Genomic DNA, 56,386 nt, shown 5'->3' with positions numbered 1-56,386 from the left:
GCTTCCCGGAAGAGCTCCGCCGGCGCAACCTGGCCCTGTACGAGCGGTGCGAGAAGAGCGGCTACCGCCACATCCAGGAAGCCGTGGACGCCGTCGACCGGCCCGGCATGAACATCGCGATCCTCCCCGGGCTGTACGAGGAGGAGCCCTCCCTCCCCAAGCCGACGGGGGAGTGCGCCGCACTGAAGGCCCCCGAGTCCTCGCTCGGCTACCAGATCCTGTCGTACGAGCAGCAGGCGCAGTGCCGGCACAACCAGAACCTCGTCGCCATCCTCGGCAAGACGAACCTGCAGATCGAGGGCACCGGCGCGTCACGGCTGGACGTGGTCGTCGACGCGAAGTACCAGAAGCTGAACGCCATCCGCGCCGACAAGTCCAACGGCATCTACTTCCGCAACTTCACCGCCCAGCGCACCACCTTCAACTCGCTCTACGTGCTCGCCGGTGACGGCTTCGTCATCGACGACGTACTGACCCGGTGGAACGACGAGTACGGCTTCCTGACCTTCGCCAGCGACCACGGGCTCTACAAGAACTGCGAGTCGTACGGCAACGGCGACTCCGGCATCTACCCCGGCAGCGCCTCCGACATCAACGACGGCCGCGGCTACGACGTCCCCCGCTACTCCATCGAGATCACCGGCTGCCGCAGCCACCACAACATGGTCGGCTACTCGGGCACCGCGGGGGACTCGGTCTGGGTGCACGACAACGAGTTCGACCAGAACATGGGCGGCGCCTCGATGGACAGCGCCTTCCCCGGCCATCCCGGACTCCCGCAGAACCACGCCAAGTTCGAGCGGAACCTGATCCACGACAACAACCAGGACTACTACCACCACGTCGCCGACGGCACCTGCGCCAAACCGCCGATCGAGCGCGGCTACGAAAGCGGCGTCGTCTGCCCGCAGATCTCCATGCCGCCCGGCACCGGCATCATCACCGCGGGCGGCAACTGGAACCTGTACGAGGACAACTGGGTGTACGGGCACCGGCGCGCGGGCTTCTTCCTCAGCGCCGTCCCCGCCTTCATCCGGGGCGAGGAGAACTGGTCGAAGCAGACCGACACCTCCCACCACAACCGGTACGCCGGGAACATCATGGGCAAGGACAAGTCCGGCGCCGCCCGCCCCAACGGCATGGACGTGTGGTGGGACGGGCAGGGTCGCGGCAACTGCTGGCAGGACGGCCCCGACGGCTCCACCCCGGGCACGGTCCCGCAGTGCGGTGACCGCCGGGGCGCCGTCTCCGGCGCCTCGGCCCGGCTGGTCGGGGAACCGGTCAAGCTGGTCCAGCTCCTCGTCTGCGCCGACTACAACGTCCAGGCGCGCAAACTCCCGGCCGGCTGCGACTGGTACGGCGCGCGCGGCCTGGAGCGCGTGGAGACCCAGCTCGCGCTCGCCGTGGCCGCGGTTCTGCTGCTGGTCGGCGGGGTCCTGTGGTGGCGCCGCCTGCGGGGCTCCCGGCTGGGCACGGCCGCCACCCTCCTGGGCGTCGCCGGCCTCGCCCTGGACGTGGCCGGCTCCACCATGGCGTTGACCGCCACCTTCGTCCCGGCCCTCGCCCTCCTCCTGCTCGGCCTGTGGTGGACGGGCGTCGGCCTCGCCCTGCGCCCCACCCGCCCCTGGCTGGCCCGCCTGACCCTGCTGCTGGCCGCGCTCACCCTGCTGGACGCCTTCGACAAGGCCGTCCTGATGATCCCCTGGACCCCCCTCAGCCCCGCCTGGGCCCGCGCCCTGACAGCCGTCATCTGGACCCTGTGGACCGTCACGGCCGCCGCCCGCCCCACCACCCCACCCACCCCCGCAGACCCCGCAATTCCCCGACACCCCGCAGCCGCCACAGGTCCCGGACGCCCGGCGGACGCCGCAGGCCCCGCAGGCCCGGCAGGCCCGGCAGCTCCCGCGGGCCCCGCAGCCGCCGCAGGCCCCGGACACCCTGCGGATGCCGCAGGTCCCGCAAGTCCCGGTGGCCCCGCAGATCCCGCCGGCCCCGCAGGTGCCGGCAGTGCCGCAGGAGCCGTGGGCGCCGCAGGTCCGGGACGCCCCACAGATCCCGGAAGCCCCGCAGGAGCCGCGGGCGCAGCGGGTCCTGACCCCGCTGTTCCTGCAAGCACCACTGGCCCCGCAACTCCCGCAAGCCCCGCTGACGCCGCTGGCCCTGCAAGCCCCGCAGGCCAGACCGGCCCCGTAAGCCCCGCAGACGCCACGGGCCCTGCCGGCGCCGGCGCCGGCGCTGCCCCGGCCCGCCCCGCGGCGGCGTCACCCGAACCTCCGGCCGGACCGGACCCGGCCCCGTGACCGCCGCCGCACCCTTCCCGGGTACCCCGACTACAGGAGGCTAGCCGTGACCGGCCGCCCCGACGACGAGATCCGGTGCGACGCCTGCCGTACGCCGCCCCGCGCGGCCCGCAGGACCCGCCGAGCCGCCCGCGGCGCGGCCCTGCTCGCCCTCGCCCTGCTCCTAGCGTGCGGCGCGGCGACGGGCTGCGGCGGGCGGGCCACAACCCACCACAAGCCCGGCACCAGCCACGAGCAGGCCTCCGGCAGCGTGGGCACCCTGCTCACCACGGACGACGGCGCCAGCCACCGGCTCCGCGAGATCCTGGCCCAGGGCGCGCCGGAGGTCCAGCTGGCAGTCCGCCCGGACTCAGAGGACGGCTGGAACCTCCAACTCACGGTGAAGAACTACCGCTTCACCCCCGACAGCACCGGCGGCGCCGCCCTCCCGGGCGCCGGCCACGCCCACCTGGAACTCGACGGACGCAAGGTCGCCCGGCTGTACGGCCCGTGGTTCCACCTGCCCGCCGCGCAGGTCCCCGAGGGCGCGCACACCCTGACCGTCCGCCTCTACGCGGACGACCACACCGCCTGGGCGGTGTCCGGCAAGCCGGTGGAGACCACGGCCCAGCTCACCGCCACCGCCCCGGGCGCCTCCGCGGGCCACGGCCACGAGGAGACCGAGGCCGCGCCCAAGTCACCGGGTCCGCAGGAGGCCGACCGGACCGTCACCGTCGCCGTCCGGGACGGCAAGGTCAGCCCCGCCCCCGCCCGCACCGAGCTGCGGCGCGGGGAGCGCGTCGCTCTGCGCGTCACGAGCGACCGCGCGGACACCCTCCACGTCCACGGCTACGACAAGGAGCTCGCCCTGCCGGCAGGCCAGGAGGCCACCCTGATCCTGACGGTAGACCGCACGGGCCTCTTCGAGGTCGAGACCCACGAGTCCAACCTCGTCCTGACCCAACTCCTCGTCCGATGACCCCACCGGGCGGCGGCAGGTCGCAGACCCCGGCGGACCGGCGGTGAGTCCCGTCGGCTTCGGCCCCGGCGCGTCCGCCCCCGCGGGGTCCGGCCCCGTCGGGTTCGCCAGCGGCATGTCCGGCAGCGGCATGTCCGGGCTCGGCGTGCCCGGCCCCGGCGTGCCCGGCCCCGGCGCGTCCGGCTTCGGAGTGCCGGGCGCCGACGCGTCGGGCATCGGCGGTGGCGGCGTCGGTCAGGGCGTGGTCCATCACCCGACCGATCCGTTCGCCGTGCTCGCGCACGGGATCGGCTCCCAGCACGATCTGCCGATCTCTCCCTTCTACGCCTTCGCCGGTGCCTTCACCGCGCTGTTCGTCTCCTTCCTCGCGCTCGGCCTCCTCTGGTCAACCTCCCGCTTCCGCGGCGATCGCTCGGGGCTCGCCCTGCCCGCCGGCCTCCAGCGGGTGGCCGACGCGCCGGCCACCCGCTGCACCCTGCGCGGACTGGGACTCGCCGCCGCACTCGCCGTCCTGCTCCACCTCCTCCTCGGTCCCGACGACCCCGCGCACAACCCCGCGCCCGGCGCCATCTACGTCCTCCTCTGGGTCGGACTCGTCCCCGCCTCCCTCCTCCTCGGCCCCGTCTGGCGCCTGCTCAACCCGCTCCGCACCCTGCACCGCCTGCTCTCCTGGGCCCTGCGCCGCCACGGCCCCGACCGCCCCCTCCCCGCCCGGCTGGGCCAATGGCCCGCCGCCGCCGGGCTGTTCGGCTTCACCTGGCTCGAACTCGTCGCTCCCGATCCCGCATCCACCACCTCCCTCCTGATCGCCCTCACCACCTACGCCACCACCCAGCTGCTGCTCGCCGCCCGCTTCGGCGAGCGCTGGTTCGACGACGGAGACGCCTTCGAGGCGTACTCCACCCTCCTCGCCCGACTCTCCCCCCTCGGCCGCCGCAGCGACGGCCGCCTCGTCCTCCGCAACCCCTTCCACGGGCTCGACGCGACGCCCGAGCGGCCCGGACTCGTCGCCACCGTCTGCGTCCTGCTCGGCTCCACCGCCTACGACGGCTTCTCCGACAACCCCTCCTGGATCAACGCCCTACAGACCTCCCCCCTCGGCCGCACCCCCACGGCCACGCTCGGACTGCTCGCCTCCATCGCCCTCGTCGCCACCCTGTACGGCTTGTGCGCGGCCGCCACCCGCCTCGTCAGCGGCCCGCACCCCGGACCGCTCACCGCCTTCGCGCACTCACTCGTACCGATCGCACTCGGCTATCTCATCGCCCACTACTTCTCCCTCCTGGTAACCGAAGGACCACGCACAGTAAGCATGGCACTCGGCACTGACAACGCCCCCGAACCCGCCCCACCACTGGGTCCTGGCGCCCTCGCCGCCCTCCAGGTCATCGCCGTCGTCACCGGTCACGTGCTCGGCGTCGTGGCCGCCCACGACCGTTCCGTGCGCCTCTTCCCGCCCGCGAAGGCGGTGGCCGGCCAGCTGCCGCTGCTGGCGCTGATGATCACGTATACGGTCGGAGGCCTCAGCCTCCTGCTGAACTGACTGAGGCCCCTGCCGACCCGGAAGCGAGGAGCGGCATGATGGACCCCGTGCCTCCCGCCCACTCACTGCGCCGTACGCCCGTCCAGCAGCGCAGCGCCGACCGGCTCGCCCGGATCCTCGACGCGTGCGCCGAGCTGCTGGACGAGACGGGGTACGAGAACCTCAGCACCCGCGCCGTCGCCCTGCGCGCCGGTGTGCCGATCGGTTCCGTCTACCGCTTCTTCGGCAACAAGCGGGCCATGGCCATCGCCCTCGCGCACCGCAACCTCGACCGCTACGCCGACGGCATCGCGGACCGCCTCACCGGCCTCCCCGCCACCGACTGGCGGCCCGTCGTGGACGCCGTACTGGACGAGTACCTGGCGATGAAGCGCAGCGTCCCCGGATTCGCGCTCGTCGACTTCGGCGTTCCCGCGCCGCCGGCCGAGGGACCGGAGGCCGACCCCAACCACCAGGTCGCCGCCCGCCTGACCGAACTGCTCTCCACGCACCTGGGCCTGACCCCCGACGCCCCGCTGCAGCGGGCGGTCCTCGTCGCCGTCGAGGCCACCGACGCCCTCATCCAACTGGCCTTCCGGACCGACCCCGCAGGTGACCCCGACATCGTCGCCGAGACCCGCGCGATGATGCAGGCGTACCTCGCCCGCGTGCTGGACTGATCCCGCCCTCCACCTCCCCGGCCCCGGTCGCCTGCGCCATGCCTTGGGCTCCCCTGCCCCCGGCCCACGCCGCACGGCCCGGCGTACCCGGTACTCGGTCCCGTACCCCCCTCCCCTCCCTCCCTACCGGTCGGTATGCTCAGTGCTCCCCGCGTGCCCGTGCCGCAGCCTGTCGCCCATGGAGGGCCCATGCCCCGCACCGCCCTGCGCATCTGCCCCCTCTGCGAAGCCACCTGCGGCCTCACCCTGACCATCGAAGGAGCCGCCGTCAACGGCGCCCGCGGTGACCGTGACGACGTGTTCAGCAAGGGCTTCATCTGTCCCAAGGGCGCTGCCTTCGGGCAGCTCGACGCCGACCCGGACCGGCTCCGCACCCCGCTCGTCCGGCGTGACGGCCGACTGCGGGAGGCGACCTGGGAGGAGGCCTACGACGCCATCGCCGACGCCGTCCCCGCACTCGTGCGGCAGTACGGCGCCCAGTCGGTCGGCGTGGTCCTCGGCAACCCGAACGTCCACACCATGGCCGGCGCCCTCTACCCGCCGCTGCTCCTCAAGGCCCTGGGGACCCGCAACCTGTTCACCGCCAGCACGCTCGACCAGATGCCCAAGCACGTCTCCAGCGGGCTGCTCTTCGGCGACCCCTTCGCCATCCCGGTCCCCGACCTCGACAGGACCGACTTCCTGCTGCTCCTGGGCGCCAATCCCGTCGAGTCCAACGGCTCCCTGTGCACCGCCCCCGACTTCCCCGGCAAGCTCAAGGCGCTGCGCGCCCGCGGCGGCACCCTGGTCGTCGTCGACCCGCGCCGCACCCGGACCGCCGCGCTCGCCGACCGCCACCTCGCGCCGCGCCCCGGCAGCGACGCCCTGCTGCTCGCCGCCCTCGCGCACACCCTGCTCACCGAGAAGCTCGCCGCCCCCGGCGCGCTCGAAGAACGGATCGAGGGACTCGGGGAACTCGAGGCCGCCCTCGGGAGTTTCACTCCTGAGGCCGTGGCCCGCGCCTGCGACCTCCCGGCCGACGAGATCCGCACCCTCGCCCGCGAGCTCGCGGCCGCGCCGACCGCCGCCGTCTACGGGCGGATCGGCAGCTGCACCGTCGAGTACGGCACGCCCGCCAGCTGGCTGGTCGACGTGCTGAACATCCTCACCGGCAACCTCGACAGGCCGGGCGGAGCCCTCTTCCCGCTCCCGGCCGCCGGCCCGCGGCCCCGCCCCGCCGGGCCCGGCAAGGGGTTCGCCATCGGCCGCTGGCACAGCCGGGTCAGCGGGCACCCCGAGGTCAAGGGCGAACTGCCCACCGCCGCCCTGGCCGAGGAGATCGAGACTCCGGGGGAGGGGCGGATCCGCGCCCTCATCGCCATCGCCGCGAATCCGGTCCTGTCCGCACCCGACGGCGACCGGCTCGACAAGGCACTGGCCGGCCTCGACTTCATGGTCTCGGTCGACCCGTACCTGAACGAGACCTCACGCCACGCCCACGTCGTCCTGCCCCCGCCGCCGCCCTCGCAGAGCGCCCACCACGATTTCGCCTTCAACGGCTTCGCCGTCCGCAATCAGGTCCGCTACACGCGCGCCGCCGTCCCGCTCGAAGCCGGCCGCCTCGACGAGTGCGAGATCCACGCGCGCCTCGTCCTGGCCGTCTCCGGCATGCACGGATCGGCCGGACCGGAGGCCGTGGACGAACTGGCCGTCCAGGGCGCCCTGGCCAGGGAGACCGCCGACCCCGGCTCGCCCCTCCACGGGCAGGATCCGGCGCGCCTCGCCGGCCTCCTCACCGGCGAGAGCGGTCCCGAGCGCCGGCTCGACCTCATGCTCCGACTCGGGCCGTACGGGGACCGGTTCGGCACGGCGGCCGAGGGACAGCTCAGCCTGGAGCGGCTGCTCGCGCACCCGCACGGCATCGACCTGGGCCCGCTGCGGCCCCGGCTCCCGGGCGTGCTGAGGACCCGCAGCGGCAGGATCGAGCTGCTCCCGGAGCCGATCGCGGCCGAGCTCCCCAGGCTGCGCGCGGCGCTCACCGACCGCCCCGCCGCCCTGGTGCTCGTGGGCCGCCGCCACCTGCGGTCCAACAACAGCTGGTTGCACAACGTCCCGGCCCTCACCGGAGGTTCCAACCGCTGCACCCTCCAGATCCACCCGCAGGACGCCGGCCGGCTCGGCCTCACCGACGGCGGCCGGGCCCGGATCACCGCCGAGGGCGGCAGCCTGGAGGTACCGGTGGAGGTCACCGACGCCGTCCGCACCGGTGTCGTGAGCCTTCCGCACGGCTGGGGCCACGACCGTGCGGGCGCCCGCCTCGCGGTGGCCGCCGCGGTGCCCGGCGCCAACGTCAACCAGCTGCTCAATGGCACCCGACTCGACAGGCTGTCCGGCACGGCCGTGCTCAACGGCTTCCCCGTCGAGCTCACACCCCTGCCCTGAGCTGGGGTTTTGCTCGTATTGCTCACGCGCATACGTCTTGTTGGCCCCCCGAGGCGGCACCTACCTTCCCCCCATGCTGACCTTCCTCGGCTTCGCCATGATCGCGACCTTCCTGGTCCTGATCATGATGAAGAAAATGTCGCCCATCGCGGCCCTCGTCCTCATCCCCGCCCTCTTCTGCGTGTTCGCCGGCAAGGGCGCCCACCTCGGCGACTACGTCATCGAGGGTGTCGGCAAGCTCGCGCCGACCGCCGCCATGCTGATGTTCGCCATCGTCTACTTCGGCGTGATGATCGATGTCGGCCTCTTCGACCCCGTGGTGCGCGGCATCCTGCGCTTCTGCAAGGCGGACCCGATGCGGGTGGTGGTCGGTACGGCCGTCCTCGCCGCGATCGTCTCGCTCGACGGCGACGGATCGACCACCTTCATGATCACTGTCTCCGCCATGTATCCGCTGTACAAGCGGCTCGGCCTGAGCCTGGTGGTCATGACGGGCGTCGCGGCCACGGCCAACGGCGTCATGAACACCCTGCCCTGGGGCGGCCCCACGGCCCGCGCCGCCACCGCCCTCAAGCTCGACGCCGCCGACATCTTCGTCCCGATGATCCCGGCCCTGGCGGCGGGCCTGCTCTTCGTGTTCGTGCTGGCGTACGTCCTCGGTGTGAAGGAACGCCGCCGGGTCGGCCTCCTGGTCCTCCCCGGCGGGGCGGCGGAGTCGGAGCCGAAGGCGCCGCAGGAGCCGGGGCAGGGGGAGGGGCAGGAGTCCGCAGCCCTCGTCGCGGCCGGCTCGGGCCTCCGCACGACCGGCGTCCCCGCCCCCGCCCCAACCGCCGGCTCAGGCCGGGAGGTCGGTGCCGGTGCCGGTCCCGTTTCCGGTGCCGAGTCGGGTGTCGACTCCGCGGAGGCCCCCGGGTCCGCCGCCACGCCCGCGCCCGCCCCCGGCGACGGCGACGGCTTCCAGGGGCTCGACCCGCAGCGCCCCACCCTGCGCCCGCGCCTCTACTGGTTCAACGCCGGTCTCACCGTCGCGCTCCTCACCGCGATGATCACGGAGCTGCTGCCCATCCCGGTGCTGTTCCTGCTCGGCGCCGCCCTCGCGCTCACCGTCAACTTCCCGCACATGCCCGACCAGAAGGCCCGGATCGCCGCCCACGCCGACAACGTCCTCAACGTCGCCGGCATGGTCTTCGCCGCCGCCGTCTTCACCGGGGTCCTCACCGGCACCGGCATGGTCAAGCACATGGCCGACTGGCTCGTCGGCGCCATCCCCGAGGGCATGGGCCCGCACATGGCGCTGGTTACCGGTCTGCTCAGCCTGCCGCTCACCTACTTCATGTCCAACGACGGCTTCTACTTCGGCGTCCTGCCCGTCCTCGCCGAGGCCGGCGCCGCCCACGGGGTCTCCCCGCTGGAGATCGCCCGCGCCTCCCTCGTCGGCCAGGCGCTGCACATGTCCAGCCCGCTGGTTCCGGCCGTCTACGTCCTCGTCGGCATGGCCAAGGTCGAGTTCGGCGACCACACCCGGTTCACCGTGAAATGGGCGGCTCTGACCTCTCTCGTCGTCCTCGCGGCGGGGATGCTTTTCGGCATCATCTGATCCCGGGCCACCCCTGGCCGATAAAAACTACCGCCGCTAGTTTGTAGGGTGTCGGGGAGGTCGGATCCACGTGCCGATGCGTACGTACTCGGGAGGAATGCCATGAAGGCCCAGGACGGGATGTACATCGGCGGCGCGTGGCGGCCCGCCGTCGGAGCCGACCGCATCGAGGTCGTCAATCCGGCCGACGGCCAGGTCATCGCCGAGGTCCCGGCCGGCACGGCCGAGGACGTGGACGCGGCCGTACGCGCGGCCCGTGCGGCCCTGCCCGGGTGGGCGGCCACGCCCCCGGCCGAGCGCGCCGCCCTGATCGGAGCGCTCCGCGACGCACTGCAGGCCCGCAAGGGTGAGCTGACCGAGGCCGTCACCGCCGAACTCGGCGCTCCGCTGCCCTTCGCGAAGGCGGTCCACGTCGGAGGGTCGATCGCCGTCACCGCCTCCTTCGCCGAGATGGCCGCCTCGTACGCCTTCGAGGAGCGCATCGGGAACTCCACCGTCCTGCTGGAGCCGGTCGGTGTGGTCGGGGCCATCACGCCCTGGAACTATCCGCTGTACCAGGTCGTTGCAAAGGTGGCGCCCGCTCTCGCCGCCGGCTGCACCCTCGTCCTCAAGCCGGCCGAGGACACCCCGCTGACCGCACAGCTCTTCGCCCAGGCCGTGCACGACGCGGGGATCCCGGCCGGAGTCTTCAACCTGGTGACCGGTACCGGTCCGGTCGCCGGGCAGGCGCTGGCCGCGCACGAGGGAGTCGACTTCGTCTCCTTCACCGGCTCGACCGCCGTCGGCAGGAAGATCGGCGCCACGGCCGGCGCCGCCGTCAAGCGCGTCGCCCTCGAACTCGGCGGCAAATCGGCCAATGTCATCCTGCCCGGGGCCGACCTGGCCAAGGCCGTCGCGGCAGGCGTCGACCACGTCATGAACAACACCGGCCAGAGGTGCAACGCGCTCACCCGGATGCTCGTCCACCGGGACCAGTACGAGGAGGCCGTCTCGCTCGCGGCGGCCGCCGTCGCCGGCTACCCCACCGGCGATCCCCGCGAGGCCGGCACCCGCGTCGGTCCGGTCGTCAACGCGAAGCAGCACGAACGCGTCCGCGGCTTCATCGCCAAGGGCGTGGAGGAAGGCGCGCGCCTCGTCGCGGGCGGGCCTGACGCGCCCCACGAGCAGGGCTACTTCGTCGCCCCCACCGTGTTCGCCGACGTCACGCCCGACATGACCATCGCCCAGGAGGAGATCTTCGGCCCCGTGCTGTCGATCCTCGCCTACGAGGACGAGGAGGAGGCCCTGCGCATCGCCAACGGCACCGTCTACGGGCTCGGCGGCGCCGTCTGGGCCGCGGACGAGGAGACGGCCGCGGCCTTCGCCCGCCGCATGGACACCGGACAGGTCGACATCAACGGCGGCCGCTACAACATCCTCGCGCCCTTCGGCGGCTACAAGCAGTCGGGCGTCGGCCGCGAGCTGGGCCCCCACGGCCTGGCGGAGTACCTCCAGACCAAGTCCCTGCAGTTCTGATCCCGCTGTCCCGCTGATCCCGCTGATCCGACTGATTCCGCGACACCGCGACGTTTTCGCCCCTGCACCCTCCCGTCCCCCACCCGAGCACCGGAAAGACGAGACGACGACCATGGTCCGCGCCGCCATCCTGCCCGCCGTCGGAGCCCCGTTGGAGATACGGGAGATCGTGCTGCCCGATCCCGGCCCCGGGCAGGTCCGCGTACGGCTCGCCGCAGCCGGGGTCTGCCACTCCGACCTCTCCCTCACCAACGGCACCATGCGGGTCCCCGTGCCCGCCGTCCTCGGCCACGAGGGCGCGGGCACGGTCCTCGCCGTAGGCGAGGGCGTCACCCACGTCGTGCCCGGCGACGGCGTGGTGCTCAACTGGGCCCCGTCCTGCGGGGAGTGCCACCACTGCACCCTCGGTGAGGTCTGGCTGTGCGCCAAGGCGCTCAGCGGGGTCGGGGCGGTCTACGCGCACGACGCGCAGGGCACCGAGCTGCACCCCGGGCTGAACGTGGCCGCCTTCGCCGAGGAGACCGTCGTCGCGGCCAACTGCGTGCTGCCCGCGCCCGCCGGGATCCCGCTGGCCGAGGCCGCCCTGCTCGGCTGCGCCGTCCTCACCGGTTACGGGGCCGTCCACCACAGCGCCCAGGTCCGGCCCGGCGAGTCGGTGGCCGTCTTCGGTGTCGGCGGGGTCGGCCTGGCAGCCCTCCAGGCCGCCCGGATCGCGCAGGCGGGCCCGGTCGTCGCCGTCGACGTGTCCCCGGCCAAGGAGGAACTGGCCCGCGCGGCCGGGGCCACCGAGTTCGTGCTCGCCTGCGACACCACCGCCCAGCAGATCCGTGCGCTCACCGGCGGGCAGGGCGCGGACGTCGCCGTCGAGTGCGTCGGCCGGGCCGAGACCATCCGCGGAGCCTGGGAGTCCACCCGCCGCGGCGGCCGCACCACGGTCGTCGGCATCGGCGGCAAGGACCAGCAGGTCACCTTCCACGCCCTGGAGATCTTCCACTTCGCCCGCACCCTCACGGGCTGCGTCTACGGCAACAGCGACCCCGCCCGCGACCTGCCGGTGATCGCCGAACACGTCCGCGCCGGCCGCCTCGACCTCGGCGCCCTCGTCACCGACCGCATCACCCTCGACGGCATCCCGGCCGCCTTCGACGCCATGCTGGCGGGCAAGGGCGGCCGCTCCCTGGTCGTCTTCTAGCCGCATGGCCACCAGCCCGCCGCCGCCCCGCACCGCCGCCGGCCCGCCGCCCGCCCACTGCACGCCCGACGGCCCCACCGCCGCCGCCGGCCCCCCGCCCGCCGCCGGTACAGCCGCGCCCAGCCGTTACGCGGTCTCCCGCAACGTCTCGTACTGGAGGGCCAGGCCGTCGAGGAGTGCCGCCAGGCCCGTCTCGAAGGCGCCCTCGTCCACCTCGCGCTGCCGCTCGGCCAGCAGGTGGGCCTGGCCCAGGTGGGGGTAGTCGGCCGGGTCGTACGCGGTGCGGTCGTCCACGAACCCCCGGGCGAAGGAGCCGACGGCCGAGCCCAGGATGAAGTACCGCATCAGCGCGCCGATCCGGGTCGCCTGCGCCGGCGGCCAGCCGGCCGCCGTCATCGCGCCGAACACCGCGTCCGCCAGCCGCAGCCCGGCAGGGCGGCGGCCCGGACCGCGGGCCAGCACCGGCACGATGTTCGGATGGTCCGCCAGGGCGTCGCGGTACGAGTGCGCCCACGCGTGCAGGGAGGACCGCCAGTCCCGGCCGCCGTCGAACATCGACAAGTCGACCCGTGCGCTCACCGAGTCCGCCACCGCGTCCAGGATCTCGTCCTTGGTGCGGAAGTGGTTGTAGAGCGAGGGTCCGCTGACGCCGAGCGCGGCCGCCAGCCGCCGCGTCGACACCGCCTCCAGCCCCTCGGCGTCCACCAGCGCGCCGGCCGCCTCGACGATGCGGTCGCGGCTGAGGAGGGGCTTGCGCGGTCTGGCCATGCGCCACATAGTAGGGCCTGGCCGCCATAAACTACCGGTGCTAGTTAAACGCCCCGGACGAGACGCCCGGAGGTGCCCGGTGAACCTGGAGCTGAGCGAGGAGCAGAGCGCCGTACGCCGGCTCGCCCGCGAGTTCACCGAGCGCGAGGTCGTCCCGTACGCCGCCGCGTGGGACCGCGCCGAGAGCGTCGACCGGGCCATCGTCAGGAAGCTCGGAGACCTCGGCTTCCTCGGCCTGACCGTCCCCGAGGAGTACGGCGGCTCCGGCGGCGACCACCTCGCCTACGTCCTCGTCACCGAGGAGCTCGGACGCGGCGATTCCGCTGTGCGCGGGATCGTCTCCGTCTCCCTCGGCCTGGTCGCCAAGACGATCGCCGCGTGGGGGACCGAGGAGCAGAAGCACGCCTGGCTGCCCCGCCTCTGCTCCGGCGAGGCCCTCGGCTGCTTCGGCCTGACCGAGCCCGGCACCGGCTCCGACGCGGGCGCCCTGACCACCCGCGCCGTGCGCGAGGGGGACGCGTACGTCATCAGCGGCGGCAAGATGTTCATCACCAACGGCACCTGGGCCGATGTGGTGCTGCTCTTCGCCCGCACCGGCGACGAGCCCGGCCACCGCGGGATATCCGCCTTCCTCGTCCCCGCCGACACGCCGGGTCTCACCCGTCGCGAGATCCACGGCAAGCTCGGCCTGCGCGGCCAGGCCACCGCCGAGCTCGCCCTCGACGGCGTCCGCGTCCCCGCCTCCGCCATGCTCGGCCCCGAGGGCAAGGGCTTCTCGGTCGCCATGTCCGCGCTCGCCAAGGGCCGCATGTCGGTCGCCGCCGGCTGCGTCGGCATCGCCCAGGCGGCCCTGGACGCGGCCGTCTCGTACGCCGCCCAGCGCGAGCAGTTCGGCAAGCCGATCGCCCACCACCAGCTGGTGCAGGAGCTCATCGCCGACATCTCCGTCGACGTGGACGCGGCCCGGCTGCTGACCTGGCGGGTCGCCGACCTCATCGACCGCGGGCAGCCCTTCGCCACCGAGTCCTCCACCGCCAAGCTCTTCGCCTCTGAAGCCGCCGTGCGCGCCGCGAGCAACGCCCTCCAGGTGCACGGGGGCTACGGCTACATCGACGAGTACCCGGCCGGCAAACTGCTGCGCGACGCCCGCGTGATGACCCTGTACGAGGGCACCAGCCAGATACAGAAACTGCTCATCGGTCGCGCCCGCACCGGAGTGTCCGCCTTCTGAGCCCCGGCCGGCCGAGTCGGTCGAGTCGGCCAAGTCGGCCAGTCGGCCATGTCGGCCAAGTCGGCCGAGCCGGCTGAGTACCCTCATGAGTACGCGTGCGGATGTGCCCGCCCCCGCCGCGCCCGATGCTCGACCCATGAACGAGACACCGGTCAAGCAGCAGAGCACGGGGGCGTACTACGGCCAGGCCGTCGCCTCCTTCGGCATCGCCATCGGCGCCGTGTCCGTGGGGATCTACAACCTGGACGCGAACGGCTGGGTCCGCGCCTTCCTCGGCATCGCGGTCCTTTACCTCACCACCTCCGCCTTCACCCTCGCCAAGGTGATCCGCGACCGCCAGGAGGTCACGCAGATCGTCAGCAGGGTGGATCAGGCCAGGATGGAGAAGATCATGGCCGAGTACGACCCCTTCGCGCCGAAGTAGTCGGCTCGTCCGCACTAAGCGCTTGCTCACCCTCCGGTAAGGTGTTCACTTCCACACGGTGAAGAGGTGAGCGAGAGCGATGGACAGCGCGGAGGAGACGGTCGACGGATACCGGCCGTGGTCCGAGGTCACCCCCGACGCCGCGCGGCGGCTGCTCGTCGCCGCCGTCGAGGCCTTCGCCGAGCGCGGGTACCACGCCACCACCACACGTGACATCGCGGGCCGGGCCGGCATGAGCCCGGCCGCGCTCTACATCCACTACAAGACCAAAGAAGAGCTGCTCCACCGGATCAGCCGGATCGGCCACGACAAGGCGCTGGAGATCCTGACCACCGCGGCCGAGGGTCCCGGCTGCGCCGCCGAGCGGCTCGACGCCGCCGTACGGTCCTTCGTGCGCTGGCACGCCGCGCACCACACCACCGCGCGCGTGGTCCAGTACGAGCTCGACGCTCTCGCTCCGGAGCACCGCTCCGAAATCGTGGCACTGCGTCGGCAGAGCGATGCCGCCGTCCGCCGGATCCTCGCCGACGGGGTCGCGGCAGGGGAGTTCGACGTCCCGGACGTGCCGGGCACCACCCTCGCGGTGCTCTCGCTGTGCATCGACGTGGCCCGCTGGTTCAACGTGGGCGGGCAGCGCACGCCCGACGAGGTCGGCGGGCTGTACGCCGACCTCGTGCTCCGCATGGTGGCCGCGCGGCCGGGCCCTCGGGCGGAGCCCTCCGAGGCGGTCCGTCAGAAGTAGTAGCGGGACACCGACTCGGCCACGCACACCGGCTTGTCGCCGCCCTCGCGTTCGACCGTCACCGTGGCCGTGACCTGCACGCCCCCGCCCGCATCCGTGACCTCCGTGATCGCGGCCGTGGCGCGCAGCCGCGAGCCGACCGGCACCGGCGCGGGGAAACGGACCTTGTTCGTCCCGTAGTTGAGCCCCATCTTCATCCCCTCGACCCGCATGATCTGCGGTACCAGGGCGGGCAGCAGGGACAGTGTCAGATAGCCGTGCGCGATGGTGGAACCGAAGGGTCCGCCGGCTGCCCGCTCCGGGTCCACGTGGATCCACTGGTGATCGCCCGTGGCGTCCGCGAAGAGGTCGATCCGCTTCTGGTCCACCTCCAGCCACTCGCTGGGGCCGAGTGGCGCGCCGATCCCGGCGCGCAGTTCCTCGGCGGACGTGAAGACCCTCGGCTCGGACATGCCCTGCTCCTGCCTTTCGCGGACAACTCACGGACGAATAAGCGCTTGCTCAGCATGCTGGGACCGCATGTGTATGTCAACGGACCTCCGACTACCCTCGGCCGGGTGCCGCAGATTCCCGAGAAAGTCCACGAGCTCACCGTCGGCCAGCTGTCCGCCCGTAGCGGCGCGGCCGTCTCCGCACTCCACTTCTACGAGGCCAAAGGCCTGATCAGCAGCCGCCGCACCTCCGGCAACCAGCGCCGCTACACCCGTGACGCGCTGCGCCGCGTCGCCTTCGTACGCGCCGCCCAGCGCGTCGGCATCCCGCTGGCCAGCATCCGCGACGCCCTGGCCCAGCTCCCCGAGGAACGCACCCCCACCCGCGAGGACTGGGCCCGGCTCTCCGAGGCCTGGCGCACCGAGCTCGACGAACGGATCATGCGGCTCGGCCGGCTGCGCGACCACCTCACGGACTGCATCGGATGCGGCTGCCTCTCGATGAAGACCTGCGCCCTGTCCAACCCCGACGACGTCTTCGGCGAACGCCTCACCGGTTCGCGGCTGTAGCCCCCGGGGCGGCCGCGCCCCGCCGTATCAGTTCCCGGGCCGCCGCCACCAGTTCGGCGGTCGACCGCGCCGGCCGCCCGTCCGGCAGGTGCAGTACGTCGCCCACGCCGGTGCGCGCGCCCGTTCCGCAGCGGGCGGCCAGCCGCAGCACCGGCCAGGCGGCCGCCTCCCGCCCGTACACCAGGACCGCGACCGGGGGCAGCCCGCGCAGCCCCGCCACCAGCGCCGGATCGGCCGCCGCGAGCTCGACCGCGAGCCGGATCCGCCCCGGATCGCGCACCGGCCAGGCCAGGAACCGTGCCATCGGCTCCGGTCCGGCCGGTCCGCCCACCGGCACCACCGCGTCCACCGAAACCCCGCGCGCCAGCAGCGCCCGCCCCAGCTCCTCGGCCCCCGGCTCCCCGAAGTGCACCACCGCCCGGTCCGGCAGCACCGTCCACGAGCGCACCCGCTCCGGCGGCCCCGCCGGATCGGGCTCGGCCCCGACGCCGGCCGGCACCGACAGCGGTACGTGGACCCCCGCGCCCCGCATCGCCGCCAGCACCGGCCCCACCACCCGCGGTGAAAGGCTCTCCCGCCCGCACGGAGTCCGCGGGTGCACCAGCACCTCCCCGGCGCCCGCGGCCACCGCCGCCAGCGCCGACTGCGCCAGATCCGCCGGCGACATCGGCACGGCCGGGCCGTCGGCAGCGCTCCGGGCGCCGTTCACCGACGCCAGCAGCAAGGTCCTCACGCCGCCCCCGCCGAGGGCGTATCCGCCAGCGCCGGTCTCGGCACCACGATCCCGCAGCCCGCGCACACCGGCCCGTCCCAGGCCCAGGCGCCCTCCCACGGCCGCATCGGCGTCACCGACGGCCACCGCAGTTCGGTGTCCCCGCAGACCGGGCACGCCGTCCCGGGCTCCGACTCCAGCGCCCGGACCAGCCGCCGCAGCACCTCGCCCAGCGCCCCCTCCGGCCGCACGCCCGGATCCGCGCACCGCACCACCGCGTCCCCGCTCCCGCCCCACGCCCACTCCGGTCGGCGCAGCCCGTCGTGCTTCTCGCGCCGGCGCCGCTCCGCGAACTGGCGCTCGTACTCCAGCCAGACCGCCCGCGCGTCCTCCAACTCCTCCAGTGCGGCGACCAGCCGCAGCGGATCCGCCCCCCGGTCCTCGGGGGCGATCCCGTGCCGGTCGCACAGGTGCCACCACGTGGCCCGGTGCCCGTAGGGCGCGAACCGCTCCAGGCAACGGCGCAGTGAATGGCGCCGCAAGGCCCGGTCATTGCGCGCGTCGCGCACTTGGTAGGCCAGACTCCGGAATCCCGCCATCGCACCATCACCTCCGCCGATGTGCCCAACATGCCCTGCCCGGGCCGGGCGCATGCGGGGGCGGTCGAGGCGTGTGGGTGGCACATGGCCGGAACTCAGCGCCCCATGCGCCCCGCGGCTACCACCACCCGGGCCAGTTCCTCGTGGCAGATGTCGCTGTGCGCCCCCGACGGGGCGCCGCCGCGGCGGACCACGGAGCCCGCGTCCACACTGACGCAACCGGCTGTCGGCACCCCCTCGCGCAGGGCGGTGGCGAGGCTCAGCCGGGGCGCGCCCGGCACCGCCTGCACCCCGTCGTGCCCGATGGCGCCCCACCGTTCGTCGAAGCCGAGCACTCCGGCCGAATCCCCTGCCATCCGGGAGGCCAGCGGGTAGAAGAGCCCGAGGGCGGAGTCGTGCGGTGAGTGGCAGGCCACCACCGGCCCGTCGACCCTGCGCTGGAGGCCGCGCAGGGCGCCGCCGTTGCTCCTGTCGTGCGGCAGCCGGTCGGCGAAGGCGTAGTGGGAGAAGGCCCCCTGGAGCAGGGTCACGGACTTCACGCACCGGGTGCCGTCCGGCACCGCGCGCAGCGCGAAGGACACCACCCGCGCCCCGAAGCTGTGTCCGATCAGGTGGAACCGCAGGGCCGGGCGTTCGGCCGCAAGCCGGGCCAGCACCGGGCCGAGACCGCGCTCGCCGACCACACCCGCCCGCTTCTTCATCTTGTAGTACGTCGCCTGCCGCAGCAGCTCCTTGGCGCCGCCCCACAGACCGCGCAGGGCGCCGTCGACCGCGAAGGCCGGCCCGTCGGCCCCGAAGGCCGGCCCGTCGACCGCGAAGCCCGGCCCGTCGGCCCCGAGGCCCGGCCCGTCGGCCTCGGGAACCGGCCCCTCGGCGCCGCCGGCCGCCGCGCCCGCCGCGACCAGGGCCCTGGAGAGGGCCCGGCACACCTCCAGCACGTCGTCCGTGAAGAGGGCGGGAACCGCCGGAGCCGCCGCCGTGGGCACCGCGTCCACCCCCGCCAGCTCCCGTACGAGCGCGCCGAACTCGATGAACGCCGCCGGCGACTCCGGCCGCTCCGCCAGCAGTTCCGCCACCCGGTCCAGCTCCGCCCGGCGTCCCGGCCAGAACTCCGCGAGCGCCCGCCGGGTGAGGGGGTCCAGGGCTGTGCCGAAGCCCGGTTCCACGAGGGCGCCGGGTGCGTCGAAGTCGGGGATCGGCTCGTCGGAGAACCGCATCGAGGGCCATACGACGCCCACGTACCCCAGCCGCACCCCCGGCCCCACCAACCCCGGGAAAGGGGCGAAGAACCGGTCGTAGAGCCGCGTCGCGGTGGACCGGTCGCTGTTCCAGCCGTGCGCGAAGACCAGCACGTCCGTGGCCTCCATGCGGGCCACCGTGCCCTGCGTGGCCCGATCCACGTCCCCTTCGGAGTCGAAGGTCAGCTCCGCGTACGGCCCGACGCCGATCCCGGCCGTGACCCCGAGCCGGTTCCCCTCCGTGAGTCCCGCCGCCGTGAGTCCCGCCGCCGTCTGCCCGAGCCCGGCCCCGCTCCCGAGCCCCGTCCCGCCGCCGATGTCCGCCATGACGTCCCCCTCCACGCCGTGCCTCCGGTGCTGTCAGCATCCTGCTGACGCGCCCGCCCGGCCAGCCCCCCGGCACGGTCGGCCCACTCGTGGAGGAGTGCTCCCGGCGTCACTCGTAGAGGAGGTATGCCCCGCGCGTCGCCGTGAACCGCGCCAGCCCCGCCGCCCAGTCGCCCACGACCTCCTCCACCCCGGCCCCCGCGTCCACCATCGTCCGCACCCGGTCCGAGCCGGTCAGCCGGTCGATCCAGTGGTCCGTCCGCCAGCCGAAGCCGCTCCACGCCCGACGCGCGGTGACCAGCAGCCCGATGCCCGCCCGTACCGGGTCGAAGGCCTCCCGGTCGTGGACGATCAGCCGGACCCCGCCGCACACCTTCCCCACGTGCTTGGAGAAGGTCGGCGTGAAGTACGCCTCCCGGAACCACACCCCGGGCAGACCCAGCGCGTTCGCCGCCTCCGCCCACCGCCGGTCGATCCCCTCCGCGCCCACCACCTCGAAGGGCGTGGTCGTCCCGCGCCCCTCGGAGAGGTTCGTCCCCTCGAACAGGCAGGTGCCGGCGTACGCGAGGGCCGTGTCCGGGGTCGGCATGTTCGGGCTCGGCGGCACCCAGGGCAGCCCCGTCTCCCCGAAGAACGACTGCCGCCGCCACCCGGACATCGCCACCGTCCGCAGCCGCACCGGACGGTCGGCCAGGAACTCGCCGTTGAAGAGCAGGGCCAGTTCGGCCGCCGTCATCCCGTGCGCGAGCGCGATCGGCTCCCGGCCCACGAAACTCGCGTACGGCCGCTCCAGTACGGGCCCCGCCGCCCGGCGGCCGCCCACCGGATTCGGCCGGTCCAGCACCACCACCGCCTTGCCGGCGAGCGCGGCCGCGCGCATGCAGTCGTAGAGGGTCCAGATGTAGGTGTAGAAGCGCGCCCCGACGTCCTGGATGTCGAAGACGACGGTGTCGACCCCGGCCGCGGTGAACACGTCCGCGAGCCGTTGCCCGCTCTTGTCGTACGTGTCGTAGACCGGCAGCCCGGTCGCCGGATCCCGGGAGGCCCCCTCGGAGTCGCCGGCCTGCGCCGTGCCGCGGAAACCGTGCTCGGGCCCGAACACCGCGACCAGGTCCACCCGGTCGTCCGCGTGCAGTACGTCGACCAGGTGGCGGGCGTCGGCGGTGATCCCGGTGGGGTTGGTGACCACCCCGACCTTCTGCCCGGCCAGGAGGGCGTAGCCGTCCGCGGCGAGCCGCTCGAAGCCGGTACGCACCCGGTCCGCCGCCCGCGGCGCGGAGTCCCGGCCCGCGGTTGCCGCACCCGCGGCCCCCGACCTTCCCACAAATCCCACGGCCCCGGCCGTTCCCACGGCTCCCACGGCGCCCGCCGTTCCCACCGATCCCAAGGCCCCCGCCAGTCCCAGCACCCCGCGTCGCGACAGCGTCATCCGGCCACGCTACGAGTCCGACCCCTTCCACCCGCACATACCGACTGGTTAGTCTGCCGCCATCCGGCATTGGACTTCCGGCCTCCGGCCGCACGAAAGGTGATCCCCGTGAACGCGTACCAGGACCAGCGAGTCGTCGTCACCGGTGCGGGCGGCGGCATCGGCGCCGCCCTCGCCCACCGCTTCGCGGCCGAGGGCGCCACGGTGGTGGTCAACGACCTCGACCCGGCCAAGGCAGCCGCGGTGGCGGGCGCGATCGGGGCCCGGGCGATCCCCGTGCCGGGCGATGCCTCGACGATCGTGGCCGAGGCCCGCGAGGCGCTCGGCGGGACGGTCGACGTCTACTGCGCCAACGCCGGACTCGCCTCGGGCGGCGACGCCTTCGCCGACGAGGCCGTCTGGGAAGCGGCCTGGGACACCAACGTCATGGCCCACGTCCGCGCCGCCAGACTGCTGCTGCCGGACTGGCTGGAGCGGGGCACCGGCCGCTTCGTGTCCACTGTCTCCGCCGCGGGACTGCTGACCATGATCGGAGCGGCCCCGTACAGTGTCACCAAGCACGGTGCGCTCGCCTTCGCCGAATGGCTCTCGCTGACCTACCGCCACCGCGGTGTCCAGGTCCACGCGATCTGCCCGCAGGGGGTGCGCACCGACATGCTGACCGCCGCGGGCTCGGCGGGCGAACTCGTCCTGGCGCCGACCGCGATCGAGCCGGAAGCGGTCGCGGACGTCCTGTTCGACGGCATGGAGAAGGGCCGGTTCTTGATCCTCCCGCACCCCGAGGTCGCCGACTTCTACGCGGCCCGCGCCACCGAGCCGGACCGCTGGCTGACCGGCATGAACCACCTCCAGCAGAAATGGGAGACCCGGTGACCTCCTCCTACGCGGCCCGGCCCTGGCTCGGGCTGCTCGCACCGGCCCAGCGGGAGCCGGTCGCGCCGCCGCCGACCGTGCTGCACGCCTTCCGGGAGGCCGCCGCCCGGGCCCCCGAGCGCACCGCGCTCGCCTACTTCGACGGCCGGATCGGCTACGCCGAGGCCGACGCGCTCTCCGACTCCGTCGCCGGTCACCTCGCGGCGCGCGGCGTGCGCCGCGGGGACCGGGTGGCGGTCATGCTGCAGAACACCCCGCACTTCGTGCTGGCCGTCCTCGGCGCCTGGAAGGCCGGGGCCGTCGTCGTCCCGCTCAACCCGATGTACAAGACCGGCGAGGTCCGGCACGTCCTGCGCGACTCGGGGGCCGCCGCGCTGGTCTGCGACGGCTGCGCGTGGACGGCGTACCTGGACGAGGCCGTGCGGGAGAGCGCCGTACGGACCGTCCTGACCGCCTCGGACCCGGACTTCCAGACGCGCAACGACCCCCGCGTCTTCGATCCCCACGTCCTCGACCCCCGCGTCCTCGACCCCGGCGTCCTCGACCCCGGCGTCCTCGCTCCCCGCGGCTTCGACCCGCACGTCGTCGGCCCGCGGCCCGCACCGGACGGGACCGCCCCGGCCCCCGCCCCCGTACCCGCCCCGCCGCCCGCAGTGCACACCGCCGACCTCCTCACCGTGGCCCGCACCGGGCGCCCCGCACCGGACGACCCGCGGCTCACCGCCGCCGACACCGCCCTCATCAGCTACACCTCCGGCACCAGCGGCACCCCCAAGGGCGCCATGAACCCCCACGGCGCGCTCACGTACAACGCCGTACGGCAGGTCACCTCCCACCCCCTCCCCGAGGGGGCCGTCTACTTCGCCCTCGCGCCCCTGTTCCACATCACCGGCATGGTCTGCGAGCTCGCCGCCTGCTTCGTGAACGCCGGCACCCTGGTGCTCGCCCACCGCTTCGAGGCGGGCACCGTCCTCGACGCCTTCCTCGAACACCGCCCCGCCTACACCGTCGGCCCGGCCACCGCCTTCATGGCCCTCGCCGCCCACCCCGCCGTCACCCCCGACCACTTCGCCTCGTTCCAGGTGATCTCCTCCGGCGGTGCCCCGCTCCCGCCCGCCCTCGTCGAACGGCTGCGCACCGCCTTCGGCTTCTACCTCCGCAACGGCTACGGCCTGACCGAGTGCACCGCCCCCTGCGCCAGCGTGCCCGTCCACCTCGAAGCCCCCGTCGACCCGGCCTCCGGCACCCTCTCCGTAGGCCTGCCCGGCGCCGACACCGTCGTCCGCATCCTCGACGAGCGGGGCGCCGAGGTCCCCTTCGGCGAGACCGGCGAGATAGCCGTGCGCGGCCCCCAGGTCGTGCCCGGCTACTGGGGGCTGCCCGCGGAATCCGCGCAGGCCTTCCCCGGCGGTGAACTGCGCACCGGGGACGTCGGTTTCATGGACCCCGACGGCTGGCTCTACGTCGTCGACCGCAAGAAGGACATGATCAACGCCTCCGGCTTCAAGGTCTGGCCGCGGGAGGTCGAGGACGTGCTCTACACCCACCCCGCCGTCCGCGAGGCCGCCGTGGTCGGCGTACCCGACCCGTACCGCGGGGAGAGCGTCAAGGCCTACGTGAGCCTGCGCCCCGGGGCCTCGGCCGAGCCGGAGGAACTGTCCGCCTACTGCGCCGCCCGCGTCGCCGCGTACAAATACCCGCGTCAGGTGGAGGTCCTGCCTGTCCTTCCGAAGACGACCAGTGGCAAGATCCTGCGACGGGAACTGCGCGATCGCGGCTGAAAACAGTCGGACGGTCGTACAGCTGGTCGCAGTGACCAGGCAGGAATCAGGAAGGGAAGGTCAGCGCCATGGCGGCCAGGACCACCGAACCCGCAGGCACGCACGAAGCCCCGGTACCGCAGCGGCTGCTGGCCGTCGCCACCCGGCTCTTCGCCGAGCGCGGCTACGACCGCACCTCCGTCCAGGAGATCGTCGAGGCGGCCGGGGTCACCAAGGGCGCGCTCTACCACTACTTCGGGTCCAAGGACGACCTGCTGCACGAGGTGTACGCGCGGATGCTGCGCCTGCAGCAGCAGCGGCTCGACGCGGTGGCCGGCTCCGACGCGCCCGTCGAGGAGCGGCTGCGGGCGGCCGCGGCCGACGTGGTCGTCACGACCATCGAGAACCTCGACGACGCGATGATCTTCTTCCGGTCGATGCACCAGCTCAGCCCCGAGAAGTTCAAGCAGGTCCGGGCGGAGCGCCGGCGCTACCACGAGCGCTTCCGCGCGTTGGTCGAGGAGGGTCAGCGCACGGGGGTGTTCTCCGACGCCACCCCCGCCGACCTGGTCGTCGACTACCACTTCGGCTCCGTCCACCACCTGTCCACCTGGTACCGGGCGGACGGCCCGCTCACCCCGCAGCAGGTCGCCGATCACCTCGCCGACCTGCTGCTGCGCGCGCTGCGCCCCTGACGGGTCACCGCTCCAGGACCGGGTAGTCCGTGTAGCCCTCCGCCCCCTGTACGTACATCAGGAACTCGGGGCGGAGCTCGTTGAGCGGCGCGCCGGTGCGCAGCCGCTCAACGAAGTCGGGGTTGGCGAGGAAGCCCCGGCCCAGGGCGATCAGATCGGCGCCCGCGGCCAGCAGCCGCTCGCCGCGCAGCCGGCCGCCGTCGGCCGCGACCTCCTCGTGGGAGAGCGCGGGGTTGGCGATCAGCGTGCCGGGCCAGGTCCGGCGGATCTCCGTGAAGGCGGGCCGGCCCGGGTCGGCGTGGACCTGGTGCAGATAGGCCGGTCCGACGTCCGCCAGCGCCTTGACCAGCGCCGGGTAGATCTCCTCGGTATCGCCCTCCTCGACGCCGTTGACGTGCGCTCCGGGCGAGATCCGTACGCCGACCCGCTCGGCGCCGATCGCCTCGGCGACGGCCCGGACCACCTCGACGGTGAACCGGATCCGCCCCTCCACGGACCCGCCCCACTCGTCGGCGCGCAGGTTCGTGTTCCGCGCGAGGAACTGGTGGAGCAGGTGGCCGTTGGCGGAGTGCACCTCCACCCCGGCGAAGCCCGCCTCGACGGCCCCCCGGGCCGCGTCCGCGAAGTCGGCGATGGTGGACCGGATGTCCTCGGCCGTCATCTCCCGGGGTGCGACGGCCTCCCGCAGCCCGCCGGGCGTGTGCAGCGGTTCGGGGAACCGCACCGCGGACGGGGCGAGCGGGACGTGCCCGCTGGTGTCCGGGTGGCCGACCCGGCCGCCGTGCTGGAGCTGGAGGAACATCCGCCCGCCGGCCGCCCGCACGGCGTCGGTGACCCGGCGCCAGCCGGCGATCTGCGCCGGGCTGTGGATGCCGGGGATGTGTGGATAGGTCTGGCCGACGGCGTTCGGGGTGGTGCCCTCGGCGATGATCAGACCGGCCGAGGCGCGCTGGGCGTAGTACGTGGCCATGAGCTCTCCGGGGACCCCGTCGGCCCCGGCGCGGTTGCGCGTCAGCGGGGCCATCACCAGGCGGCTGGACAGTTCCAGGCCGCCGAGGCGGGCCGGTTCGAAGAGGCGGGATGCGGCGGGAGCCTGCTGTGTCTGCGTCATGCCGGTACCGTAGAACCTGACACTGATGTCAGATTCAACACCTGAGGTGGGCCATGCGGATCGGGGAACTGTCGGCGCGCACCGGCGTGGGCGAGCGTTCGCTGCGCTACTACGAGACCCAGGGCCTGCTCGTGTCCGACCGGACGCCGGGCGGCCACCGCAACTTCTCCGAACGGGCCGTGGACCGGGTCATCCGCATCCAGGAGCTCTACGCGGCCGGCCTGAACAGCGCGAAGATCGGGCGGATCCTGCCCTGCATGCGGGACGAGGACGGCGGCCCGTCCGTGCGCGCCACCCCGCAGCTGGTGGCCGAACTGTCCGCCGAGCGGGAGCGGATCGACCGGATGATCGGCGACCTGCTCCGCTCCCGCGAGGTGCTGGACGAGGTCATCGAAGCGGCGGGGGGGGGGGGGGGGGGGGGGGGGGGGGGGGGGGGGGGGGGGGGGGGGGGGGGGGGGGGGGGGGGGGGGAGGGAGAGGGGGGGGGTGCCCCCTTCCCCCCTGCCCCGGGGTGCGGGGGGGGGGGGGGGGGGGGGCCCCCCCGCCGGGATCCCTACATGTACCGCTTCAGCTCCCGCCGCGCCAGCGACCGCTGGTGGACCTCGTCCGGCCCGTCGGCCAGCCGCAGCGTCCGCGCCGCGGCCCACAGTTCGGCCAGCGGGAAGTCCTGGCTCACCCCGCCCGCACCGTGCAGCTGCACCGCGTCGTCCAGGATCCGTACGACCGCCCGCGGGGTCGCGATCTTGATCGCCTGGATCTCGGTGTGCGCGCCCCGGTTCCCGACCGTGTCCATCAGCCAGGCCGTCTTCAGCACCAGCAGCCGCAACTGCTCCACCGTGACCCGGGCGTCCGCGATCCAGTTCTGTACGACGCCCTGGGCGGCCAACGGCTTGCCGAAGGCGGTACGGTCCACCGCGCGCCGGCACATCAGCTCGATCGCCCGCTCCGCCATGCCGATCAGTCGCATGCAGTGGTGGATCCGGCCCGGGCCGAGCCGGGCCTGGGCGATGGCGAAGCCGCCGCCCTCCTCGCCGATCAGGTTCGCCGCAGGGACCCGCGCCCCGTCGAAGACCACCTCGGCGTGGCCGCCGTGGTCGTGGTCCTCGTATCCGTAGACCGTCATGGCGCGCCGCACCTCGACCCCGGGGGTGTCGCGCGGGACCAGGATCATCGACTGCTGACGGCGCGGGTCGGCGCCTTCCGGGTCGGTCTTGCCCATCACGATGAAGATCTTGCAGTCCAGGTTCATCGCCCCGGAGATGAACCACTTGCGCCCGGTGACCACGTACGCGTCGCCGTCGCGCTCGATCCGCGTCTCGACGTTCGTCGCGTCCGAGGAGGCCACATCGGGCTCCGTCATCGCGAAGGCGGACCGGATCTCCCCGGCCAGCAGCGGCTCCAGCCACTGCTTCTTCTGGGCCTCGTCGCCGAACTGCGCGAGCAGCTCCATGTTCCCGGTGTCCGGGGCCGCGCAGTTCGTCGCCGTCGGGGCCAGGTGCGGGCTGCGGCCGGTGATCTCGGCGAGCGGGGCGTACTGGAGGTTGGTCAGCCCGGCGCCGTGGTCAGCGCCGGGCAGGCCGTGCTGGTCCACGAAGAAGAGGTTCCACAGCCCCTGGCGGCGCGCCTCGGCCTTCAGTTCACCGAAGACGGCCGGGGTGTCCCAGGGCGAGGCCAGCCGTGCGCGCTGCTCGGCGGCGACGGGCTCCGCCGGGTAGACGTACTCCTCCATGAACGCGAGCAGCCGCTCGCGGAGTTCCTCGGTCCGGGCGTCGAATGCGAAATCCATGGGTGGGTGCCTCAGCCTTCCTGGCCGTTTTCGAATGGACGCAGGCCCTGCAGGGTGGTCAGTCCGTGCTCGATGAAGACCGGCACCAGCCCGCCGATCTGGTCGAAGCCGGCGCCGACGGTCTGCCCGAGCGTGTAGCGGTAGTGGATGCCCTCGAGGATCACCGCGAGCTTGAACCAGGCGAAGGCCGTGTACCAGGCGATGCCCCCGGTGTCCCGGCCGGAGCGGGCGGCGTACCGCTCGACCAGCTCGGCGGGCGACGGATGGCCCGGCGCGCCGCTCGTCGTACTGACCGGAGAGGCGGTCAGGCCCAGGTCCGAGCTGTACATCACGAGCAGCCCGAGGTCGGTCAGCGGATCGCCGAGCGTGGACATCTCCCAGTCCAGCACCGCCCGGATGGTGTCGTCCGGGCCCCCGATCAGGACGTTGTCGAGCCGGAAGTCCCCGTGCACGACCGTCGGGGCGGGGGAGACGGGCAGGGTACGGCCGAGCGTGCCGTGCAGCTCGTCGATCCCGGCGAGCTCGCGCCCCCGGGAGGCCGCGAGCTGCTTGCCCCAGCGGCGCAGCTGCCGGTCGAGGAACCCCTCGGGCCGGCCGAAGTCGCCCAGGCCCACCGCCGCCGGATCCACCGCGTGCAGGTCGACCAGGGTGTCCACGAGGCCCAGCACCGCCCGCCGGGTGCGCTCCGGGCCGAGCGCGGCGAGCTCGCCGGCCGTCCGGTACGGCACCCCGTCCACGTACTCCATGACGTAGAACGGGGCCCCGAGCACGGCCTCGTCCTCGCACAGCAGCAGCGGCTCGGGCACCGGCACGGCCGTCCCGTGCAGCGCCTCGATGACCCGGTGCTCGCGCCGCATGTCGTGCGCGGTGGCCAGGACGTGGCCCAGCGGCGGCCGGCGCACCACCCAGCGGGCGGTCCCGTCGGTGACCTCGTACGTGAGGTTCGACCGGCCGCCTTCGATCAGCCGGCCGCGCAGGGGCCCGGCGACGAGGCCCGGCCGCACGCGGTCGAGATGACCGCGCAGCCGCTCCAGATCCAGGCCGCGCGGGTCGGCCGGGGCTGAGGTCATGGGTGCGCACCTCCGTGCGGAGTGGGAACAGCGGAGTGGATACAGCGAATGCCATCATGCCGACCAGTCGGTATGCCGTCCAGAGTGCGAGGCGAAAAGAAGAACTTCCGCCCGGCGATGTCACCTCACGCGTGACACAGGATCGGCGTACCGCCGTTCATCACCGTCATGTCCCTCAGGACCGCCAGTATGTCCAGCGGCGAGCCCTCCGGCTCCCCGGCCAGCTCCGCGTACGCCCGGTGCACGTTGGCCACCAGCCGCTCGCTCTCCCGCCACGCGCCGAACTCCCCGAGATCTGCCTGCCGGGCCACCTCCAGGGGCGACAGCCCCTTCGCCCGGCCCTCCCGGGCGAGTTCGGCCACGTACCGCAGGTAGCGCTCGGTGGCCTCGTAGGCGGAGGCGTCGGTCAGCGGGCCGTGGCCCGGTACGACCGTCTCCGCGTCCAGCGAGCGCAGCAGCTCCAGCGCCCGCAGGGAGCCGGCGAGGGAGCCCATCGCCAGGAACGGGGTCCCCCCGGCGAAGACCAGGTCCCCGGTGAAAACCACCCGCTGCCGGGGCAGCCACACGACCGAGTCCCCGGTGGTGTGCGCGACGCCCGGGTGGATGACCTGTACCTCCGTCCCGCCCACGTGGACGGTCGCCCGGTCGCTGTAGGTGAGATCGGGCGCGGTGATGTCGATCGCGCCGAAGTCGGTGGCGGGCCAGATCAGCTCCAGCTGGTGCCCGGCGGCGAGCTGCTCGGCGCGGGCGCTGTCGTGGCCGAGGATCAGCGCCTCGGGGGTGAAGACGCCGTTGCCGTAGGTGTGGTCGCCGTGGTGGTGGGTGTTCACCACGGTGCGGGGGAGCGGCACACCGGCCGCCAGGACCGCGTCGCGCAGCGCCAGCGCCCGCCGCTCGGTGGCGGCGGTGTCTATGAGCAGGGTCCGGCCGCCGTCGCTCACGAAGCCGGCGTTGTTCAGGCACCAGCCGCCGTCCGGTTGGACGTAGGCGTACACGCCCGGCGCGGGCTGGACGAGGTACGGCTCTTCGACGGGCATCTGGGCTCTCCCCGGGTCGCTTTGACGGTCGGTCGGCATCCTGCCAGCCGTCGCCGCGCCGGGGGAGAGCGGGTCCGCGGCGCCGCTCAGGGGCGCCGCTCAGAGGCGCCGGTGAGGGGGCGCCGGGGAGGGGGCCGGTCAGTGGTCGTCGTAGTGCCCGTCGTGCGCGGCGTGCCGGTGCCCGTCGTGCACGTAGTCGACGTGGTCGCCGTGCTGGACCGCCTCGTGCCCGCAGTCCGAGCCGTGTGCGTGGTCGTGGCCCTCGTGGGCGGTGTGCCCGGAGGGCTCGCACTCGTCCCAGTGCCCCGAGTGCTCCCGGTGCAGATGGCCGTCGTGCGCGTAGTCGACGTGGTCGCCGTGCCGAACCGCCTGGTGCCCGCAGTCCGCGCCGTGCGTGTGCTGGTGCGTGGGGTGTTCGTGGTGCAGGGTCGTCATGCGGCCGAGATTAGTGCGGTTCACCCGGTACCGCCCGTTGTGTCCGGGCGACGCGCAAAACCGCGATCATCCGACCGGTCCGGAGCGGTCCGGAGCGGCCTGGAGCCGCGGCCGGGGATCAGAGGACGACCGCCAGCGCGAACAGCGCCATCGCCACCGTGCACCCCGCCGCCGCCAGCGCCGCCCGCGGCGAGAGCCCCCGCGGCCGGTCCGTCGCCAGCGCCCGGATCCGCCGGTGCGCCACCCCCAGGAACGCCAGCCAGAGCAGGGCGGTCACAGCCGCCCCCGCAGCCGTCACCGGCGTACCGGATCCGTGCAGGGCCTGCCGTATCCCCAGCACCGCGACCACCGAGCAGGCCAGCGTCGTACGCCGCCACGCCAGCCGGGTCCGCTCCGGCTGGAGCCCGGCGTCGCGCGTCTCCCCGTACGCGGTCACCGGCTCCGCGTCCAGCCCAGCAGCACGACCATCACCATCGCCACGGCGACCAGCCCCACCCCCAGGCTCAGCACCACGGGGAACCGTGACAGCGGCAGGTCCTCGCCCCGCCGCATCGCCCGCTCGCACCGCACCCAGTGGTTCACCGCCCGCAGCGCACAGGCCGCGCCCACCGCGAGCAGCGCGACGGACATCCCGACCCGCACCCCCCAGCGCAGGTCCGGCAGGAACTGGTCGACGGCGAAACCGCCGCCCACCAGGGCCAGCGCGGTCCGGATCCAGGCCAGGAAGGTCCGCTCGTTGGCCAGCGAGAAGCGGTAGTCGGGGGTCTCGCCCTCGTCCCTCAGCCGCGCGGGTGCGAACCAGAGGCGCACGTCCTTGACGAAGTCGATCACCCGGCCAATCTACTGGCCCGCCTCCCGGAACCCGCGCAGCCGCCGGTAGGCCTCCAGCCCGTCCGGCACCCAGGCCCAGTCCCCGTCCTCGACCCGCCGGTCCAACTCCTCCTGCGTGAGGTGGGTGTGCCAGTCGACCTCCGACTCCTGGGGGGCCACCGGCAGCTCGCACCGCACCTCGTGCACGTACGACCACCAGGCCCCGCCCGGGCCCTCGTACAGGAACTTGAACAGCGGTGTGGGCTGCGGCAGCCCCCGTACGCCCAGCTCCTCCTCGGCCTCCCGCAGCGCGGCCTGCGCATAGGTCTCGCCGGCGCCCAGCACCCCGCCCACGAACATGTCGTAGTGCGAGGGGAAGACGAGCTTCGAGGCGGTGCGCCGGTGGACGAAGATCCGCCCCCGCGCGTCCCTCGCCTGCACGAACACGCAGCGGTGGATCAGCCCCCGCGCGTACACCTCGCCCCGCGGGGCCTGCCCGGTGACCCGGTCCTGCCGGTCCACCACGTCCAGTACTTCGTCAGCGGCACTCACATGGTTCATCCAACCACCCCTGTTGACTGGTTACCGCTCCGTAGCAAAGGATCTGCCCCACCAGCGACGGAGGACGGGTAGCCGCATGACGTACGACGCAGACGTGATCGTGATCGGAGCCGGGCTCGCGGGCCTCGTGGCCACCGCCGAGCTCGTCGACGCGGGCCGCAAGGTCATCCTGCTCGACCAGGAGCCGGAGCAGTCCATCGGCGGCCAGGCGCACTGGTCCTTCGGCGGCCTGTTCTTCGTGGACTCGCCCGAGCAGCGCCGGATGCGGATCAAGGACAGTCACGCGCTCGCCCTGCAGGACTGGCTGGGCACCGCCGGCTTCGACCGCGAGGAGGACGCCTGGCCGCGCCGCTGGGCCGAGGCCTACGTCGACTTCGCTGCCGGCGAGAAGCGCTCCTGGCTGCACGCCCAGGGCGTCCGCTTCTTCCCCGTCGTCGGCTGGGCCGAGCGCGGCGGCTACGACGCCAACGGCCACGGGAACTCCGTCCCGCGCTTCCACATCACCTGGGGCACCGGCCCCGGCCTGGTGGCACCCTTCGAGCGGCGCGTCCGGGCCGGCGTCGCGCGCGGCCTCGTCCGGTTCGCGTTCCGCCACCGCGTCACGGGGCTGTCCGCCACCGCCGGCGCGGTGGACACCGTCACGGGCGAGGTCCTGGCCCCGTCCGGCGCCGAACGGGGCACCGCGAGCAGCCGTGAGGTCACCGGGACCTTCTCCCTGCGGGCCCAGGCGGTGATCGTCACCAGCGGCGGCATCGGCGGCAACCACGACCTGGTGCGCGCGCAGTGGCCCGCCCGGCTCGGCACCCCGCCGCAGCGCATGCTCTCCGGCGTCCCGGCGCACGTGGACGGCCTGATGCTGGGCATCGCGGAGGCGGCCGGCGCCAGCCACATCAACAAGGACCGGATGTGGCACTACACCGAGGGCATCGGGAACTGGAACCCGATCTGGGCCAGGCACGGGATCCGCATCCTGCCCGGCCCGTCCCCGCTGTGGCTGGACGCCACGGGCAAGCGGCTGCCCGTGCCGCTGTTCCCCGGCTTCGACACCCTCGGCACCCTCGACCACATCATGAAGACCGGGCACGACCACACCTGGTTCGTGCTCAACCAGCGGATCATCGGCAAGGAGTTCGCGCTCTCCGGCTCCGAGCAGAACCCCGACCTCACGGGCAAGTCGGTCCGCGACGTGATCACCCGCGCCCGCCAGGCCGTACCCGGACCGGTCAGGGCCTTCATGGACAACGGCGCCGACTTCGTCGTCGAGCGCGACCTGTCCGCCCTGGTCCGCGGGATGAACGCGGTGACCAAGGAGGACCTTCTGGACGAGGCGGCCGTCCGCGGCGAGATCGTGGCCCGCGACCGCGAGATCGCCAACCCCTTCACCAAGGACCTCCAGGTCACGGCCATCCACGGGGCCCGCAGGTACCTCGGCGACAAGCTGATCCGCACGGCCGCCCCGCACCGGATCCTGGACCCCGCCGCCGGGCCGCTGATCGCGGTACGCCTCTCGATCCTGACCCGCAAGTCCCTGGGCGGCCTGGAGACCGACCTCTCCTCGCGCGTCCTGACCGGGGCGGGCGAGCCGCTGCCGGGCGTCTACGCGGCGGGCGAGGCGGCCGGGTTCGGCGGCGGTGGGGTCCACGGCTACCGGGCCCTGGAGGGGACGTTCCTCGGCGGGTGCATCTTCTCGGGGCGCGCGGCGGGCCGCGCCGCGGCCCTGGCGACAGGCTGACGGCCCCGCGGCCCGCCGCGACGGCCCCGCCCGGACGGCCCCGCCGGGACGGGCCCGCGGCACGCCGGACGGCCCCGCGGCACGCCGGACGGCCCCGCGGCCCGCCGGGACGGCCCGGCTGCCCGCCCGGTGGCTCCCGCCGCCGGGCCCGACCAGGCCGAAACGTTCCGTCAGACCAGCCGCTCGGTGACCCGGAACCGCTCCGCGACCACGAGGGTGTCGTCGTCGACCGTGAACCCGAGGTCACCGACGGCCGCGCGCACCGGCTCGCTGTGCCAGAAGTCCTCGTGTGCCGTACGCCATTCGGCCACGGACGAGAAGCCCTCGCCCTCGTCGAGCGCGTGCGCCAGCCCGACGTCCCCGAGCCGCAGCACCTCCACGGCCGTCACCTGAACCACCGCCACCCCCCGCTCCGCGGAGTCGACGAGCAGGGAGCGGGCGCCCGGCTCAGGCAGCGGCTCGCCCTCGGCCTCGTACTCCGCGAGCAGGCCGGTGGTGCTGGTCTTGGCCCCGCTCAGCACGGCCGCGACCAACTGGTCGCGCAGCGGGCCGGGGAACCCCAGCAGATAGGGAGGAAGATCGTCAGGACCGGTCATGGCACCACCCTACGACGCCGCCACCGCAACCTCCCGAACCCGCACAACCAGCCCAACTCACATCGCCATCGGTGCAGTTGAAACCCGCCACGCAGTGGACTGGACCTTGACTCGGACGCGTGCGTACCGCTTTGCTGTGCGTGATCACCGGTGCGCTCACCGGCACGATCTCCCGACCACCAGGCCGAACCGCTCGCGTGCGCCCTGCGCGCGTTTCCGGCCGCCGCCGCCCCTCGTCCGCCCGCGTCCTGGAGGGAAACCCGCGGATGTCCCCGCCTCCGCCGCCCCTCGGCCGCGCCCGCAAGCGGGAAGCCCAGCTCTTCGACCCGGCCCTCTGCGACGCCGAACTCGTCGACGTCCGGTCCCAGTTCACCCAGGGCCGCTGGGCCAAGGCCCGCGCCCTCCTCGTCGGGACCGGCGACGACTGGGACCGCCGGGCCCACCGTGTCGTCGTCCTCGCCCAGACCCCGGCCGCCACCGCCTGGGCCCGCGAATGGCTGCTCGCAGAGCCGGAGAGCGCCGACGCCGCCACCCTCCTCGCCTGCGCCGCCGTCTTCACCGCCCTGCGCCACAAGGGCACCCCCGCCGCCGCCGAGGAGGCCTGCCGCCGGGCCGCCGCCCTGCACCCCGCCGACCCCACCCCCTGGCTCGGGCTGCTCCTCCTCTCCCGCGCCTTCGGCAGCGAGGAGGAGTTCAGCCGCCACTTCGACCAGGTCCGGGCCCGCCACCGCGAGCACCACCACGCCCACCACCTGATGGTCGCCCGGCTGGCCGAACGCGCCCTCGCCTCCGGCCAGGACCCGCTCCACGAGGTCTACGACTTCGCGGCCTGGGCCGCCGAGGAGTCCCCGGCCGACTCGCCGCTCGCCGTACTCCCCGTCGTCGCGCACGCCGAGCGATACCGGGTCCTCGCCGCCACCCACGGCCACACCCCCGAGACGGCCGCCGCCCACTGGGCCGGCCGCCGCGCCCGCCAGGTCCTGCGCTCCGCCTTCGACTGGTGGCTGGAGTGGGAGCGCGACGACCACCCCCGCAACCGCGTCGACCTCAACTTCCTCGCCCACGCCAAACTCTGCGAGGGCCGCCCCGCCGAGGCCGCCGCCCTCTTCCACCGGATCGGCAGCCACGCCACCCCCGCGCCCTGGTCCTATCCGGACCGGGACCCGCAGAAGGCCTTCCTCGCCGCGCGCAGCGTCGCGCTGGGCACCGCCTGACACCGAAGACGCCGGCCCCCGAAGAACAGCGCCCCCGAAGAACCGCCCCCCCGAGAGAACCGCGCCCCCGAAAGGACGCCGCCATGCCGACGGGCAGATCCACCACGCTCCAGGACCCGGCAGAGATCCGTACGTACAAGGGCCAGGACCGCGCCCTGCGCGCCGACCGCCTCGGCACCGCCGGCCTGCTCCTGTCCGTACTCGCCGCCAGCGCGCCCCTGATGGTCGTCGCCGGTGTCATGCCCACGACCTTCGGGGTCATGGGCATCGTCGGCCAGCCGCTGCTCTTCGTCATCCTCGGGGCCGTCCTCGCGCTCTTCAGCATCGGCTACGCCGAGATGAGCCGGCACGTCCACAACGCCGGCGCCTTCTACGCGTACATAGCCCGCGGCCTCGGCCCCACCGCCGGCGCCGGTGCCTCCTTCGTCGCCCTCGTCGCCTACAGCGCCATGCAGTGCGGGGTCTACGGCATCCTCGGCTTCGAGATCTCCGGCCTCTTCGCCACCTACCTGGAGATCCAGGTCTCCTGGTGGATACCGGCCCTGCTGGCCGTCGCCCTCACCGGCGCGCTCGGCTGGCTCAAGATAGACCTCAACGCCAAGGTCCTCGGGGTCCTGCTCCTCATCGAGTGCGCCCTCGTCGTCGCCTTCGACCTCGCCGCCCTCGCCGAACCCGGCGCCGAAGGCCTCTCGCTGCACGCCTTCAACCCCCAGACCCTCAGCGGAGCGGGCCTCGGCACCGCGCTCTGCTTCTGCATCGCCGCCTTCGTCGGCTTCGAGCAGTCCCCGGTCTACGCCGAGGAGACCAGCAAGCCGCACATCGTCGTCTCCCGGGTGATGTTCCTCGCCGTCGGCTTCGTCGCCCTCTTCTTCGCCCTCAGCGCCTGGGCCCTCACCGTCGCCACCGGCCCCGCCGAGGTCGTGAAGACCTCCGCCGAAGCCGGCCCCGGCCTCCTCTTCCAGCTCACCGAGAGCCGCCTCGGCGCCACCTTCACCGACGTCCTGCACGTCCTCTTCGTGACCGGCATGTTCGCGGCCATGCTCAGTTTCCACAACGTCGTGGCCCGCTACGCCTTCGCCATGGGCCGCGAGGGACTGCTCCCCGCCGCCTTCGGCCGGACCAACGCCGGCACCGGTGCCCCCGGCACCGGCTCCCTCCTGCAGACCGGCGTCGCCGCCCTCGTCGTGATCGCCTTCGCCGTTGCCGACGATCTGCCCGCCGGCGACCCCACCGCCCCCGTCCTGCACCTGTTCACCTGGATGGGCAGCGTCGGCGCCCTCGGCGTGACCCTCCTCATGGCCGCCGCCTCCTTCGCCGTCATCGCCTTCTTCGTCCGCCGCGGCACCGCCGGCGCCCAGGTCTGGCGCCTCGTCGCGGCCGGCGCCGCGGGCCTCGCGCTCCTCGCCATCGCCGTCTACACCGTCAAGGACTTCGGCGTCCTCGTCGGCGCCGAGAAGGGCTCCGCGCTCAGCTGGCTCCTGCCCGCGATCATCGGCGCCGCCGGCGTGACCGGCCTGCTCTACGGAGCGCTGCTGCGCCGCAGCCGCCCCGAGGTGCACGCCCGTATCGGCCTGGGCAACGAGGCCTTCCGCCTCGACCAGGCGGCAGGGGCCGACACCACCGACTGACCTCGCTTTCGAGCAGCTACGAAGCCCCCGACACCCCTTTCCAAGGTCGTCGGGGGCTTCGGCGTACAAGGGGCCGATTTTGGCGGGTGGCGGACCCTCATGGTCTCCTGGGGCGACAAAATCACCGGACCGCGACACAGGGGACACCACCCAGCTCCCCTGCGCCGTGGAACGGACCTGCCGTCCGACCCCCACGAAGGCGAAGTCATACATGAGTGACCTGAGTGACCGCACCTTGACCGAGGCTCCCGCCCCGGCGTCTTCCCGCCATGTCGACGCCGGTGACGAGGGCTACAGCAAGGACCTCAAGTCCCGCCACATCAACATGATCGCGATCGGCGGAGCGATAGGCACCGGACTGTTCCTCGGCGCCGGCGGTCGCCTCGCCGGTGCGGGACCCTCCCTCGCGATCGCCTACGCGGTCTGCGGAGTCTTCGCCTTCTTCGTCGTCCGTGCGCTCGGCGAGCTCGTCCTGTACCGACCCTCCTCCGGAGCCTTCGTCTCCTACGCCCGCGAGTTCATGGGGGAGAAGGGCGCCTACACGGCCGGCTGGCTGTACTTCCTGAACTGGTCGACCACCACGGTGGCCGACATCACGGCCGCCGCGACCTACGCCCACTTCTGGTCGATGTTCACCGACGTCCCCCAGTGGGTCCTCGCGTTCATCGCCCTCGCCGTCGTCCTCACCGCCAACCTGATCTCGGTGAAGTACTTCGGCGAGATGGAGTTCTGGTTCTCCCTGGTCAAGGTCGCCGCCCTGGTGATCTTCCTGATCGTCGGCATCTGGCTCGTCGCCACCAGCCACGAGATCGGCGGCCACACCCCGGGCCTGTCCTCCATCACGGACAACGGCGGGATCTTCCCCTCGGGCGTGCTCCCGATGCTCCTGGTCATCCAGGGCGTGGTCTTCGCGTACGCCTCCGTCGAACTCTGCGGCGTCGCCGCCGGCGAGACCGAGAACCCCGAGAAGATCATGCCGAAGGCGATCAACTCGATCATGTGGCGCGTGGGCCTCTTCTACGTCGGCTCGGTCGTCCTCCTCGCCCTCCTCCTGCCCTACACCGAGTACAGCTCGGACCAGAGCCCCTTCGTCACCGTCTTCGACAAGCTGGGCGTCCCCGGCGCCGCCGGCGTCATGAACCTGGTCGTGCTCACCGCCGCCCTCTCCAGCCTGAACTCCGGCCTCTACTCCACCGGCCGCATCCTGCGCTCGATGGCCGTCTCCGGCTCCGCGCCGAAGTTCACCGGCCTCATGAACAAGGGCAAGGTCCCCTACGGCGGCGTGCTGTTCACCGCCGCCTTCGGCGTCGCGGGCGTCGGCCTGAACGCCTGGATGCCGGGCGAAGCCTTCGAGATCGTCCTCAACCTCGCCTCCATCGGCATCCTCGGCACCTGGGCGATGGTCATGATCTGCTCGCTGTTCTTCTGGCACCGCGCGAAGAACGGTCTGGTCGAGCGCCCGTCGTACCGCCTGCCCTGGGCCCCGTACACCCAGCTCGTGACCCTGGCCTTCCTCGTCACCGTCCTGGTCCTGATGTGGAGCGACGGCGGCGTCGGCCGCACCACCGTCATGTTCCTCCCGGCCATCGCGGCCGCCCTGGTCGGCGGCTGGTTCCTGGTCCGCGGCCGCGTGGCCGAGATAGCCGCCTCCCGCGACTGACCCCCCGGCCGGTACGACGAAGGACCCCGCCGATCGGCGGGGTCCTTCGTCGTACCGGGGTCATACAGGCCCAACTCGTCGGTTCGGCACGGCCGGGCGCCCGAGAGGCCGGTAAACGCGGAGAACCCCACACGAAGTGGGGTTCTCTCACTGGTGTCCGAGGGGGGACTTGAACCCCCACGCCCGATAAAGGGCACTAGCACCTCAAGCTAGCGCGTCTGCCATTCCGCCACCCGGACAAGGTGTCTGTCTCGCGTCCCTCGCGGGCCGTTCCGACGTGGAAAACATTACCAAACATTCCGGGGTCCCCGATCACACCCCCCGACGGCCGGGGATCGCCCTTGGGGAGAGCGGCCCGGGGCGCGAGGATGGAGGGGTTCGGTACTGATCAGTGGGAGGAAGCAGCGTGAGCGAGTCGAGCGCGGGCAGGACCGTCTCCGGCGAGGACGAGGTAGTCGACCTCTGCCGGGACCTCATCCGGATCGACACCAGCAACTACGGAGACCACTCGGGTCCCGGAGAGCGCAAGGCGGCGGAGTGGGTCGCCGAGAAGCTCGCCGAGGTCGGCCTGGAGCCGCAGATCTTCGAATCGCACAAGGGCCGCGCCTCGACCGTGGCGCGGATCGAGGGGGAGGACCCCTCGCGGCCGGCGCTGCTGATCCACGGGCACACCGACGTGGTTCCGGCCAACGCCGCCGACTGGACCTACGACCCGTTCGCGGGCGAGATCGCCGACGGCTGCCTGTGGGGCCGCGGCGCCGTCGACATGAAGGACATGGACGCGATGACGCTGGCCGTCGTGCGCGACCGGATGCGCAGCGGCCGCAAGCCCCCGCGCGACATCGTGCTGGCCTTCCTCGCCGACGAGGAGGCGGGCGGCATCTACGGGGCCCGGCACCTGGTGGACAAGCACCCCGGCCTGTTCGAGGGCGTCACCGAGGCGATCGGCGAGGTCGGCGGCTTCTCCTTCACGGTGAACGAGAACCTGCGCCTCTACCTCGTGGAGACCGCCCAGAAGGGCATGCACTGGATGCGGCTCACGGTGGAGGGCACCGCGGGCCACGGCTCGATGACCAACAACGACAACGCCATCACGGAGCTGTGCGAGGCCGTGGGGCGGCTCGGCCGCCACCAGTGGCCGGTGCGGGTGACCAAGACCGTACGGAGCTTCCTGGACGAGCTCTCGGACGCGCTCGGGACCCCGCTGGACCCGGACAACATGGACGAGACCCTCGCGAAGCTCGGCGGCATCGCCAAGATGGTCGGCGCGACGCTGCGCAACTCGGCCGCCCCGACGATGCTCGGCGCCGGCTACAAGGTCAACGTCATCCCCGGCCAGGCCACCGCGCACGTCGACGGGCGCTTCCTCCCCGGCTACGAGGACGAGTTCTTCGCCGACCTCGACCGGATCCTCGGGCCGCGCGTGAAGTACGAGGACGTGCACGGCGACAAGGCCCTGGAGACGGACTTCGACGGGCGGCTCGTCGACGCCATGCAGGGCGCCCTGAAGGCCGAGGACCCGATCGCGCGCGCGGTCCCGTACATGCTCTCGGGCGGTACGGACGCCAAGTCCTTCGACGACCTCGGCATCCGCTGCTTCGGCTTCGCGCCGCTCCAGCTGCCGCCGGAGCTGGACTTCGCAGGGATGTTCCACGGCGTGGACGAGCGCGTACCGGTGGACGGACTGAAGTTCGGCGTGCGGGTGCTCGACCGATTCCTCGACAACGCCTGAGATTCGCGAGGGTGTGCGCATTCCACTGAGAAGAGTGAATGCACTCATACGCTCGTAGCCCCGGTGATCTCTCCTCGTTACAGGTGGTGCGGTCCGCGGCTGGGACCGCATTGCCTACTAGGAGGAACAATGATCAAGAAGGTTGTCGCCGCTGCGGCTGCCACCGGTGGCCTGGTTCTCGCGGGTGCGGGCCTGGCTGTCGCCGACGCGGGTGCCCAGGGTGCGGCCATCGGCTCCCCCGGTGTTCTGTCCGGCAACGTCGTCCAGGTTCCGATCCACGTTCCCGTGAACGTCTGCGGCAACTCGGTCTCCGTCATCGGCCTGCTCAACCCGGCCTTCGGCAACACCTGCGTCAACGCCTGACCCGTTTGACGTCTTCGGCCCCGGAGCGCAATCCAGCGCTCCGGGGCCACCGGGCTTTCCGGCCCGGTTTCTCATCTTCGGCGTACCAGGCGGGGGAGCCTGGACGGCCTGGCCGCCCAGAGCGGCCGAAACGCACTCACCAGGGGACGAGTACAGATGCGACGACCGGCACAGGTCACCAGGAAGACCCTGATCACCATGGCTGCCGCGGGGGGTGTCCTCGCGATGGCCGGGGGCCACGCACACGCGGACTCCCACGCGACGGGGCACGCCGCGAACTCTCCGGGACTGCTGTCCGGGAACACCGTGCAGGCGCCGGTGGACGCACCGGTGAACGCCTGCGGGAACACGGTCACGGTGGTGGGAGGCCTCAACCCGGCCTTCGGGAACCACTGCGCCAACGGCGGCCAGGGCAAGCCGAGCAAGCCGCACAACCCCGGTTACCCGGGCAACCCCGGTCACCCGGGCAACCCCGGTCACCCCGGACACCCGGGCGGGGGCGACGAGCCGTGTGACGACCACCCGGGGCACCCCGGAAATCCGGGCACGCCGGGCGGCGAGACCCCCGGGAACCCCGGCAACCCCGGCACGCCGGGCGGCGAGACGCCCGGCACCCCGGGCACCCCCGGAAACCCGGGTGGTGAGCTTCCCGGGAACCCGGGCACTCCCGGGACGCCGGGCGGTGAGATCCCCGGAAACCCGGGCAACCCCGGAAACCCGGGCAACCCCGGAAACCCGGGCAACCCCGGCACGCCGGGTACGGGCACCCCGGGTACGCCGGCCAACCCCGGCACGGGATCCGTCACGCCCGTCACCCCGATCACGCACCCCGGCCCGGGAACCGGCACCCGGACCGGCGGCGACACCGGGCAGTCGGCCCGTCTCGCCGCCACCGGCTCCGGTGACGTCCTCACCGCCGGCCTCCCGATCGCGGGCGGCCTGCTGCTGGCGGGCAGCGTGCTCTACCGGCGCGCCCGCAACGCCGCCTGACGGCTGTTCACGACGCGGGCCCCGCCCCCGGGGCCCGCGTCACCAGGTCGCGCGGACCTGGCGGATGATCCGGCGGCGCAGTCGCACACGGCGACTGCCGTCCCGGTACAGGCTCAGGCGGTCGAGTTCCCAGTTCCCGTACTCGGCATGGTCGGTCAACAGGCGGGTCGCCTCGCTCCGAGGGACCCCGCGGGGCACGTACACGTCGACAAATTCGTATTCCGGCATCGCATCTATTGTGCGGGCAGAGGCCTGCTACGGATAGCGTCTCCTCTATGTCTGATGCCGCTCTTCCCACTGTTGCCGAGGTACGCGCCGCCGCCGAGGCGGTCAAGGCCGCGCTCGACCGTCACCTCGCCGCGGTCGAGCGCAGGATCGGGGACGAGGACCCCGACGTCTACGCCGCGTTCAACGAACTCGCCGCCGCGGCCGAGGTCTACGACGAACTCCTCTACGACCGCTACGACGAGGTCACCCCCTTCGAGATCCCCACGCCCGAGGACGGCGTGCCGTACACCGGTCCCGCCGAGCCCGCCGCCTTCAGCGTGCTCATCCGCCGCGACTACGCCGTCGTCGAGCCGCCCCGGCTGATCGCCCAGGCCGAGCGGATCGCCGCGCACGACCGGGACGCCGACTTCGTCCAGGACGGCGGCACCGCAGAGGCGCTGGGCGTCCTGTTCGGGGAGTACGAACCCGACGAGATCGCCTCCCGCTACAAGGACTTCGGGCTGGAGGAGGGTGACTCCACGCTCTGGATCGCCGCCTCGGAGGAGGTGGCGGAACCGGGGGAGTGGCTCGATGCGCCCTTCGGGAACATCGATCCTCAGGACGTGCTGCACCGGTTCGACGTCAGCTCCGTCTTCGACGAGGAAGAGGACGAAGACGAGGACGAGGAAGAGGACGAGACCGCGGAGCCGGGGCTGACCCCGGCCTGAGCCCCGGCCCGTCCCCCGCCCGGCATCCGTGGCCCCCGCCCCGCAGGACGGGGGCCACGGCCGGGGTCACTCCGCCTGCTCGCCCGCCGTCGCGAGCGCCTTCAGCAGACCCGCCAGCCGTGTCGTACGCGGCTTCGGCAGCACATTGGCCACCGCGTGCGGCAGCGCCTGGTCGACGCCATGCACCACCGACAGGTGCCGCTCGGCCCGGCCGAACGCCGTGTACACCCAGTCCCGCGACAGCGCCTGCGCCGCGTCACCCGGCAGTACGACGACCACCGCCGGCCAGCGCGTCCCGACGGCCTGGTGCGCCGTCACCGCCCAGCCGTGCCGCACCTGGGACTCCACCAGCTTTTTCGGTACGACGATCCGCGCGCCCGTACGGTCCAGGTGCAGGCCCTCCGCGTCGGCCGACACCACGCGGGCCGGCAGGGCCCGCCCGGGAGACGGCACGTGGACGACCCGGTCGCCGGGGTCGAAGCCGCCGAACCGGCCGGGGCCGGGGTTCAGCCGCTCCTTGAGGGCGGCGTTCAGCGCCCGCGTCCCCGCCGAGCCGCCGTGGCCCGGGGTGATCACCTGCACGCTGTCCGCAGGGATCCCGAAGGCCCGCGGCACCGACTCGGCCACCAGCTGCACGGCCCGGTGGACGGCCTCACCGGCGTCCTTCACGGGGACGATGACGACCTCCTTGCCCGGGGCGTCGACCTGGTTCAGCTCGCCGATCCCGACCCCGGAGACGAGCTCGCCGAGGGGGCCCGGGTCCGGCGTGCGGGAGACCACCTGGGGGCACGTGCGGGCCGCCAGCACATCGGCGAACACCCGCCCGGCCCCGGCGGACCCGAGGACCCCGGGGTCCCCGGAGAGCACCAGCCGGGCCCCGTCCGGCACGGACTCCACCAGCGCGGCCGCGGTCTCCACGTCCAGCTGCGGCGCGTCCAGCACCACGAGGAGGTCCAGCGCGAACTGCCCGTCCGCGTCCCGCCCGGGCCCCTGCGCCCCGGACAGCAGCCCCGCCACGGTCACGGAGTCCGGGCCGGCGGGGGAGTGCGCGGCCGACCAGGCCCGCAGCCCCCGTTCCCGGGCCGCCGCGACCAGGGCGAACACCTCGGCGCGCGCGGCCTCGCCACCGGTGTGGGTGACCAGGCCGTGGCCCGCGACCGTGCGGATCAGTTCGGCGGCGGACGGGCCCGGCGCGGCCGCGGCGGCCTGCTCCCAGTCCGCCGTGCCGCCGAAGGTGCCGGCCAGCCGGGCCAGGCCGTCGGCCAGGCTCTCCTCGGCCATGGCGGCACCCTCCAGGCCCACGAGGAGACGTACGGGCTGCTCCTCGCCCTCCTCGGCCGGCGGCCCGAGGGGCTCGTGGAAGACCAGTACCGAGCCGTCCGCAATGGCCTGTTCCAGCGCTCCGGCCGGATCCGGTACGCCGTACTGGGCCAGCGCCTTCTCCAGCACCGGGGCCTCCAGCGCGGTGTGCCCCTTGAGCCCGGCCTGGGCCAGCAGCCAGCCCACCAGGACGGTGGCGCGGCGCTCGTCCCCGGGACCGGCCCCGGAGCCCAGCAGGGAGCGGGCGAAGCCGTCCGCCTGGGTCGGGCGCACCGCGGGCAGCGACAGCAGCCGCCACGGGTTCTCGGCGAGCTGCTCGGCGGCTCCCTCGCCGAGGGCCGCCGCGGCGGGACCGGCCAGGGCCTCGGGGGCGCCACCGCGGGCCAGTACGGCCCGTACGCCCTCGACGGCGTCGGCGGAGGGCGCCGCCGCGGTCACCGGCGCCGGGGCGGCCGGGCGGGGCGCGGCGGGGGCGGGGGCCGGCCTGCGGGGCGCGGCCGGGGCCTCGTCGAAGTACACGGCGGGGGGCTTCTCCCCGCTCTCCACGGCCCGTACGGCGGCCAGCAGATCGGCGGCCTTCCCGCTGAGCTTGGCCCCGGCCTCGACGGGTGCCTCCCGCTCCGCCTTGCGCCGGGCGATCCGCTCCCGCTCGACCTTCTGCGCGGCGAGTTCGGCCTGCGCCTCGGTGAGGGCGGGCGCCGCCTGGGCCTCGGCGGCCGGCCCGGCGGACTCCGCCGCGTCGGCCTCGGCCGCGGCCTCCGGTTCGGCCTCCGGCCCGGTCTGCGGCTCGGCCTCGGCCTCCGGCTCGCCCTCTGGCTCCGGCTCGGCCTCGGCCTCCGGCTCGGCCTCAGGCTTGCCCCCGGCCCCTGGCTCGGCCGCGGTCTCCGCCTCGGCCTCGGGTTCTGCGGGGCTCCCCTCGGCCCCGGCCCTTCCCGCACCCGGGGGCTCCGCCCCCTCCTGTCCGCCGTCGACGGCTTCGCCGTGCGGTGCGGCAGGCCCGACCTCGGGCCCGCCCGAGTCGGCCTGTGCCCCGGCCGTTTCCTCCGCGGCAGCGGCTTCGGTCTCGGCTTGGCGGTCCGTACTCACAGCGTGCTCCAGTCCTGATCGGGATAGCGGTGCACCGGAGCCGACACATCGTCCAGCGCCCGGCAGATCTCCTCGGGAAGACTAAGGGCCTCCACCGACAGTGCCGCCCCGAGCTGCGCCGACGTCCGTGCGCCCACGATCGGCGCGACCACCCCGGGCCGGTCCCGGATCCACGCGAGGGCCACCTCCAGCGCGGTCACGGCCAGCCCGCGGGCCGCCGTCACCACCGCGTCCACGATCCGGCCCGCAGCCTCGTCGAGGTACGGGTCCACGAAGGCGGCCATGGAGTCCGAGGCGCCCCGGGAGTCCGCCGGCACGCCGTCCCGGTACTTGCCCGTCAGCACCCCGCGCCCCAGCGGGGACGAGGGGAGAAGGCCGATCCCGAGGTCCAGCGCGGCCGGCAGCACCTCGCGTTCCACGCCGCGCTGCAGCAGCGAGTACTCCATCTGCGTCGAGGCGATCCGGGTCCGTACGCCCGGCGCCGCGAGCTGCCACGTCGCCGCCTTCGCGAGCTGCCAGCCGCAGTAGTTGGACACCCCGGCGTACCGGGCCCGGCCGCTGCTCACCGCCAGGTCCAGCGCCTGGAGGGTCTCCTCCAGCGGGGTCGCCGGATCGAAGGCGTGCACCTGCCAGAGGTCGACGTAGTCGGTGCCGAGCCGGTCCAGCGAGGCGTCCAGCGCGTCGAGCAGGTGCCCGCGCGAGCCGTCGAACCGCCGGTCCGGGTCCGGCACGCTGCCCGCCTTGGTCGCGATCACCAGGTCCCGGCGCGGGACGAGCCCGCCCACCAGCCGGCCGAGCAGGTACTCCGCCTCCCCGCCCCCGTACACGTCGGCCGTGTCGACGAGCGTGCCGCCCGCCTCCCAGAAGGTCTTCACCTGCTCGGCGGCGGCTTCCTCACCGATGTCGCGGCCCCAGGTGAGGGTGCCGAGGCCGATCCGGGAAACGCGCAGTCCGGTGCGGCCGAGATGCCTCTGCTCCATGAGCGCTGAGACTACTGGGGCGCTGACGCGGAGCGCCCTGGCACGCTACAGTCCCCGCACACCAACGTTACTGATCGGTAAACCGGTAAGGGGACGACACATGCGGCTCGGCATCAATCTCGGTTACTGGGGCGCGGGCATGGACGCCGACAACCTCGCCGTCGCCCAGGAGGCCGACCGCCTGGGCTACGACGTCTGCTGGGCCGCCGAGGCCTACGGATCCGACGCCCCGACCGTGCTCGCCTGGGTCGCCGCCCAGACCGAGCGCATCGACGTCGGCTCGGCGATCATGCAGATCCCGGCCCGGCAGCCCGCGATGACCGCCATGACGGCGGCCACCCTCGACTCGCTCACCAAGGGCCGCTTCCGGCTCGGCCTCGGCGTCTCCGGCCCGCAGGTCTCCGAGGGCTGGTACGGCGTCACGTTCGACAAGCCGCTCGCGCGGACCCGGGAGTACGTGGAGATCGTCCGCAAGGCGATGAGCCGTGAGCGCCTCTCCTACGACGGCGAGCACTGGACCCTGCCGCTGCCGGGCGGCCCGGGCAAGCCGATCAAGCTGACCGTGCACCCCGAGCGCGAGCACATCCCGCTCTACATCGCCGCCATCGGTCCCAGGAACCTGGAGCAGACCGGCGAGATCGCCGACGGCGCCCTGCTGATCTTCCCGGCCGCCGAGCACCTGGAGGCCACCGCGCTCACCCACATCCGGGCGGGCCGCGAGAAGGCCGGGCTGACCATGGACGGCTTCGACGTCTGCCCGACCGTGCCGCTGGCCCTCGGCGAGGACGTGAACGCGCTCGCCGACATGTTCCGCCCCTACACCGCCCTGTACGTCGGCGGGATGGGCAGCCGGAAGCAGAACTTCTACAACCAGCTGGCCCAGCGCATGGGCTACGAGAAGGAAGCCGCCGAGATCCAGGACAAGTACCTGGCGGGCGACAAGACCGGCGCGGCCGAAGCCGTCCCGCACTCGCTGATCGACTCGACCACGCTGCTCGGCCCCGTCGCCCGCATCGCCGACGGAATGCGGGCCTACGCGGAGGCCGGGGTCACCACCCTCACCCTGGCGCCGGCCGGATTCACCCTGGACGAGCGCATCGCCGCCCTGCGCGCTGGCACCGAGGCCATGGAGCTCGCCGGTCTCGCCTAGGGATCTCGGCCAGGGCCAAGAGGAGTCTGCGGCCGTGGTGGGGGCTCGGGGGTCTTCCCCGCCACGGCCGACACAGCCAACAACGCCCCGGGTGCCCCCGGGGTTACGCGCGGCGGTCCCTCCCCGCGTTTCGTTCATTCGGACGAGTAGTGCGACCCATCGGTTGCCGGTCCCCCCGCCCGGCGTTTGACTCGGTTCATGCTCTCTGCCCGCAGCCTGTTCCAGGAGATCGTCGACAACGACGACTCCTTCCAGCTGTTCTGCTCCATCGCCGCCAGCGGGGAGACCCAGGGCGGTTGGGAGAACGGTCGCATCGCGGCCCTGGTGCCCGACGCCATGCGCGACCTCGCGCCCAAGATCACCCGGCACGGCGCCGACGAGGACAAGCACGGCCGCATCTTCAACGCCCTGCTGCGCAAGCGCGGCCTCCAGCCCGTCCCCGTCCCGCCCGAGACCGACTACACGATGCTGCTGGAGCGCCGCGGCATCGGCCTCGCCCACGACAAGCTGCGCCGCGAGCAGGCGCTGAGCGAGGAGGACATCGTCGCCTACCTCGCGCACAGCCGCGTCACGGAACAGCGCGCCGCCGACCAGATGGACATGCTCGTCAGGTACTTCGGCGACCACCCCGAGCTGGGCAAGGCCATTCACATGATCAGCAACGACGAGGCCAACCACCTCGCCTACTGCCACGAGGAGCTGCTGCGCCTCGCCCGCGCGGGCCACGGCCGCACCATCCAGCGGGTGCTGCGCGAGAGCGCGCTCGCGGAGATCGGGGTCTACCGGGACGTCAGCCTCGCCGTCATGGCCCACATGGGACGGCTGCTGAACTGGTCCGCCCCGAAGGCGGCCGCGCTCGCCGTCGGCATCCGCGCCGCGTACGCGTACGAGCGGTTCAGCGGCTGGCACCGGATGGTGGACCTGAGGATGCCCCAGCGCCGCGACGCGCTGGGCGGCGCCCCGGTCACCGCCGCCGAGTTCGCCTGACCGCCCGTCGCCAGGGCCGCCGCGTCGGGTCGCCGCGTCGCCAGGGCCTGCCGCGTCGCCAGGGCGCTCCCCGGCGTCCAGACGGCTCCGGCGCCCCGGCTGTCGAGCCGCTAGAGCCAGCCCCGGCGCTTGAACATGCGGTGCAGGCTCAGGCAGATGCCCACCATGACCGCCACCACCACCGGATAGCCCCAGACCTGCCTGAGCTCCGGCATGTGGTCGAAGTTCATCCCGTAGATCCCCGCCACCATCGTGGGGACGGCCGCCATCGCCGCCCAGGCCGAGATCTTGCGCATGTCGTCATTCTGCCGCAGGCCCATCTGCGCGAGGTGTGCGGACAGCGCGTCCGACAACAGCCGGTCCAGGCCGTCGATGTACTCGCTCGCCTTCGTCAGGTGGTCGGCGACGTCGCGGAAGAAGGGCCGGGCGCGCTCGTGGACGAACGGCACCTCCCCGAAGGCGAGTCGCTCCATCGGCTGGAGCAGCGGGTTCGTCGCCCGCCGGAACTCCAGCACCTGCCGTTTGAACCCGTAGATCCGGGCGGCGGTGTTCTTGGTGTCCGCGGGGTTGGGGGAGAACACCTCGGCCTCCAGCTCCTCCAGGTCCACCTGGAGCTCGGCCGCCACCTCGATGTAGTGGTCCACCACCGCGTCGGAGACCGCGTACAGCACCGCCGTCGGGCCGTGCCGCAGCACGTCCGGCTCCTGCTCCAGCCGGCGGCGGACGGCGGCCAGCGGGGCCCCCTCCCCGTGGCGGACGGTCACGACGAACGAATCGCCTATGAACACCATGAGCTCGCCCGCGGTCACCGTGTCCGTGTCCTCGTCGTACAGCACCGGCTTGAGGACGACGAACAGCGAATCGTCGTACACCTCCAGCTTCGGGCGCTGGTGCGCGGTCAGCGCGTCCTCCACCGCCAGCCTGTGCAGGCCGAACTCGCGGCTGACGTGGTCGAACTCCTGCTCCGTCGGCTCGTACATGCCGATCCACAGGAAGGCGTCCCCGGCCGCCCGCGCCTCGTCGAGGGCGTCCGAGAGGTCCTCGGGTCCCTCGGTCCGGCGGCCGTCCCGGTAAATCGCGCAGTCGACAATCACGCGGGGCATTCTTCCTTGCCCGCGACCTGCCCGCGACCTGCCCGCGACCCGCCCGCACGCCACCGGCACCGCATACGCTGGCACCCATGGCCACGCTGATCCTCGTACGACACGGGCGGTCCACCGCCAACACCGCAGGGCTGCTCGCCGGGTGGACCCCGGGAGTCGGTCTCGACGAGCGCGGCGCCGAGCAGGCCGCCGCCCTTCCCGGAAGGCTGGCCGGCGTGCCGCTCGCCGCCGCCGTCACCAGCCCGCTGCAACGCTGCCGGGAGACCCTCGCACCCCTGCTGGCCGCACGGCCCGAGCTGGAAGTGCACACTGACGAGCGGATCGGCGAGTGCCACTACGGCGACTGGTCCGGCCGTAAACTCTCCGAGCTCGCCGACGAACCGCTGATGAAGATCGTCCAGCAGCATCCCTCGGCCGCCGCCTTCCCCGGTGGCGAGTCCATGCGCGCCATGCAGGCGCGCGCCGTGGACGCCGTACGGGAGTGGAACGCGCGGGTCGAGGACGAGCACGGCAGCGACGCCGTCTTCCTGATGTGCTCCCACGGCGACATCATCAAGTCCCTTGTCGCGGACGCCCTCGGCATGCACCTGGACCTCTTCCAGCGCATCCACGTCGACCCGTGCTCGGTGACCGCCGTCCGGTACACGCCGACCCGGCCGTTCGTGTTCCGGCTCGGCGACACGGGGGACTTCGGCCCGCTCGTGAAGCGTCCGGCCGAGCCGGAAGCCGTCGCTTCGGACAAGGACGCCGAAGACACGGGGAACGCGGTCGTGGGAGGCGGCGCGGGCGCGGCGTGATCGGACGGCGCAGTAGGGTGGACGGGCCACAAGGGCGCAGACCTGCCCCTCCCGCTGAGACTTGGAGACTGGACGTGCCCCGTCAGGTGTTCCTCTACGACCCCCCGGACCGCTTCGTGGCCGGCACGGTCGGTCTGCCGGGACGCCGTACGTTCTTCCTGCAGGCCTCCTCCGGCCCCCGCGTCACCAGCGTCTCCCTGGAGAAGACCCAGGTCGCGGCGCTGGCCGAGCGGATGGACGAGCTGCTGGACGAGGTCGTGCGGCGCACCGGCGGCAACGCCCCGGTGCCCGCCGTCGCCCCCGCCGAGGCCGCCGACACCGCCCCCCTCGACGTCCCCGTCGAGGAGGAGTTCCGCGTCGGCACCATGGCCCTGGCCTGGGACGGCGAGGAACAGCGGATGATCGTCGAGGCCCAGGCCCTGGTGGAGCTCGACGCCGACTCCGACGAGGACCTCGCCGAGGCGGAGGAGCGGCTGCTCCAGGACGAGGAGAACGGCCCGCCCATGCTGCGGGTCCGCCTCACCGGCGCCCAGGCCCGGGCGTTCGCCAAGCGGGCCCTGGACGTGGTCAACGCCGGCCGCCCGCCGTGCCCGCTGTGCAGTCTGCCGCTGGACCCGGAGGGCCACGTGTGCCCGCGCCAGAACGGCTACCGGCGCCAGGCGTGACCGACACGGGGGAGATCGAGGAACTGCTCGCCCAGGGCGAGCTGACCGTCGTCGGCCGGATCCGCGAGGCGTCCAACGCCGTCCTGCTGTGCACCGTCACGCACGAGGGCGTCAGCGCCGACTGCGTGTACAAGCCCGTCAAGGGCGAGCGGCCGCTGTGGGACTTCCCCGACGGCAGTCTCGCCCAGCGCGAGGTCGCCGCCTACCTGGTCTCCGAGGCCACCGGATGGGGCCTGGTGCCCGCCACCGTGCTGCGCGACGGACCGTACGGCGAGGGCATGGTCCAGCGGTGGATCGAAACCGCGGAACCGGAAGGAGAAGCCCCGGCCAGCGCCCTCCTCGCGCTCGTCGACGGCGAGGAGGCGGGGGAGGGCTGGAAGGCCGTCGCCCTGGCCGAGGTCGGGGAGGGCCGCACCGCGCTCCTCGTCCACGCCGACGACCCGCGGTTGCGCCGGCTCTCCGTACTCGACGCCGTGATCAACAACGCCGACCGCAAGGGCGGCCACCTGCTGCCCGCGCCCGACGGCCGCCTCTACGGCATCGACCACGGCGTGACCTTCCACGCCGAGGACAAGCTGCGCACCCTGCTGTGGGGCTGGGCGGGGGAGCCGCTGACCGACGAGGCGCGCGAGGTGCTGACCGGGCTGGCCGCCGAGCTGGCGGAGGGAGCCCCGCTCGCCACCCGGCTGGCCGAACTGATCACCGGGGTCGAGCTGGCCGCCGTACGGGCCCGGGTGGCGCACCTGCTGCGCACCGGAATCCATCCGCAGCCGTCCGGGCAGTGGCCGTCGATCCCCTGGCCACCGGTCTGAACCGGCCATCGGCCATACGCACAGATCCAGCCAGACCGCAAGAGTGCCGATCAAGACAACAGTGCAGGTCCGGTTCGTTTCCGGAACATGCGTCCGGTTAGGCTCGAGACATGCATGCCTGGCCCGCTTCTGAGGTCCCCGCCCTTCCTGGCAAGGGCCGCGACCTCCAGATCCACGACACCGCGACCCAGGGGACGATCACCCTCGCCCCCGGTCCCGTCGCCCGTATCTACGTCTGCGGCATCACCCCGTACGACGCGACCCACATCGGTCACGCGGCGACCTACAACGCGTTCGACCTCGTGCAGCGCGTGTGGCTCGACACCAAGCGGCAGGTCCACTACGTCCAGAACGTCACCGACGTCGACGACCCGCTCCTGGAGCGGGCGCTGCGCGACGGCCACGACTGGACCGAGCTGGCCGAACGCGAGACCGCGCTCTTCCGCGAGGACATGACCGCCCTGCGGATGCTGCCGCCGCAGCACTACATCGGAGCCGTCGAGGCCATACCCGGCATCGTGCCGCTGGTCGAGCGGCTGCGGGACGCGGGCGCGGCGTACGAGCTCGACGGGGACGTCTACTTCTCGGTCGAGTCCGACGCGCACTTCGGCAGGGTCTCGAACCTCGACGCCGAGGCGATGCGGCTGCTCTCGGCCGAGCGGGGCGGCGACCCCGACCGGCCCGGCAAGAAGAACCCGCTGGACCCGATGCTGTGGATGGCCGCGCGCCCGGGCGAGCCGAGCTGGGACGGCGGCTCGCTGGGCCGCGGCCGGCCGGGCTGGCACATCGAGTGCGTGGCCATCGCCCTGGACCACCTGGGCATGGGCTTCGACATCCAGGGCGGCGGCTCCGACCTGGCCTTCCCGCACCACGAGATGGGCGCCTCGCACGCCCAGGTGCTGACGGGCGAGTTCCCGATGGCCAAGGCCTACGTACACGCGGGCATGGTCGCCCTGCACGGCGAGAAGATGTCGAAGTCGAAGGGCAACCTCGTCTTCGTCTCCGCCCTGCGGCGCGCCGGGGTGGACCCGGCGGCGATCCGTCTCGCGCTGCTGTCGCACCACTACCGGGCCGACTGGGAGTGGACCGACGACGTCCTCGCCGAGGCGGTGGCCCGGCTGGAGCGCTGGCGCGCGGCCGTGTCCCGGCCGGACGGACTGCCGGCGGACGCGCTGGTCGAGGAGGTCCGCGAGGCCCTGGCGAACGACCTCGACGCCCCCGCGGCGCTCGCCGCGGTGGACCGCTGGGTCGACGCCCAGAACGCCTCGGACGGCGACGACGAGTCCGCCCCCGGCCTCGTCTCCCGCACGGTGGACGCCCTCCTGGGCGTGGCGCTCTAGGAACCGGCGAAGCGCGCCCCCGGCCTCGTGCCGGGGGCGCGCTTCGCCGTTTCACCCCGTCCCTGCACGACGGTGACCGAAGGGTGGCGGGCATCGGCGGGGCACACGTAGAACTGCAGGTGTAGCCGCGGGCGACGCTGACCTCCGTCGGGGTCGCGGGCGCGGATCCGGCGGAGCGTGCGGACCTCCTCGGGCGTGTTCAGCGGGAAGGGGGCGTCGTGCTCCTGTGAGCACGACGCCCAGGGGTCGCCGGACAGCCGCGTCCCGTCAGGACCCGGGAGTGTCCCCGCCGTTCTCCCCGTCACCCACGCCGCCGCCCTCGCCGTCTCCCGCCGCGCCGTCGTCCGGACCGGAGGCGTCGTCCGGGTCCGCCGCGTCGTCCTGCTTCGGCTTCGGCTGGGCGCGGCCACCGGACAGGTCACGGAAGTACGAGCCCGTGTCCGTGGCCGTCTCCGGACCGGCCGCCGGATCCCGCCGCCGCAGGTACCGCTCGAACTCCCGGGCGATCGCGTCACCCGAGGCCTCCGGCAGGTCCGCCGTGTCCCGGGCCTCCTCCAGCGTCTGGACGTACTCCGCCACCTCGCTGTCCTCGGCGGCCAGTTGGTCCACGCCCAGCTGCCACGCCCGCGCGTCCTCCGGCAGTTCGCCCAGCGGGATCCGGATGTCGATCAGGTCCTCGAGCCGGTTCAGCAGCGCCAGCGTCGCCTTCGGGTTCGGCGGCTGCGACACGTAGTGCGGCACCGCCGCCCACAGCGACACCGCAGGCACCCCGGCATGCGTACAGGCCTCCTGGAGGATGCCCACGATGCCCGTCGGGCCCTCGTACTTGGTCTCCTCCAGGTCCATCGTCCGCGCCAGGTCCGCGTCCGAGGTGACCCCGCTCACCGGCACCGGCCGGGTGTGCGGGGTGTCCCCGAGCAGCGCCCCCAGGATGACCACCATCTCCACGCCCAGTTCGTGGGCGAAGCCCAGGATCTCGTTGCAGAACGACCGCCACCGCATGGACGGTTCGATCCCGCGGACCAGCACCAGGTCGCGCGGCTTCGCCCCGCCGATCCGGACCACCGACAGCCGGGTCGTCGGCCACGTGATCTTCCGTACCCCGTTGTCCAGCCACACCGTCGGCCGGTTGACCTGGAAGTCGTAGTAGTCCTCGGCGTCCAGAGCCGCGAAGACCTCGCCCTTCCACTCCCGGTCCAGGTGTGCGACCGCACCGGAGGCCGCGTCACCCGCGTCGTTCCAGCCCTCGAACGCGGCCACCATGACCGGGTCGATCAGCTCGGGCACGCCCTCAAGCTCGATCACCCAGGTCTCCTTCCGAAGTTCCCTTGCGTACGTGGGTCAGCCTAAGCCTTGATACGACGCCAGCCACAGCCCACGACAGAGGGGCGGTTCCCCTCGGAACCGCCCCTCTTCCCCACCTGCGTGAGAGCTATGCCTTGTGGCCCAGCATCTCCTCGACGCGGGCCCGAACGGCCTCGTCGTCCAGGCCGCGGATCGTCACCGTCGTACGGCGGCGCAGCACGTCGTCGACCGTCTCGGCCCACTCGTTGTCACGGGCGTAGGCGACCTGCGCCCAGATCTCCGGACCGTCCGGGTGGATGCGCTCGGCGAGCGCCGGGTCCTCGTTGGCGAGGCGCGCGATGTCGAAGGCCAGGGAGCCGTAGTGCGAGGCCAGGTGGCGCGCCGTCAGCGGGTCCATCCGCGTGCCGGGCTCACGGTCCACCAGCAGCCGGTGCGCGACCGCGTTCGGGTTGGCGACACCGGGCAGCGCGATCCGCCGCACGAGCGACTTCACCGGCTCCATGTCCTCGGTCAGCGGGCTGCCCGGGAGCTTCGACAGCTTGTCCATCACCACGCGGCCGATGTGGCGGTACGTCGTCCACTTGCCGCCGGCCACCGACAGCATGCCGCCGGCGCCCTCGGAGACGACCGTCTCGCGCTTGGCCTTCTCCACGCCGCCGGGGCCGCCGGGCAGCACCCGCAGGCCCGCGAAGGCGTACGTCATCAGCGAGCGGTCGAGGTCCGCGTCCTTCACCGAGAAGGCCGCCTCGTCCAGGATCTGCTGGATGTCGGCCTCGGTGGCGCGCACGTCGCCCGGGTCGCCCTCGTACACCTCGTCGGTGGTGCCGAGCAGCAGCTGGTCCTCCCAGGGGAGGGCGAAGGTGATGCGGTACTTGTCGATCGGGGTGGCCATGGCGGCCTTCCACGGCGACTTGCGCTTCATCACGATGTGCGCGCCCTTGGAGAGGCGGATCGACGGCATCGAGTGCTTGTCTTCCATGCGCCGCAGGTGGTCCACCCACGGGCCGGTGGCGTTGAGCACGACGCGCGCGTCGACCCCGAACTCGGTGCCGTCGAGGCGGTCCTTGAGCTCGGCGCCGGTGACCCGGCCCCGCGTCTTGCGCAGGCCGGTGACCTCGGCGTGGTTGAGGACGACCGCGCCCGACTCGACGGCCGCGCGGACCGTCATGACGGCGACGCGGGAGTCGTTCATCTGGTGGTCGTAGTAGACCGCGACGGCCTTGAGGTTGTCCGTCTTCAGGCCCGGGTTGTCGGCGGCGGCACGGGCGGGGGATATGACCTTGCCCATGCCGTCGCCGAAGGCCGAGAGGGCGGAGTAGGCGAAGACGCCCGCGCCCAGCTTGGCCGCACCGACCGGTCCGCCCTTGTAGACCGGCAGGTAGAAGGTGAGCGGGTTGACCAGGTGCGGGGCCACGTCCTTGGCCAGCACCCGCCGCTCGTGGTGGTTCTCCGCGACCAGCTTGACCGCGCCGGTCTGCAGGTAGCGCAGACCGCCGTGGACCAGCTTGGAGGAGGCCGAGGAGGTGGCGCCGGCGAAGTCGCCGGCGTCCACCATGGCAACCCGCAGGCCCGACTGCGCGGCGTGCCAGGCCACCGAGGTGCCCAGGATTCCACCGCCGATGACCAGCAGGTCGTACGTGGCCTTCGACAGCTGCTCACGGGTCTCGGCGCGGCTCGCGTTCGAACCGGCGGTCGGGTGCGTACCCAGGGCGGGAACGCTCTGCAGGCTGCTCATATCTCTTTAGCTCCTCGTCGATTGACTCAGCTGAGTGCGGTCAGCTGGCGTCTTCGTCGTCGACCCAGCCCATGGACCGCTCCACGGCCTTGAGCCAGCTCTTGTACTCGCGGTCCCGCTGCTCGGCGGGCATCCGCGGGGTCCACTCCGCCGCGCGGCGCCAGTTGGCGCGCAGGGCGTCGGTGTCGGGCCAGAAGCCGACGGCCAGGCCGGCGGCGTAGGCGGCGCCGAGGCAGGTGGTCTCGGCGACCATCGGGCGCACCACGGGGGCGTCCAGGAAGTCCGAGAGCGTCTGCATCAGCAGGTTGTTGGAGGTCATGCCGCCGTCGACCTTGAGGGCCGCGAGCTCGACGCCCGAGTCCTTGGTCATGGCGTCGGTGATCTCGCGGGTCTGCCAGGCGGTGGCCTCCAGGACGGCACGGGCGATGTGCGCCTTGGTGACGTACCGGGTCAGGCCGGCGATCACACCGCGGGCGTCGGAGCGCCAGTACGGGGCGAACAGACCGGAGAAGGCCGGCACGAAGTAGGCGCCGCCGTTGTCCTCGACCGACGACGCCAGGGTCTCGATCTCGGCCGCGGACTTGATCAGACCCATCTGGTCGCGCATCCACTGGACGAGCGAACCGGTCACGGCGATGGAGCCCTCCAGCGCGTAGACCGGCGCCTGGTCGCCGATCTGGTAGCCGACCGTGGTCAGCAGGCCGCTGTAGGAGTTGATGATCTTGTCGCCGGTGTTCATCAGCATGAACGTTCCGGTGCCGTACGTGGACTTCGCCTCGCCCTCGGCGAAACAGGTCTGGCCGAAGAGGGCGGCCTGCTGGTCACCGAGCGCCGAGGCGACCGGGACACCGGCGAGGACGCCGTCCTTGACGTGGCCGTAGACCTCGGCGGAGGACTTGATCTCGGGGAGGACGTTGAGCGGGACGCCCATCGACTCCGCGATCTTCTCGTCCCACGCCCGGGTGTGCAGGTTCATCAGCATGGTGCGCGAGGCGTTGGTGACGTCGGTGACGTGCACGCCGCCCTGGGGGCCACCCGTGAGGTTCCAGATGACCCACGAGTCCATGGTGCCGAAGAGGATGTCGCCGGCCTCGGCGCGCTCCCGCAGGCCCTCGACGTTGTCGAGCAGCCAGCGGACCTTCGGGCCGGCGAAGTAGCTCGCCAGCGGCAGGCCGGTCTCCCGGCGGAAGCGGTCCTGGCCGACGTTGCGGCCGAGCTCCTTGCACAGGGCGTCGGTACGGGTGTCCTGCCAGACCAGCGCGTTGTGCACCGGCTCGCCGGTGTGACGGTCCCACAGGAGGGTGGTCTCGCGCTGGTTGGTGATGCCGACCGCCTTGACGTCGGCGGCGGTGATCTCGGCCTTGGCGATGGCCCCGGCGACGACCTCCTGGACGTTGGTCCAGATCTCGGCGGCGTCGTGCTCGACCCAGCCCGGCTTCGGGAAGATCTGCTCGTGCTCCTTC

50 protein-coding genes, 1 tRNA gene and 2 pseudogenes (2 of these 53 running past the window's edge) are annotated in these 56,386 nt (G+C 73.1%); 30 read left to right on the top strand and 23 right to left on the bottom strand.

Annotation, left to right across the window (positions count from 1 at the left end; all coding sequences use genetic code 11):
* From ACZ6JT_RS27700 to ACZ6JT_RS27665, 8 genes and pseudogenes are all read left to right on the top strand, one after another.
* A pseudogene (locus tag ACZ6JT_RS27700) lies at positions 1-1,817 on the top strand (right-handed parallel beta-helix repeat-containing protein); its annotated part reaches 220 nt to the left of the window's first position; the annotation flags it as partial.
* Positions 1,818-2,442: 625 nt separating this feature from the next.
* Positions 2,443-3,258: a cupredoxin domain-containing protein gene (locus ACZ6JT_RS27695; protein WP_469213927.1), complete on the top strand. Its 816-nt coding sequence runs from the start codon at positions 2,443-2,445 to the stop codon at positions 3,256-3,258.
* Positions 3,259-3,301: 43 nt separating this feature from the next.
* Positions 3,302-4,801: a hypothetical protein gene (locus ACZ6JT_RS27690; RefSeq protein WP_469213786.1), complete on the top strand. Its 1,500-nt coding sequence runs from the start codon at positions 3,302-3,304 to the stop codon at positions 4,799-4,801.
* Positions 4,802-4,839: 38 nt separating this feature from the next.
* The gene (locus ACZ6JT_RS27685) at positions 4,840-5,460 is read left to right on the top strand and encodes a TetR/AcrR family transcriptional regulator (protein WP_469213925.1); all 621 of its coding nucleotides are present in this window, start codon (positions 4,840-4,842) and stop codon (positions 5,458-5,460) included.
* A gap of 189 nt (positions 5,461-5,649) precedes the next feature.
* The gene (locus tag ACZ6JT_RS27680; protein ID WP_469213785.1) at positions 5,650-7,881 is read left to right on the top strand and encodes a molybdopterin-dependent oxidoreductase; all 2,232 of its coding nucleotides are present in this window, start codon (positions 5,650-5,652) and stop codon (positions 7,879-7,881) included.
* 73 nt (positions 7,882-7,954) lie between these two features.
* Positions 7,955-9,478, top strand: a complete 1,524-nt coding sequence (locus ACZ6JT_RS27675; protein WP_469213784.1) for a CitMHS family transporter — start codon at positions 7,955-7,957, stop codon at positions 9,476-9,478.
* Positions 9,479-9,580: 102 nt separating this feature from the next.
* Complete coding sequence (locus ACZ6JT_RS27670) at positions 9,581-10,993, top strand: aldehyde dehydrogenase family protein (protein WP_469213782.1); 1,413 nt, start codon at positions 9,581-9,583, stop codon at positions 10,991-10,993.
* Positions 10,994-11,105: 112 nt separating this feature from the next.
* Positions 11,106-12,185: a Zn-dependent alcohol dehydrogenase gene (locus ACZ6JT_RS27665; protein WP_469213780.1), complete on the top strand. Its 1,080-nt coding sequence runs from the start codon at positions 11,106-11,108 to the stop codon at positions 12,183-12,185.
* A gap of 126 nt (positions 12,186-12,311) precedes the next feature.
* On the opposite strand, the gene ACZ6JT_RS27660 is transcribed toward ACZ6JT_RS27665, so the two are convergent.
* Positions 12,312-12,953 (bottom strand): TetR/AcrR family transcriptional regulator, encoded by a 642-nt coding sequence (locus tag ACZ6JT_RS27660; protein ID WP_469213779.1) that lies wholly within the window; start codon positions 12,951-12,953, stop codon positions 12,312-12,314.
* Between the two features lie 79 nt (positions 12,954-13,032).
* Between ACZ6JT_RS27660 and ACZ6JT_RS27655 the strand changes: the two genes are divergently transcribed.
* The 3 genes from ACZ6JT_RS27655 to ACZ6JT_RS27645 all read left to right on the top strand — a co-directional run bounded on the left by ACZ6JT_RS27655 (position 13,033) and on the right by ACZ6JT_RS27645 (position 15,350).
* Positions 13,033-14,184 carry an acyl-CoA dehydrogenase family protein gene (locus ACZ6JT_RS27655; RefSeq protein WP_469213777.1) on the top strand — a complete coding sequence of 384 codons (1,152 nt, stop codon included), beginning with the start codon at positions 13,033-13,035 and terminating at the stop codon, positions 14,182-14,184.
* Between the two features lie 136 nt (positions 14,185-14,320).
* The gene (locus ACZ6JT_RS27650) at positions 14,321-14,608 is read left to right on the top strand and encodes a YiaA/YiaB family inner membrane protein (protein ID WP_362806521.1); all 288 of its coding nucleotides are present in this window, start codon (positions 14,321-14,323) and stop codon (positions 14,606-14,608) included.
* 79 nt (positions 14,609-14,687) lie between these two features.
* The gene (locus tag ACZ6JT_RS27645; RefSeq protein ID WP_469213776.1) at positions 14,688-15,350 is read left to right on the top strand and encodes a TetR/AcrR family transcriptional regulator; all 663 of its coding nucleotides are present in this window, start codon (positions 14,688-14,690) and stop codon (positions 15,348-15,350) included.
* Here ACZ6JT_RS27645 and ACZ6JT_RS27640 read toward each other — a convergent pair.
* A complete protein-coding gene (locus ACZ6JT_RS27640; protein ID WP_469213774.1) occupies positions 15,341-15,802 on the bottom strand; it encodes a MaoC family dehydratase in 462 nt (153 codons plus the stop codon). The two genes, ACZ6JT_RS27645 and ACZ6JT_RS27640, sit on opposite strands and share 10 nt — an antisense overlap.
* Positions 15,803-15,907: 105 nt before the next feature.
* On the opposite strand from ACZ6JT_RS27640, the gene soxR reads away from it, so the two are divergent.
* Positions 15,908-16,351: a redox-sensitive transcriptional activator SoxR gene (gene soxR, locus ACZ6JT_RS27635; protein ID WP_351296635.1), complete on the top strand. Its 444-nt coding sequence runs from the start codon at positions 15,908-15,910 to the stop codon at positions 16,349-16,351.
* Here the strand turns inward: soxR and ACZ6JT_RS27630 are convergent.
* The 4 genes from ACZ6JT_RS27630 to ACZ6JT_RS27615 form a co-directional block, all read right to left on the bottom strand.
* Positions 16,332-17,084 (bottom strand): 3-keto-5-aminohexanoate cleavage protein, encoded by a 753-nt coding sequence (locus ACZ6JT_RS27630; protein WP_469213772.1) that lies wholly within the window; start codon positions 17,082-17,084, stop codon positions 16,332-16,334. The two genes, soxR and ACZ6JT_RS27630, sit on opposite strands and share 20 nt — an antisense overlap.
* On the bottom strand, positions 17,081-17,662 hold the full coding sequence (locus ACZ6JT_RS27625; protein WP_469213771.1) for a hypothetical protein: 582 nt from the start codon (positions 17,660-17,662) through the stop codon (positions 17,081-17,083). The genes ACZ6JT_RS27630 and ACZ6JT_RS27625 overlap by 4 nt, the downstream gene beginning before the upstream one ends.
* 95 nt (positions 17,663-17,757) lie before the next feature.
* Positions 17,758-19,227 carry a serine-threonine protein kinase gene (locus tag ACZ6JT_RS27620; RefSeq protein WP_469213769.1) on the bottom strand — a complete coding sequence of 490 codons (1,470 nt, stop codon included), beginning with the start codon at positions 19,225-19,227 and terminating at the stop codon, positions 17,758-17,760.
* A 109-nt stretch (positions 19,228-19,336) separates the two neighbouring features.
* On the bottom strand, positions 19,337-20,656 hold the full coding sequence (locus tag ACZ6JT_RS27615) for an exo-beta-N-acetylmuramidase NamZ family protein (protein ID WP_469213768.1): 1,320 nt from the start codon (positions 20,654-20,656) through the stop codon (positions 19,337-19,339).
* Positions 20,657-20,755: 99 nt separating this feature from the next.
* Here ACZ6JT_RS27615 and ACZ6JT_RS27610 point away from each other — a divergent pair, with 99 nt between their 5' ends.
* The 3 genes from ACZ6JT_RS27610 to ACZ6JT_RS27600 all read left to right on the top strand — a co-directional run bounded on the left by ACZ6JT_RS27610 (position 20,756) and on the right by ACZ6JT_RS27600 (position 23,984).
* Complete coding sequence (locus ACZ6JT_RS27610) at positions 20,756-21,529, top strand: SDR family oxidoreductase (RefSeq protein WP_469213767.1); 774 nt, start codon at positions 20,756-20,758, stop codon at positions 21,527-21,529.
* The gene (locus ACZ6JT_RS27605; protein WP_469213765.1) at positions 21,514-23,310 is read left to right on the top strand and encodes an AMP-binding protein; all 1,797 of its coding nucleotides are present in this window, start codon (positions 21,514-21,516) and stop codon (positions 23,308-23,310) included. The genes ACZ6JT_RS27610 and ACZ6JT_RS27605 overlap by 16 nt, the downstream gene beginning before the upstream one ends.
* Positions 23,311-23,378: 68 nt before the next feature.
* A complete protein-coding gene (locus tag ACZ6JT_RS27600; RefSeq protein WP_469213763.1) occupies positions 23,379-23,984 on the top strand; it encodes a TetR/AcrR family transcriptional regulator in 606 nt (201 codons plus the stop codon).
* A gap of 4 nt (positions 23,985-23,988) precedes the next feature.
* On the opposite strand, the gene ACZ6JT_RS27595 is transcribed toward ACZ6JT_RS27600, so the two are convergent.
* On the bottom strand, positions 23,989-25,095 hold the full coding sequence (locus ACZ6JT_RS27595; protein WP_469213761.1) for an alkene reductase: 1,107 nt from the start codon (positions 25,093-25,095) through the stop codon (positions 23,989-23,991).
* 53 nt (positions 25,096-25,148) lie between these two features.
* On the opposite strand from ACZ6JT_RS27595, the pseudogene ACZ6JT_RS27590 reads away from it, so the two are divergent.
* Positions 25,149-25,502 (top strand): annotated as a pseudogene (locus ACZ6JT_RS27590) (MerR family transcriptional regulator); the annotation flags it as partial.
* Positions 25,503-25,647: 145 nt separating this feature from the next.
* Here the strand turns inward: ACZ6JT_RS27590 and ACZ6JT_RS27585 are convergent.
* The 7 genes from ACZ6JT_RS27585 to ACZ6JT_RS27555 all read right to left on the bottom strand — a co-directional run bounded on the left by ACZ6JT_RS27585 (position 25,648) and on the right by ACZ6JT_RS27555 (position 30,793).
* A complete protein-coding gene (locus tag ACZ6JT_RS27585) occupies positions 25,648-26,880 on the bottom strand; it encodes an acyl-CoA dehydrogenase family protein (protein WP_469213759.1) in 1,233 nt (410 codons plus the stop codon).
* 11 nt (positions 26,881-26,891) lie between these two features.
* On the bottom strand, positions 26,892-27,950 hold the full coding sequence (locus ACZ6JT_RS27580) for a phosphotransferase family protein (protein ID WP_469213757.1): 1,059 nt from the start codon (positions 27,948-27,950) through the stop codon (positions 26,892-26,894).
* 125 nt (positions 27,951-28,075) lie between these two features.
* Entirely contained in the window at positions 28,076-28,987 is a 912-nt protein-coding gene (locus tag ACZ6JT_RS27575) for an MBL fold metallo-hydrolase (protein ID WP_469213755.1), read from the bottom strand.
* 138 nt (positions 28,988-29,125) lie between these two features.
* Positions 29,126-29,422, bottom strand: coding sequence for a hypothetical protein (locus ACZ6JT_RS27570; RefSeq protein ID WP_469213753.1), 297 nt, complete (start codon positions 29,420-29,422; stop codon positions 29,126-29,128).
* A gap of 118 nt (positions 29,423-29,540) precedes the next feature.
* Entirely contained in the window at positions 29,541-29,858 is a 318-nt protein-coding gene (locus ACZ6JT_RS27565; RefSeq protein ID WP_469213752.1) for a DUF202 domain-containing protein, read from the bottom strand.
* Positions 29,855-30,253 (bottom strand): YidH family protein, encoded by a 399-nt coding sequence (locus tag ACZ6JT_RS27560; RefSeq protein WP_365482903.1) that lies wholly within the window; start codon positions 30,251-30,253, stop codon positions 29,855-29,857. Before ACZ6JT_RS27560 ends, ACZ6JT_RS27565 begins: the two co-directional genes overlap by 4 nt.
* A gap of 9 nt (positions 30,254-30,262) precedes the next feature.
* A complete protein-coding gene (locus ACZ6JT_RS27555; protein ID WP_469213749.1) occupies positions 30,263-30,793 on the bottom strand; it encodes an NUDIX hydrolase in 531 nt (176 codons plus the stop codon).
* A gap of 76 nt (positions 30,794-30,869) precedes the next feature.
* On the opposite strand from ACZ6JT_RS27555, the gene ACZ6JT_RS27550 reads away from it, so the two are divergent.
* On the top strand, positions 30,870-32,525 hold the full coding sequence (locus ACZ6JT_RS27550) for an FAD-binding dehydrogenase (RefSeq protein ID WP_469213747.1): 1,656 nt from the start codon (positions 30,870-30,872) through the stop codon (positions 32,523-32,525).
* Between the two features lie 170 nt (positions 32,526-32,695).
* On the opposite strand, the gene ACZ6JT_RS27545 is transcribed toward ACZ6JT_RS27550, so the two are convergent.
* Positions 32,696-33,121 carry an ASCH domain-containing protein gene (locus ACZ6JT_RS27545; RefSeq protein ID WP_469213745.1) on the bottom strand — a complete coding sequence of 142 codons (426 nt, stop codon included), beginning with the start codon at positions 33,119-33,121 and terminating at the stop codon, positions 32,696-32,698.
* A gap of 266 nt (positions 33,122-33,387) precedes the next feature.
* On the opposite strand from ACZ6JT_RS27545, the gene ACZ6JT_RS27540 reads away from it, so the two are divergent.
* From ACZ6JT_RS27540 to ACZ6JT_RS27530, 3 genes are all read left to right on the top strand, one after another.
* On the top strand, positions 33,388-34,335 hold the full coding sequence (locus ACZ6JT_RS27540) for a hypothetical protein (protein WP_469213743.1): 948 nt from the start codon (positions 33,388-33,390) through the stop codon (positions 34,333-34,335).
* An 83-nt stretch (positions 34,336-34,418) separates the two neighbouring features.
* Complete coding sequence (locus tag ACZ6JT_RS27535) at positions 34,419-35,963, top strand: APC family permease (protein ID WP_469213741.1); 1,545 nt, start codon at positions 34,419-34,421, stop codon at positions 35,961-35,963.
* Positions 35,964-36,183: 220 nt separating this feature from the next.
* Positions 36,184-37,623, top strand: a complete 1,440-nt coding sequence (locus tag ACZ6JT_RS27530; RefSeq protein WP_469213924.1) for an amino acid permease — start codon at positions 36,184-36,186, stop codon at positions 37,621-37,623.
* Between the two features lie 151 nt (positions 37,624-37,774).
* Here ACZ6JT_RS27530 and ACZ6JT_RS27525 read toward each other — a convergent pair.
* Positions 37,775-37,862 (bottom strand) — tRNA-Leu (locus ACZ6JT_RS27525).
* Positions 37,863-38,029: 167 nt separating this feature from the next.
* Between ACZ6JT_RS27525 and ACZ6JT_RS27520 the strand changes: the two genes are divergently transcribed.
* The 3 genes from ACZ6JT_RS27520 (at position 38,030) to ACZ6JT_RS27510 (ending at position 40,708) form a co-directional block, all read left to right on the top strand.
* Complete coding sequence (locus tag ACZ6JT_RS27520; RefSeq protein ID WP_376620188.1) at positions 38,030-39,355, top strand: M20/M25/M40 family metallo-hydrolase; 1,326 nt, start codon at positions 38,030-38,032, stop codon at positions 39,353-39,355.
* Between the two features lie 129 nt (positions 39,356-39,484).
* Positions 39,485-39,718, top strand: coding sequence for a chaplin ChpH (chpH, locus tag ACZ6JT_RS27515; protein ID WP_365482890.1), 234 nt, complete (start codon positions 39,485-39,487; stop codon positions 39,716-39,718).
* A gap of 156 nt (positions 39,719-39,874) precedes the next feature.
* Positions 39,875-40,708 carry a chaplin gene (locus tag ACZ6JT_RS27510; protein WP_469213739.1) on the top strand — a complete coding sequence of 278 codons (834 nt, stop codon included), beginning with the start codon at positions 39,875-39,877 and terminating at the stop codon, positions 40,706-40,708.
* Between the two features lie 39 nt (positions 40,709-40,747).
* Here ACZ6JT_RS27510 and ACZ6JT_RS27505 read toward each other — a convergent pair whose 3' ends face one another.
* Complete coding sequence (locus tag ACZ6JT_RS27505; protein ID WP_030388705.1) at positions 40,748-40,936, bottom strand: DUF5703 family protein; 189 nt, start codon at positions 40,934-40,936, stop codon at positions 40,748-40,750.
* 47 nt (positions 40,937-40,983) lie between these two features.
* Between ACZ6JT_RS27505 and ACZ6JT_RS27500 the strand changes: the two genes are divergently transcribed.
* Positions 40,984-41,643 (top strand): hypothetical protein, encoded by a 660-nt coding sequence (locus tag ACZ6JT_RS27500; protein WP_469213736.1) that lies wholly within the window; start codon positions 40,984-40,986, stop codon positions 41,641-41,643.
* Between the two features lie 66 nt (positions 41,644-41,709).
* Here the strand turns inward: ACZ6JT_RS27500 and ACZ6JT_RS27495 are convergent, their stop codons facing one another.
* Entirely contained in the window at positions 41,710-44,049 is a 2,340-nt protein-coding gene (locus tag ACZ6JT_RS27495; RefSeq protein WP_469213734.1) for an ATP-dependent DNA helicase, read from the bottom strand.
* Complete coding sequence (locus tag ACZ6JT_RS27490; protein ID WP_469213732.1) at positions 44,046-45,029, bottom strand: aldo/keto reductase; 984 nt, start codon at positions 45,027-45,029, stop codon at positions 44,046-44,048. The genes ACZ6JT_RS27495 and ACZ6JT_RS27490 overlap by 4 nt, the downstream gene beginning before the upstream one ends.
* 100 nt (positions 45,030-45,129) lie before the next feature.
* Between ACZ6JT_RS27490 and ACZ6JT_RS27485 the strand changes: the two genes are divergently transcribed.
* Complete coding sequence (locus tag ACZ6JT_RS27485) at positions 45,130-46,179, top strand: LLM class F420-dependent oxidoreductase (protein ID WP_469213731.1); 1,050 nt, start codon at positions 45,130-45,132, stop codon at positions 46,177-46,179.
* 198 nt (positions 46,180-46,377) lie between these two features.
* Complete coding sequence (locus tag ACZ6JT_RS27480) at positions 46,378-47,166, top strand: ferritin-like domain-containing protein (protein ID WP_469213729.1); 789 nt, start codon at positions 46,378-46,380, stop codon at positions 47,164-47,166.
* Between the two features lie 110 nt (positions 47,167-47,276).
* Here ACZ6JT_RS27480 and corA read toward each other — a convergent pair whose 3' ends face one another.
* On the bottom strand, positions 47,277-48,269 hold the full coding sequence (corA, locus tag ACZ6JT_RS27475; protein WP_469213727.1) for a magnesium/cobalt transporter CorA: 993 nt from the start codon (positions 48,267-48,269) through the stop codon (positions 47,277-47,279).
* A 77-nt stretch (positions 48,270-48,346) separates the two neighbouring features.
* Here corA and ACZ6JT_RS27470 point away from each other — a divergent pair, with 77 nt between their 5' ends.
* The 4 genes from ACZ6JT_RS27470 (at position 48,347) to mshC (ending at position 51,883) form a co-directional block, all read left to right on the top strand.
* Positions 48,347-49,066, top strand: a complete 720-nt coding sequence (locus tag ACZ6JT_RS27470) for a histidine phosphatase family protein (RefSeq protein WP_362854382.1) — start codon at positions 48,347-48,349, stop codon at positions 49,064-49,066.
* A gap of 74 nt (positions 49,067-49,140) precedes the next feature.
* Positions 49,141-49,731, top strand: coding sequence for a DUF3090 domain-containing protein (locus ACZ6JT_RS27465; RefSeq protein ID WP_030720371.1), 591 nt, complete (start codon positions 49,141-49,143; stop codon positions 49,729-49,731).
* Positions 49,695-50,543 (top strand): SCO1664 family protein, encoded by an 849-nt coding sequence (locus ACZ6JT_RS27460; protein WP_469213725.1) that lies wholly within the window; start codon positions 49,695-49,697, stop codon positions 50,541-50,543. The genes ACZ6JT_RS27465 and ACZ6JT_RS27460 overlap by 37 nt, the downstream gene beginning before the upstream one ends.
* 110 nt (positions 50,544-50,653) lie before the next feature.
* Entirely contained in the window at positions 50,654-51,883 is a 1,230-nt protein-coding gene (mshC, locus tag ACZ6JT_RS27455) for a cysteine--1-D-myo-inosityl 2-amino-2-deoxy-alpha-D-glucopyranoside ligase (protein ID WP_469213723.1), read from the top strand.
* Positions 51,884-52,150: 267 nt separating this feature from the next.
* Here mshC and ACZ6JT_RS27450 read toward each other — a convergent pair whose 3' ends face one another.
* The 3 genes from ACZ6JT_RS27450 to glpK all read right to left on the bottom strand — a co-directional run.
* Complete coding sequence (locus ACZ6JT_RS27450; RefSeq protein WP_469213721.1) at positions 52,151-53,188, bottom strand: PAC2 family protein; 1,038 nt, start codon at positions 53,186-53,188, stop codon at positions 52,151-52,153.
* A 127-nt stretch (positions 53,189-53,315) separates the two neighbouring features.
* Complete coding sequence (locus ACZ6JT_RS27445; protein ID WP_365482868.1) at positions 53,316-54,923, bottom strand: glycerol-3-phosphate dehydrogenase/oxidase; 1,608 nt, start codon at positions 54,921-54,923, stop codon at positions 53,316-53,318.
* A 40-nt stretch (positions 54,924-54,963) separates the two neighbouring features.
* Positions 54,964-56,386: the 3' portion of a glycerol kinase GlpK gene (gene glpK, locus ACZ6JT_RS27440; protein WP_469213720.1), read on the bottom strand. Its footprint extends 104 nt past the window's final position; the window shows 1,423 of its 1,527 coding nt (coding positions 105-1,527); the start codon falls outside the window, past its right edge — the gene reads right to left on this strand; the stop codon is at positions 54,964-54,966.

Source organism: Streptomyces sp. NPDC046308, from assembly GCF_055588065.1.
This window is presented reverse-complemented; position numbering and strand designations above follow the sequence as displayed.

Bases quoted from the DNA above. Each gene is read 5' to 3' on its own strand.
- ACZ6JT_RS27470 (WP_362854382.1), top strand. From the start codon at position 48,347: ATGGCCACGCTGATCCTCGTACGACACGGGCGGTCCACCGCCAACACC.
- ACZ6JT_RS27675 (WP_469213784.1), top strand. From the start codon at position 7,955: ATGCTGACCTTCCTCGGCTTCGCCATGATCGCGACCTTCCTGGTCCTG.
- ACZ6JT_RS27580 (WP_469213757.1), bottom strand. From the start codon at position 27,950: ATGACCTCAGCCCCGGCCGACCCGCGCGGCCTGGATCTGGAGCGGCTG.
- ACZ6JT_RS27665 (WP_469213780.1), top strand. From the start codon at position 11,106: ATGGTCCGCGCCGCCATCCTGCCCGCCGTCGGAGCCCCGTTGGAGATA.
- ACZ6JT_RS27645 (WP_469213776.1), top strand. From the start codon at position 14,688: ATGGACAGCGCGGAGGAGACGGTCGACGGATACCGGCCGTGGTCCGAG.
- ACZ6JT_RS27485 (WP_469213731.1), top strand. From the start codon at position 45,130: ATGCGGCTCGGCATCAATCTCGGTTACTGGGGCGCGGGCATGGACGCC.
- ACZ6JT_RS27540 (WP_469213743.1), top strand. From the start codon at position 33,388: ATGTCCCCGCCTCCGCCGCCCCTCGGCCGCGCCCGCAAGCGGGAAGCC.
- ACZ6JT_RS27670 (WP_469213782.1), top strand. From the start codon at position 9,581: ATGAAGGCCCAGGACGGGATGTACATCGGCGGCGCGTGGCGGCCCGCC.
- ACZ6JT_RS27650 (WP_362806521.1), top strand. From the start codon at position 14,321: ATGAACGAGACACCGGTCAAGCAGCAGAGCACGGGGGCGTACTACGGC.
- chpH (WP_365482890.1), top strand. From the start codon at position 39,485: ATGATCAAGAAGGTTGTCGCCGCTGCGGCTGCCACCGGTGGCCTGGTT.
- ACZ6JT_RS27575 (WP_469213755.1), bottom strand. From the start codon at position 28,987: ATGCCCGTCGAAGAGCCGTACCTCGTCCAGCCCGCGCCGGGCGTGTAC.
- ACZ6JT_RS27585 (WP_469213759.1), bottom strand. From the start codon at position 26,880: ATGGATTTCGCATTCGACGCCCGGACCGAGGAACTCCGCGAGCGGCTG.
- ACZ6JT_RS27545 (WP_469213745.1), bottom strand. From the start codon at position 33,121: ATGACCGGTCCTGACGATCTTCCTCCCTATCTGCTGGGGTTCCCCGGC.
- ACZ6JT_RS27595 (WP_469213761.1), bottom strand. From the start codon at position 25,095: ATGACGCAGACACAGCAGGCTCCCGCCGCATCCCGCCTCTTCGAACCG.
- ACZ6JT_RS27605 (WP_469213765.1), top strand. From the start codon at position 21,514: ATGGGAGACCCGGTGACCTCCTCCTACGCGGCCCGGCCCTGGCTCGGG.
- mshC (WP_469213723.1), top strand. From the start codon at position 50,654: ATGCATGCCTGGCCCGCTTCTGAGGTCCCCGCCCTTCCTGGCAAGGGC.
- ACZ6JT_RS27500 (WP_469213736.1), top strand. From the start codon at position 40,984: ATGTCTGATGCCGCTCTTCCCACTGTTGCCGAGGTACGCGCCGCCGCC.
- ACZ6JT_RS27510 (WP_469213739.1), top strand. From the start codon at position 39,875: ATGCGACGACCGGCACAGGTCACCAGGAAGACCCTGATCACCATGGCT.
- ACZ6JT_RS27490 (WP_469213732.1), bottom strand. From the start codon at position 45,029: ATGGAGCAGAGGCATCTCGGCCGCACCGGACTGCGCGTTTCCCGGATC.
- ACZ6JT_RS27555 (WP_469213749.1), bottom strand. From the start codon at position 30,793: ATGAACCATGTGAGTGCCGCTGACGAAGTACTGGACGTGGTGGACCGG.
- ACZ6JT_RS27550 (WP_469213747.1), top strand. From the start codon at position 30,870: ATGACGTACGACGCAGACGTGATCGTGATCGGAGCCGGGCTCGCGGGC.
- ACZ6JT_RS27620 (WP_469213769.1), bottom strand. From the start codon at position 19,227: ATGGCGGACATCGGCGGCGGGACGGGGCTCGGGAGCGGGGCCGGGCTC.
- ACZ6JT_RS27535 (WP_469213741.1), top strand. From the start codon at position 34,419: ATGCCGACGGGCAGATCCACCACGCTCCAGGACCCGGCAGAGATCCGT.
- ACZ6JT_RS27680 (WP_469213785.1), top strand. From the start codon at position 5,650: ATGCCCCGCACCGCCCTGCGCATCTGCCCCCTCTGCGAAGCCACCTGC.
- ACZ6JT_RS27685 (WP_469213925.1), top strand. From the start codon at position 4,840: ATGGACCCCGTGCCTCCCGCCCACTCACTGCGCCGTACGCCCGTCCAG.
- ACZ6JT_RS27505 (WP_030388705.1), bottom strand. From the start codon at position 40,936: ATGCCGGAATACGAATTTGTCGACGTGTACGTGCCCCGCGGGGTCCCT.
- ACZ6JT_RS27445 (WP_365482868.1), bottom strand. From the start codon at position 54,923: ATGAGCAGCCTGCAGAGCGTTCCCGCCCTGGGTACGCACCCGACCGCC.
- ACZ6JT_RS27570 (WP_469213753.1), bottom strand. From the start codon at position 29,422: ATGACGACCCTGCACCACGAACACCCCACGCACCAGCACACGCACGGC.
- ACZ6JT_RS27615 (WP_469213768.1), bottom strand. From the start codon at position 20,656: ATGACGCTGTCGCGACGCGGGGTGCTGGGACTGGCGGGGGCCTTGGGA.
- ACZ6JT_RS27625 (WP_469213771.1), bottom strand. From the start codon at position 17,662: ATGGCGGGATTCCGGAGTCTGGCCTACCAAGTGCGCGACGCGCGCAAT.
- ACZ6JT_RS27640 (WP_469213774.1), bottom strand. From the start codon at position 15,802: ATGTCCGAGCCGAGGGTCTTCACGTCCGCCGAGGAACTGCGCGCCGGG.
- corA (WP_469213727.1), bottom strand. From the start codon at position 48,269: ATGCCCCGCGTGATTGTCGACTGCGCGATTTACCGGGACGGCCGCCGG.
- ACZ6JT_RS27660 (WP_469213779.1), bottom strand. From the start codon at position 12,953: ATGGCCAGACCGCGCAAGCCCCTCCTCAGCCGCGACCGCATCGTCGAG.
- ACZ6JT_RS27600 (WP_469213763.1), top strand. From the start codon at position 23,379: ATGGCGGCCAGGACCACCGAACCCGCAGGCACGCACGAAGCCCCGGTA.
- ACZ6JT_RS27480 (WP_469213729.1), top strand. From the start codon at position 46,378: ATGCTCTCTGCCCGCAGCCTGTTCCAGGAGATCGTCGACAACGACGAC.